We start from the raw sequence: 56,980 nt of genomic DNA, 5'->3' as shown, positions 1-56,980 counted from the left end.
TTATCAAGATAGGATAGTATGCGGTTCTCGGTTGTTCGAGAGGAGCAATGCAATGCAACTTGGTGCGTTTTCACTCAGCCTGGCGGTCAAGGATCTGGCCGCGTCCCGGGCCTTTTACGAGAAACTGGGCTTCACGGTGTTTGGCGGCGATGCGGAACAGGGATGGCAGATTCTGCACAATGGCGGCTGTGTCATCGGCTTGTTCCAGGGCATGTTTGAGAAGAACATGCTGACCTTCAATCCGGGGTGGAGCGAGAGCGCGACACCGCTCGAGCAGTTCACCGACGTGCGGGAATTGCAGAAACAGCTCAAGAGCAACGGCATTGCTTTTGAGGCCGAAGCCGACGAGACGGCCACTGGGCCGGGCAGTTTCTTGATCAAGGACCCTGACGGAAACCCGATCCTGGTCGACCAGCACCGGTGAGACGGACACCGGTCAGGCCGGCGCTGTAGACGCAAATTTCGAGGTCACCGGGGCAAACTTAAACAGCCGCGCTTTCCAGTCGGCTGCTTGTCCAGACCAACAAGTCTTCGCGTATATAGGCTTTTACTCGATGAAGCTCACCGTGACACCCGGTTTCACCATGGCGGCCAGTTCCCCGGCGTCCCAATTGGTCAGTCGCACGCAGCCGTAGCTCTGGGTCTTGCCGATGGTAGACGGCTCTGGCGTTCCGTGAATGCCGTAGGTCGGCTTGGAAAGCGCCATCCACATGCTGCCGACGGGACCGTTCGGCCCGGGCGGGACCTGCAGGATCTTGTCGTTGTTGCCCTGCTTGAAGTTGATCTTGGGATTGTAGGTGTACCCGGGATTGGGCGCGATGCGCTCGATGGTAACCTCGCCCGAGGGAGACGGGGTGTCGGTCGAGCCGATGGTGGCCGGGTAGGCGGCGAGCAGCTTGCCGGCAGCGTCATAGGCGCGAACCTGTTTCTTGCCCTTGTCGGCAACGATGCGGGCAACTTTCCCGCTCTTTTCCCTACCGGTCGCCACGACCTTGATCTGTACTCCGGGCAGGCTGAAATCGGCCTCCGGATTGAGTTCCTTCAGATAGGCCTCATCCATGTGAAAGCGTTCCGCCAGCATCTCCAGTGTGGAAGTGTAGGACATGCGCTCGAGCTTCGCCTTTTCAGCGTAATCAGCTGGGATCGAGGCGACGAACGGGCCAGCGGCGTCTTCCGCGGTGATGGTATAGGTGGAGAAGGCGAGGCCGCCATCGGCTGCCAGGCGGGCGAGGATCAGATCGGTGTCAGCAGGATCAATCCGCTCGCCCGTCGCCTCGTACCAGGCATCCAGCGCCTTGTTTACGTTCGAGCCCATGCGCCCGTCGATCACGCCCGGAGACATGCCGTTGCGGTCAAGATAGACCTGTAGTGCTGTTACTTGCGCCTTTGTCAGCATTGGTGTTTTCACAGCAGGTTGCGCCTGCTGTTTGGGCGCTGCCGGTTCCTCTGCGGCCGGCACCTCTATGATTTTCGGGCGCGTTGGCACGGTGCCGGTGGTCGGATTGAGATCACGACGCTCGATGCGTGCCCGGGGGGCTTCGGAGAAGGGGTCGCGCGACACCTGCTGACGTGGCGGCGGCGGAGCTTCCGGAAACCCGTATGGATCCATCATGGGCCCTTCGCCGGGCTCGATGATGCTGCTTTGGCCCTGATATTGCCAGGCTGGAATTTCGAGACCGATGACCTGGTCCCAGTTGTCAAGAAGGAGGCGGCGCCCCCGGTTGTCCACGACAATGCGCACCGATCCGGCTTCGGGGATCTCGCGCATCAGCTGGCCATTGGTATCGACAATAACCATGCGCTGGCCGCGATATTGATCGGCAAGAGCCGTAACGCTGGAAACCGGCGTGGCGGTGATCAACAGAGCAGCCAGAAGGGCCGCCGTGTGGCGGAGACGGAAGGTGGTTTTCATGTGCATAGGCTCAACCTGCGGCTAAAGCGACAATGATGGAGATACCATTGCCAGAGTCTGCTGAACGCAAGCTGAACAAACGTTTGAAAATCGGCTTCAGTATGGCAAGCCGACATAGTTCTCCGCCAGGGCGGTCCGCATCGCCTCGGAATCTAAGGTGTAGGCCAATTCCGTCTCGGTCATTTTGGCGTCAAACGGCGCCTGATTGGGAAACCGATGCAGCATGGTCGTCATCCACCAAGAAAAGCGGACTGCTTTCCAGACCCGGCTCAGCGCGCGCTCAGAATAGGCATCGAGCAGAGTTGTGTCGCTGTCGAGGAAATGACTGCGCAAGCCCTCAAACAGGTAATGCACGTCGGAGGCTGCGAGGTTGAGGCCCTTGGCGCCCGTCGGCGGAACAATGTGTGCGGCATCGCCGACAAGAAACAGGCTTCCAAAGCGCATGGGTTCGGCCACGAATGAGCGCAAGGGTGCGATCGACTTCTCAAAGGAGGGGCCAGTGATCATCGCCTCGGCGGTTTCGGGCGGCAGCCTTCTGCGCAATTCGGTCCAGAACTGTTCGTCGGACCAGGCCTCGATGTGGTCATCGGAATTGCACTGGATGTAGTAGCGGCTGCGGGTGTTGGAGCGCATCGAGCAAAGTGCGAAACCACGCGAGTGGCTGGCATAGATCAACTCGTGGCTGACAGGCGGCACATCGGCGAGAATGCCGAGCCAGCCGAAAGGATAGACCTTTTCGAAGGTGGCGATGGCGGTTTCGGGCACCGAGCGGCGGCTGGCGCCATGGAAACCGTCGCAGCCGGCTATGAAGCGACAGTCAATCCGGACCGACTCGCCAGCTATCTTGCAGGTCACATAGGGCCCGGCGGTGTCAAATTCCTGCGGTTCAACATCAGCGGCTTCGTACATGGTGATGCCGCCGGTTTGGCTGCGGTGGTCGACCAGGTCGCGGGTGACTTCGGTCTGTCCGTAGACCATGACGTTCTTGCCGCCGGTCAGCTGGGTCAGGTCGATGCGATGGATGTCGGTTTCACAGCTGATGGCGAAGCCGTCATGGGGCAAGCCTTCGGCATGCATCCGGGCCCCGGCGCCGGCTTCTTCCAGCAGCCGGACCGTACCCTGTTCGAGGACACCGGCGCGAACGCGCGAGAGAACATGATCGAGGCTGGAACGCTCGAGTATGATGGTTTCAATTCCAGCGTTGTGCAGCAATTGTCCGAGCAGCAGGCCTGACGGACCTGCACCAATGATACAGACCTGAGTGGACAACGTCTTCATGCGGTTTTTCCCATCTCTTTGATCGAGTCGATCAGTGCGGAGGCGGCGGTCAGGCTGACGCCGGCAGTCTCGCACATCTGAGGCAGGATCATCCACTCCAGCATCCAGGCGGCACCGGAGCGCTCCATCTCGTGGAGCTGTGCATGATGCATGCCGGCGAGCAACGTAGCATTGTAGCGCGCGAGCGCGACCAGCCGTTCGGCTGTGACCGGATTTTGCTTATGCGGCATCGCCGAGGATGCGCCACCGCCAACAAGCTGAATGTCATCATGGCCGCGCAGCGCCATCAGCGCCACATCCTGGCCGATCTTGCCGAGTGCACCGGTCAGCTCCGACAGCCAGTTTGCCTGGGCTAGAACCGGGCTGCGGTCGGTGTGCCAACTTTGACCCGGCCAGCGTAGGCCGAGTTCGCCGGACATTATTCCGGCAACGGTCTCGGCGTTGTCGCCCAAATCCTGGAGATCACCGACCGCGCCGCCCAGTTGCAACAGCCCAATCTTTTCGGAAAGGGCGGGCATGCGGTCATAGAGCGACTGCAACGGGCGGCGCCAGCTGGCAATCCGATCCGCTGCCTGAAACGGGATCGCCGGCTGCATCCGCGTGATCGCCTGCAGCGTGTTGCCGCCGTCACGGGCGGAAAGCCCGGACAGCTGGCCCAGAAGTGTTTCAATCCGTTGCCCAAGAATGCCGTTTACGGATACCAGTGCCTCGACGGTGGCGGTGTCCATCAGGTCCTGGCTGGTGGCGCCGTGGTGGAGCATACCTTTCGCCGGGCCGGACACGTGCGCGCGCAGCTGGCGGATATAATCGGGCACGGGCACTCCATCGCGGATGCCTGCTTCGACGATGGCCGCCCCATCTGGCTCGAAATCCGCGATCTGATCGATCAGGTCCTCAGCATCTTCCCGCGTAATGAGCCCCGCCTTGGCAAGACCGCTGATCAGGGCCCGCTCGAAGCGGGAGAAGCTGGCGAACAGTGCATCATCGGAAAACCGCTCGGCGATTTCGTGGTCCCTGAAGAGACCGGCCGTCCATGACTGTCCGCCAGCGGTCATTTCAGACCCGCTCGAGCGCGATGGCGATGCCCTGGCCGACGCCGATGCACATGGTGGCAAGCGCAAGTTTTTCATTGCGAACAGCCAGTTCAAGCGCGGCCGTGCCGGTGATGCGTGCACCGGACATGCCAAGCGGATGACCGAGCGCGATGGCGCCGCCATTGGGGTTGATGTGATCGGCATCTTCCTGCAGGCCGAGCTCGCGCAGAACGGCGATGCCCTGGCTCGCGAAGGCTTCGTTGAGTTCGATCACGCCGAAGTCGGATGGCTTGAGCCCAAGCTGTGCACAGAGCTTACGGGTCGCAGGCGCCGGGCCGATGCCCATGATGCGGGGATCGACACCGGCGGTCGCACCACCGAGAATGCGGGCGATCGGGGTGAGGCCGTGCTTTTTGGCGGCGGCCTCGCTGGCGATGATAAGCGCTGCAGCACCGTCATTGACGCCAGAGGCGTTGCCGGCGGTGACGCTGCCGCCTGCGCGGAACGGAGCCTTGAGCTTGGCCAGCTGCTCGATTGTGGTTTGCGGGCGCGGATGCTCATCGGTGTCGACCACGACAGGATCGCCCTTGCGCTGCGGGATGTTGACCGCGACGATCTCCCTGGCAAAACGGCCAGAGGCCTGGGCCTTGCCGGCGCGGGTCTGGCTGCGCAGGGCAAAGGCGTCCTGGTCCTCGCGGCTGATATTGAACTCCTCGGCAACATTCTCGCCGGTCTCCGGCATGGAATCGACCCCGTACTGGGCCTTCAGTGCCGGGTTGACGAAACGCCAGCCGATGGTGGTGTCATAGATTTCGGCATTGCGCGAGAAGGCGGTGTCAGCCTTGGGCATGACGAAAGGGGCACGTGACATGCTTTCGACGCCACCGGCGATGATCAGCTCGGCTTCACCGGACTTGATGATGCGGGAGGCGGACAGAACAGCGTCCATGCCTGAACCGCACAGGCGGTTGAGCGTGGTGCCCGGCACCGAGACCGGAAGGCCAGCGAGCAGGGTGGCCATGCGGGCGACGTTGCGGTTGTCTTCACCGGCCTGGTTGGCGCAGCCGAAATAGACATCCTCGATCACGTCCCAATCGACAGATGTATTTCGCTCCTTGAGTGCCCTGAGCGGAACCGCAGCCAGATCATCGGCGCGGACACTGGAAAGGGCGCCGCCGAAACGGCCTATCGGGGTGCGGACATAGTCACAGATAAATGCGTCGGCCATCAGGCAGCTTCTCCAGATTTGCCGCCGGAGTGGGCGGCTTTGGTGCGGGCATTGAGATCGCGCAGCGTTTTCAGCTCGGTCTCTGTCGGAGCCGGGGTCTCTTCAAGCTGATCGGCGAAGCGCACGGTCCAGCCGCATTCGGCCTGGACCATTTCGCGCGTGACGCCGGGATGCATTGAGACCACGGTGAATTCACGTGTTACCGGATCGGGCTTCCAGACCGCAAGGTCTGTAACCATCAAAGTGGGGCCCTTGGTGGTAATCCCCAGGCGCTCGCGGTGATCGCCACCTTCGCCATGGCCAAAACTCGTGAAGAAGTCGATCTTGTCGACCATGGAGCGCCTCGACTGCTTCAGCGTGATGAAGATCTCGCCGCAGGATGACGCAATCTCCGGTGCGCCGCCGCCGCCGGGCAGGCGGGTTTTCGGCGCGTCATAGTCGCCGATGACGGTCGTGTTGATGTTGCCGAAGCGGTCGATCTGGGCCGCCCCGAGAAAGCCGATGGTGACGCGTCCGCCCTGCAGCCAGTAGCGAAACATCTCCGGCACGGAGACGGTGGTGACGGCTGTGTCGCACAATTCGCCGTCGCCGATCGACAGCGGCAGGACATTGGGCGCCGTGCCGATGGTGCCGCTTTCATAGATCAGGGTAATGTCCGGCGCATGGGTCAGGCGCGCAATGTTGCAGGCTGCCGAGGGTGCGCCGATGCCGACAAAGCAGACATCGGCGCTTTTCAGGGCGCGGGAGGCCGCAATGGTCATCATTTCATTGGAGGTGAAACCATTGTCGCTCATGCCGCGCTCCTCAAATGTTTGACCCGGTCGGCGAAATCTTCCGGCCTGGCATCGAGAACATTGTCCTTCATCCAGGCAAGGAAGGTGTCGCGATCTGCCGCGATCTTGTCCCAGGCGATGTAACTCGCATTGTCGCGGGGATAATAGCCGTGGGCATAGGAGGGGTGGGCGCCGCCGGGAACGAGGCTGATGGCGGTCACCGCCCAGCCGGGCAGAACACAGCTGTTGGGATGGGCGTCGAGATCGTCGACGATTTCCTCGACAGTGACGACCGAGCGTCTGGCTGCCAAAACCGCTTCCTTTTGCACGCCGACAATGCCTTCGACCAGCACATTGCCGTTGCGATCGGCTTTCTGCGCATGGATGAAGCTGACGTCGGGGCGGATCGCCGGAACCGCAGCCAGTTCCTCGCCGGTGAAGGGGCAGGTGACTGCGCGGATGTTCTTGTTGACGCCCGGCAGACCCGCACCCTTGTAACCGCGGAAGACGGCAAAGGGCAGGCCGGCGGCGCCGGCCTCATAGGCATTGGCCATGGCGGCGTGGGAATGCTCTTCGATCTCGATGCGGTGCGGCCAGCCGTTTTCCACCGAATCTCGGACCCGCCGCAGCAGCCCGACACCGGGGTTGCCAGCATAGGAGAAGATCAGCTTGCGCACGGCGCCAACGCCAATCAGCTGGTCGTAGATGACGTCCGGCGTCATGCGCACCAGCGTCAGATCCTTGACGCCCTGCCGGATCGCCTCGTGCGCACTGGCATGCGGGATAAGGTGGGTAAAACCTTCAAATGCGGCGGTGTCCCCGGATTTCAGGTTCTGCGCTACCGCCTCGGGCAACGTCATGAATTGCGCCATGATCGATTTCTCTCTCAGATGTCGAAGAAGACGGTTTCCCGCGGGCCCTGCAGATGGATGTCGAGGCTGTAGTTGCCGCCAGCACCCTTGGCCAGCAAGGTTTCGATACGGTCGCTATGTTCGATCCTGGCCAGCACCGGGTCATCGGCATTTGCCTCGGCTTCATCGCGGAAATAGATCCGCGTGTTGAGGCCGAGATTGATGCCACGGGCGACGATCCAGACATTGATGTGCGGCGCCTGCATGCGGCCATCGGGAAAGGGAATCGGGCCGGGCTTGATGGTTTCAAACCGGAGCACGCCGGTCTCTAAATCCGCGGCCCTGCGTCCCCAGCCGGTGAAGGTCAGGTCGGCATTGCCGCGCCTTTCCGCAGGGCTGTTGTAGAGGCCCTGGGCGTCTGCCTGCCAGATTTCCACTAGCACGTCCTTCAGCGCTGCGCCGCCGCCATCGAACACCCTGAGCTCGAGGGTAATGCGCTCGCCTTTGGTGGCGTCGGTAACCATGGCTGTGCCAAGGTCTTCACCATAGACGCCGATAATGCCGCAGGCGTTCGGTGTGAGGCCAATATGGACGTAGGGACCGGCAGTTTGTGACGGCGATTCCCTGAACGGATAAAGCGGTGCATTGGGAGTGTTGGTCATGTCAGTTGCCCTCCGGCCGGTTCTCGAACAGGGTCGAGCGGCTGCCGCGCAAGATGATGTCGAAGCGGTAGGCCAGCGCATCCATCGGTGCGGAGCTGTTCATGTCGAGGCGTGCGGTGAGTTGCTCGATGGCGGCCGGATCGGCGATGGTGCGGACAATCGGGCAGATCGGGATCAGCGGATCTCCCTCGAAATACATCTGGGTAATCAGGCGCTGGGCGAAGGCCTGACCGAAAACCGAGATGTGGATGTGGGCGGGGCGCCAGTCATTGGGGCCGTTCGGCCAGGGATAGGGGCCGGGACGGATGGTACGGAAGGCGTAACTTCCGTCGTCGCCGGTGAGGGTTCGGCCGCAGCCGCCAAAGTTCGGATCGAGCGGCGCGAGATAGCCATCCTTCTTGTGCCGGTAGCGGCCGCCGGCATTGGCCTGCCAGAATTCCAGCAGCACCTTGGGAACCGGCTGGCCACGTTCATCGAGCACCCGGCCGTGAACCAGGATGCGTTCGCCGATGGCGCTTTCACCCGGCCGGGCGAAATTGAGTGTCAGGTCATTGTCGAGCGGGCCGATAATGTCATCGCCGAAGGCAGGGCCGGTGGTTTCGGAAAGCGAGTTGCCGATCGCGATCAGCGGCCGCGTCGGCGCGCGCAAAACCGAGGACTTGTAGCCCGGCGCATAGGCCTTCGGGTGCCAGGCGCGGTCTCTGGTGAAGTAACTGGTAGCAGTTGGTTTGCTGTTCTTCATTCCTTCGCCCCTCCCTCGGCGGCATTCATTTCGGCCAGGGTTCGCTTGGCAATGCGAAACGCGGTGTTGGCGGCGGGTACACCGGCATAGATTGCAACATGCATGAGCGCCTCGCGAATATCATCTTCGGTGGCGCCGGTATTGGCCGTAGCGCGGACATGCATGGCGATTTCCTCTTCGTGGCCGAGGGCGGCGAGGAGCGCGATGGTGACGATCGAGCGGTCGCGCTTGCTCCAGTTCGGGCGAGACCAGAGACCCTCCCAGGCGCTTGCGGTGATCAGTTCCTGGAAAGGTTCGTCAAAGGGGGTTCTGGCCGCAATCGCCCGGTCCACATGGGCGTCACCCAGAACCGAACGGCGGGTCTGCTCGCCTTTGGATTTAGCTTCCACCCCGAAAACCTCCCTCATTGCGTCAGTCTTCACTTTGCATATTGAAATGGAAATGAATAATGATTTTTTAGTGCAGTTATGATCACATAATTGATATGGATATATCACGGCGTATCAAGATCCGGCATCTCGAAGCCTTTGTCGAAGTGGCGCGTCAGAAAAGCGTCGGCCGCGCGGCGATCACCTTGTCGCTGACCCAGCCGGCGGTGACACGGACGATCCGCGAACTCGAGCAGATCGTCGGTGCGGCGCTGGTCGAGCGTGATGGCCGGGGCATCAGGCTGTCGCATCAGGGCGAGGTCTTCCTTTCCCATGCCGGCTCGGGGCTGGCTGCCGTGCGCGGTGGCATCGCGGCATTGGCGAATGTCGCCACCGTGACTGGTCCGCCGGTGCGCATCGGTGCGCTGCCGACGGTGTCCGCCACCATCATGCCGGGTGCCGTGGCGGATTTTCTGGATTCAGGGCTGAAAAGCCCACTCAGGGTCACGACCGGCGAAAACCGGGTGTTGCTCGACCAGCTGCGCAAGGGCGATCTCGACCTGGTGATGGGGCGGATGCCGGCGCCCGAGAACATGGCGAGCCTGCGTTTTGAGCCGCTCTACCGCGACCGGGTGGCGTTCATTGTTCACAACAATCATCCACTGTCGAGGCAGAGGCAGGTGGCGGCAGATATTCTTTCGCGCCATCCGGTCCTCGTTCCTCCGGCCGGGTCGATCATCCATCCCTTTGTCGAACGGCTGATGCTGGAGCAGGGCATGGCGCCGCCGGTCAAGGCAGTGGAGACAGTGTCGGACAGTTTCGGCCGCGCCTTTCTGCGATCAACCGATGCGATCTGGATCATTTCGCGCGGGGTGGTGGCCGCGGAACTGGCATCGGAAGAGTTCGTCGAGTTGCCGATCGATACAGGCTCGACCATGGGTGCAGTCGGCCTGATCACGCGCGAGGCCGACCGGCCGCATGACGCGGCCCTGTTCTTTGCCGAAATCCTGCGGCGGCGCTCGTCGCAAAGCTGACGCGTTTCCGCCAAAATTCTCAGCCGCATCGACTGGCGCAGGATGGCTATGCGTCCTACATTTGACCGAAATTCGTTGGGCAAGGGGCTAGGCATTTCATGCAAGACATTCTGGCGCTGGCAAGCGCAAACCTGCTGTCACCAGCGGTGCTGTTTTTCGCACTTGGTTTCATGGGCACTCTCGCCGGTGCACAGCTGACGCTGCCGGAGGCGGTGGCCAAGACCCTGTCGATCTACCTGATGCTGGCAATCGGCTTCAAGGGCGGGGTTGCGGTCGCCGAACATGGGCTCGGGATCGACATCGTTATGGCGCTGCTCGCAGGGATGGTGCTTTCGGCCCTTATTCCGCTCGTAGCTTTTGGTCTGCTGACGGTGATGGCACGGCTGGAAAGGGTCGACCGTGCTGCGGTTGCTGCGCATTACGGCTCGATCTCGATTGTCACCTTTGTCGCCGGGAGCGAGGCCCTGCGGGTGGCCGGTCTTGGTTTTGAAGGTTACCTGGTCGCCGTCGCAGCGGTGATGGAGACGCCCGCCATCCTGGTTGCGCTCTATCTGGCCCATAAAGGCAGGCCTGCCTCTGAAGCTGCCGCGAAGTCCGGCGGGCGTCAGGAAGGGCTCATGACCGAAGTCATGCTCAATTCCTCGGTCGTGGTGCTTGTCGGTTCCTTCGTGATCGGATTCCTGGCCGGACCGAAAGGGCTTGCCGATATTGCGCCCTTCATAGTCGATCCGTTCAAGGGGGTCTTGTGCCTGTTTCTGCTCGACATGGGCGCCGTTGCTGGGCGCGGTATCCGGTCGGGATGGAAGCACATGAGCCCGGGGCTGGTGCTGTTCGGCCTGGTCATGCCCTATATCGGCGCCGTTTTCGCGCTTGCTGCAGGACTTGCCATCGGGCTTTCGACCGGTGGTGTGGCGCTGTTGATGGTTCTCGGCGCTTCCGCATCCTACATTGCGGTGCCCGCGGCCCTGCGACTTGCACTTCCCGAAGCGCGGCCCTCGATCTATCTGACGCTGTCGCTCGGCATTACCTTCCCGATGAATCTGACCATCGGCATTCCCGCCTATATTGCATTGGCGCAGACGGCGTCGGGCTAATCGAGGAGATCATCATGCATACATTTGCGAAAAAGCAGATCCAGATCATTTGCGAACGGCCTATCCTCAAGCGCGTTCAGCGTCATCTGACCGAGGCCGGGGTGAAGGGTTTTACGGTGTTTCCGGCGCTGTCCGGATCGGGTTCCGAGGGGGAATGGGACCGCGAAGGGATGGTCGGTGATGCGGGACAGATGGTGATGGTGCTGGTGGTTCTCGACCCCGAAGACCTGGACCGGGTTCTTGCCGACATCTTCGACGTCGTCAGCCCGCAAATGGGCGTGATTACGATCAGCAACGTGGAAGTGGTGCGACCCGACCGGTTCTAGCGAACAAAGCGAAGCTTTACCGAAACAGTTATACGTATTGTGATTTTCGTTTCTTTCGTTTTAGACTGGTTGCGAAACCCGTAACCTTCGGAAGACGATCCAGATGTATCTTGCTCCGCGCCACTCCGAGATAATCGAACTCGCCAAGACAGAGGGCCGGGTTCTTGTTGATGAACTGGCGACCCATTTTGACGTAACGCCGCAAACCATACGCAAGGATCTCAACGATTTATGCGAGCGGCAGTTGCTGATGCGCATCCATGGCGGGGCGGTGATCCCGTCAAGCACGCAAAACATGGAATATGCCCAGCGCGGCAAGATTGCTGCAGATGAAAAACAGACCATCGGCGAGGCCGCTGCGAAACTGATCAGCGACAATGCCTCCCTGTTCATCAATATCGGGACAACAACCGAAGCGGTGAGCCAGGCTCTGTTGCGGCACGGGCCGTTGATGATCATCACCAACAACATCAATGTTGCCAACCGGATGCGGCCCTTCACCCAATTCGAGGTGGTAATTGCCGGTGGTGTCGTGCGGGCATCCGACGGTGGTATCGTCGGTGAAGCGGCGGTGGATTTCATCCGCCAGTTCAAGGTGGATTACGCAGTCATCGGCACCTCGGCGATTGATCCGGACGGGGCGTTGCTTGACTATGATTTCCGCGAAGTGAAGGTGGCGCAAGCCATCATCGCCAATGCGCGCCACGTGATCCTTGTGGCAGATTCGACCAAGTTCGAACGGACGGCGCCAGTGCGCATCGGTCATCTTGAGCAGGTCGATACTTTCGTCACCGATCGGTGCCCGGACGAAAGGGTGCGCAAAATCTGCCGCGATTTTGATGTCGAATTGATCGAGACCATGCGGCTTCCCTAATATTATCGGGAGCTCAATTTCTGCTTGGTGGCCTGGGAGTTATGCTGCAGTCGTCGGCTGTGTGCTATCTGTTGCGGCGATGCCACTGTGGCAAAACATCGGCTTTCATGTGGCGATTTCTTGACTGCTGTCCTTTTTTGACCAGGAGTCTGTCACTATATAACCGACGGTCTGGACATCCGTTTGCGGCTAGGCGCCAGTGAACGGGGACATTACTTTTGCCATGGATTCAGTTGAGCCGTGGCCCATTTTTATATCGAGAGCAGGTTCATCATGGCATTGCCAAGGTTTCATACCGTCGCAGCCTTCGTCGTGCTGGCCGTCTCCGCGGCCTGGGTGCTGACCGGCGAGTTTTCGTCGATCGGCAGTGCTGCGCAGGAGTCAGGCGACGAGCGGCAGGCAGAGCAGGCCGCTCCGGCCACCGAAAAGGTGCTGCGCACCGTGGCCGTGACGACCCCGGACTTCATCCAGCACAACCGGATTATCCGTATTTCAGGCGTGACGGCGCCGGACAAGCGGACAACGCTAGCGACCCGCAGCGCCGGGATCCTTGGTGAGCTGAAGGTGGAAAAGGGCGAACGGGTGCAGGCAGGTGATGTCGTCCTGGTGCTCGACGGCGCCGAGAAGCAGGCCATGTTGGAGACGGCAAGGGCGTTGCTGGATCAGCGTCAGAAGGAAGCCGACAATGTGGAGCGGCTGGTCAAGACCGGCATTTCGCCAACGACACAGATGGACAATGCCCGTTCCGCCCTGGCTTCGGCGCGTTCGCAGCTTGAAGCGGCCCAGGCCGAAATCGACCGTTTGACGGTCGTTGCGCCGTTCTCCGGCGTGATCGATCAGGTCAAGGTCGAGGAGGGCAGCTGGCTTCCCTCGGGAGAAGCAGTGGCAGTTCTGCTGCAGCTTGATCCGGTGGTGGCGCTTGGCGAGGTGAGCGAACGCGAGATCTCCCATGTGAGTGTCGGTCGCGAGGCCGATGTGCGCCTGATCAGTGGTGATATCGTCTCCGGATCGGTCAGGCATGTCAGTCTGGAGGCGACGCCCGGAACACGTACTTTCCCGATCGAGGTTGCCATCCCCAACCCCGACAACAAGGTGCCCGCCGGGATGACCGCGGAGATCATGGTCAAGTCCGAGGCCGTGCAGGCAGTCAGGCTGCCGCGCTCGGTGGTCACGCTGGATCCTTCGGGAAATCTCGGGCTCAGGATTCTAAAAGGTGACGGAACGGTCGGTTTCGTGCCGATTGACCTGATTGACGACACGCCTGACGGGCTGATCCTGAGCGGTGTGCCCGAGGACGCCCAGATCATCGTTGCCGGGCAGGACCTGGTCAGTGATGGCGAAACAGTCAATGCCGTGCCGGCTGATTCCCACCTGATCACCGGCGCGACAGCCAGAGTGCCGGAGCAGTCCCGATGAATTTCGTCGACGTCGCGATCCGCAATGCGCGGCTGACCATCGCGGTTTTGCTGTTTCTCGTCGTCGCCGGGACGATGGCCTACATCTCCATTCCGAAGGAAGCGGAGCCCGACATCCAGATCCCGGTGATCTATGTCAGCCTGCATTATCAGGGTATTTCGCCTGAGGATTCCGAGCGGCTGCTGCTTCGTCCGATGGAGACGAAGCTCCAGAACATCACTGGTATCAAGAAGCTGACCTCGACCGCCTATCAGGGTGGCGGCAACGTGCTGATCGAGTTCAACGCCGGTGCCGATCTGGCCAAGGCGCTCGATGATGTGCGCACCAAGGTCTCCGACGCCAAGCCGGAGCTGCCGCAGGGCGCGGATGAGCCGACAGTCAACGAGGTCAATATCTCCGAGTTTCCGGTTCTGGTGGTTACCCTGGCGGGCGATGTGCCGGAGAGGGCGCTGACAACCGCGGCGCGCGAGCTCAGGGACCGGCTCGAAGAAGTCAACGGCGTTCTCGAGGCCAAGCTGCAGGGCGCACGGGATGATCTTGTAGAGGTCATCATCGACCCGGTGAAGCTGTCGTCCTACGGTATGCAGCTCGACCAGCTGATTGCCGGCGTCAATGCGTCGAACTCGGTGGTAGCTGCCGGGGCGTTGGAAGGCGACGAAGGCCGTTACTCGATCAAGGTTCCGCTGCTCATCGAGACCATCGAGGACGTGGCAAACCTGCCGATCATCGCCGGTTCGAACGCCGTGGTACGGGCCCGCGACCTGGCTTCGATCCGCGCCTCGTTCAAGGATGCCGAGACAATTACGCGGCTCAACGGCCAGCCGGCGATTGCGATCGAGGTTTCAAAGCGCGTCGGCGCCAACCTGATCGAGACCGTCGACGCGGTCAAACAAGTCGCGAACACTTACAAGGACCTGCTGCCTGAAGGTGCGATCATCAGCTTCAGCCAGGATAAATCGACATCGATCCGGCAGTTGCTGGGGGATTTGCAGAACTCGGTTCTCACGGCCGTGATCCTAGTCTTCATCGTCATCCTCTACGCCCTGTCGGGCCGTGCCTCCCTGCTGATCGGATTTGCCATCCCGGCCTCGTTCCTGATGGGAATCCTGGCTCTCTCGCTGGCAGGGCTTACGGTCAATATCGTGGTCTTGTTCAGCCTGATCCTGGCCGTGGGCATGCTGGTGGATGACGCCATCATCGTTACCGAATTTGCCGAGCGCCGGATGAGCGAAGGCATGGAACGGAAAGAAGCCTTTTCGCTGGCCGCAAAACGAATGGCCGGGCCAGTGACGGCGGCGACGCTGACCCGCGTGGCGGCGTTTTCGCCGCTGTTGTTCTGGCCAGGGGTCGTCGGCGAGTTCATGAAATTCATGCCGATCACGCTGATTGCGACCCTGTCGGCATCGTTGCTTTACGCGCTCGTCTTTACTCCGACCCTTGGTGCCTTGTTCGCCAAGCCGATGATCGAGGACGGACCAACCCGTGACGGGCTCTACATGAAGTTTGTCGCCCGCGCCGTGCGACATCCGTTCCTTGTCGTGTTCCTGACGCTGGCCGCGCTGGTAGTAGTGCCGGTAGCCTATGGCAAGTATGGCAACGGGGTCGAGTTTTTCCCCGATGTCGAGCCGGATTATGGCCTTCTCTACGTGCATGCGCGCGGCAATCTTTCGCTTGAGGAGAAAGACAATGCGGTGCGCATGGTCGAGGAGCAGATCATCGGCTGGCCTGGGCTGACCAGCGTCTATACCCGTGTCGGAAATGTCAGCGGCGGCGGCAACAACGTCGCCGAAGATGTGGTCGGCGTCATCCAGTATGAATTCGTCGATTGGCGCGAGCGCAAACCGGCGGGCGAGATCCTCGAGGATTTCCGCCGCGAGCTCACAGGGTTTCCCGGAATCGATATCGAAGTCAAGGTTCCCCAGGGCGGTCCTCCGACGGGCAAGGCGATCCAGATCCAGCTTTCTGCGGCGAACCCGGCAGGACTGTCCGAGGTCGCGCGCAGGGTTGCGGCGCAGCTTGAAGCCACTCCGAACGTGATCGATGTTTCCGACGGCCTGCCGCCGCCCGGTGTCGACTGGGAGATCCGGGTCGACCGCTCTGTCGCCGCCCGCTACGGCATCGGTCCGTCATCGGTGGGCACGGTGGTGCAGCTGGTGACCACCGGCCTGAAACTGACCGACTACCGGCCGGCCGGTGTGGACGATGCCGTGGACATTCGCCTCAGGTTGCCGGAGGAACGCCGGACCCTTTCGACACTGGATGATCTGCGTATCGAAACCGCCCAGGGCTCGGTGCCGATCTCGAATTTCGTCACCCGTGTTGCGGCACCAAGTGTCGGCACCTTGACCCGTATCGACGGCGTGCGCACGGTCATCGTTGAAGCGGGTATCAGCGAAGGCATTCAGGCGGACGCGGTGCGCCAGGGCATCGTCGCGGAACTGGAAAAAGCCAATCTGGAAGATCAGGGGATCCGCTGGAAGCTTGCAGGTGAGGACGAAGAGCAGAAGGCAGCGGGCGAGTTCCTGTCCAAGGCGGCGGGCGCGGCCGTGTTCCTGATCTTTGTCGTGCTTCTGGCGCAGTTCAACCGGTTCCTCTCCGTGGCGCTGGTGCTGTCGGCGGTGGTGATGTCGACCATCGGTGTGTTCCTTGGCCTGCTGATTACCGGGCAGCCGTTTGGCGTGGTGATGACCGGGATCGGGATCATCGCGCTTGCCGGCGTGGTGGTGAACAACAACATCGTGCTGATCGACACTTACGATCATTTGCGGCGCGAGGGCAGGGACAAGCTCGATGCGATCCTCGAGACCTGCCGCGAGCGTGTGCGGCCGGTCATGCTGACCGCGGTGACGGCGATCCTGGGCGTGTTGCCGATTGCCTTCGGGGTCAATCTCGAGCTGATGGCGCATGAGACGACCTATGGCGCGCCCTCGACCCAATGGTGGATTTCGCTGTCAAGCGCCATCGTGTTCGGGCTGGCGTTCTCGACCATTCTGACACTGGTGGTGACACCGTCGCTTTTGATGATCGTGACGCGGTCGAAGGACAGCAAGGTGATTGCCTGGTGGAACCGTATGAAGGCGCGCGTCGGGCTTGGGAAAAAGCCAGCTGTTGCCAGCGCTCATGGTGAGCCTGCGGAGTAGCCGGTTTCTGCACATGCACTTCGTTCAAGAGGAGCGCGGGCGATCGGCCGGAGCACCGTTTCTTGTGCCGAAAGGGCTGTTCCCGAAACCGCTCGCGTCTTGCGGCTGCCACGCCATCAAAGTCTCGCAGGTCGCTGATGCGGTTCGGTTAATGTGCGGGATTGCCGCCAGTCGCCCAGTAGCTGAATGCCTGCCGTCACATCTGCGACGGCAGGAACAGCACCAGCCAGGGGAACAGCAACAGGATCAGCAGCCGGAGGATGTCCATCATCCAGAACGGCGTCACACCCTTGAAGATGGTGCCGACGGAAATGTCGCCGACCACGCTTTTGAGAATGAAGACGTTGAGACCGACCGGCGGTGTGATCAGGCTGATTTCGGTCACCACGACGACAATAATGCCAAACCAGACCGGGTCGAAACCGAGCCCGATGACAATCGGAAAGAAGATCGGGACGGTCAGAAGCAGCATCGAAAGGCTTTCGAAGACGCAGCCCAGCGCCACATAGATCAGGATGATCACTGCCATCACCAGCCAGGGGGACAGCTCGGCAGTGGTGATGATGTCCTTGAGTGCCTCGGGCAGGCCTGCGTAATTGACGAAGTTGGAGAAGATCCAGGCGCCGATCAGTACGCTGAAGAGCTGCGCGGTGGTGATCGCTGTTTCCTTGAGAACACTGATGGTTTCGCCAAACGTCAGAGAGCCGCGCGACAGGGCAATCAGAAAGGCGCCCATGGCGCCCATGCCGGCGGCCTCTGTGGGCGAGAAGGTGAGGTTGAGCGGCCAGACATCGAGCGCGCCGTAAAGCCCGCCGATGACGAGGAAGAAGAGCAGCAACACCGACCAGACGCCACGCAAGGCCTCTAGCTTCTCAAGCAGGCTGAAGCGCCTCCCCGCCGGACCGGCGGCGGGGTTTCGGAAAACCGAGATCTGGACCGCAATCAGATAGAACACGATGCCGAGAATGCCCGGGATGATGCCGGCGATGAACAACTTGCCGATCGAGGTTTCGGTCAGCAGGCCGTAAATGACCAGGATGACCGAAGGCGGGATCAGGATGCCGAGCGTACCACCGGCCGCGATCGAGGCGGACGAAAGTTGGTCGGAGTAACCAAGCTTGCGCATCTCCGGCATCACCACCTTGGACATGGTGGCGGCGGTCGCAAGCGATGAACCGCAAATGGCAGCAAAGCCACCGCAGGCGGCAATGGTGGCCATGGCGAGACCGCCGCGGAAATGGCCGAGAAAGGCATTGGAGACCTGGTAGAGCTCGCGGCTGATGCCGCCCTTGTTGACAAACAGGCCCATGAGAATGAACAGCGGCACCACCGAGAGACCGTAATCCTGGCTGGTGTCGATGATCAGCCGGGAGACTAGCGAGATCGCGGCGCGGAAATTGGTCTCGTAGGTCATGCCGGCCATGCCGACAATTGCCATGGCAAAGGCAATCGGCATGCGCAGCAGCACCAGGAGCAGCACTGCGGCAAAACCAATCAGGGATTCAATCATTTGCGCCTCGGAGCAGGTCTGGCTTGAAGAGGATGACAAGTCCGCGCAGCGCCATCGAAAGCGCGGTGACAAGGGTCATGAAGGCGATGAACCAGGTGATGTAGAACACCGGAATGGCGAGATACTCGGTCAGGTCACCATAGTTTCTGGCGCGTGCCGCGAGATCAAACGAGCGCATGGCGGGCCAGTAGAGAAGGACACCGCAGATAAGCGTGATCAGGCCTTCAAGCACACGTTCGATGCGCAGGCGGTGAAACAGCGGATCGAGCAGGTCGACGACAATGTGGTTGGCCCGGCCGGAGACCACCGGGAGAGCGGAGAACACGATCACGGCCATGGCAATGCGGGTCAGCTCGGTGGCGGCCTCAATCGGCGCCGAGAAGGTGGAGCGCATGATGACGTCGGAAAATGTCAGCACCATGAGGACGAACAGGGTCGCTGCGGCGAGCAGCATCGGCAGCTCCGCCAAACGGTTCAGCAATTTGGCAATGGACTTCATGGAAGGCTCCTTGCGGGGCAGGAGTGCGGGGGCACAACAGAGGTGCCCCCGCAATGATATCACTTGCCGTAGGATGCCATGGTCGATTTGACCATTTCCGCCGCTGCGTCGGCATCGATGCCGAGGTCGGAGATTTCGCCCAGGACCTTGGTCCGGACGCGGGCCGCCATTTCGGCGAATTTGGCCTGATCCTCGGCGCTGGCGGTGACGATGTTGTTGTCACCCGCAGCCATGGTGGCTTCGCGCGCCTTGTTGTCGCTTTCGTCCCAGGCTGCGCCCATCATGCGGGATGCGGGTTCGCCGAAGACCTTTTCCTCGAGCGCCGACTTCACGTCTTCGGGCATGGCGTCAAAGGTTTCCTGGCTCATCAGCACGGCAAAGGCGCCGCGGTAGAAGCCGCCGGGCATTTCGTAGACGTTCTTGGCAACTTCGTTGAGCTTGAAGCTGATGCGCTCGCCCATGTTCATCGCCACGGCATCGGCAGCGCCTGATGACAGGGTCTCGTAGACCTTGGGTGCGGGCACCTGAATGCCGACGAGGCCGAGTTCGGCACCGACATCGGCCGACACACCGCCGCCAAGGCGGGTCTTGAGGCCCTGCAGATCCTCAAGCTTTGCGACCGGCTTGTTGGAGTGAACCTGGCCGGGGCCGTGGGTGTTGAGAGCGATGACCTTGGTGCCCTTGAACTCGTCGAGCTGGGCCAGGTATTTTTCGTGCGCCCGCCAGTAGGCGACGGAGGCGGCCTCGGCGTTGCCTTCATAGCCCGGCAATTCGATCAGCTTGGTGCCGACGAAGCGGCCAGGCTGGTAGCCGTTGAAGATGATTGTGATGTCGGCAGCGCCGTCGAGAATCAAGTCCATCTGCGCCGGGGGCGGGGCGAGGCCCAACTTAATCTCACCGCTGACCTGGCCGTCAGTAGCCTCTTCCATCATGTCAACGAGGCCCTCCAGCATCTCGGTGTTGATCGGATGCGTAGGCGGCAGCCAGCTCGAAATGGTCAGGTTGATATCGGCGGCCATCGCCGACGCGGAAAATCCGACAGCCAGCATCGTGCTGGCCAACAGGGTGCTCATCTTTCTCATGCGTATCCTCCCAATGGTGAGGCCAGGTGCTACTCCTGACCCCGAAAGCAGAAACATGCATTATCATATAAAAACATGCAATGTCGCCTATTCATCTTTTTCGGGATTTCGCACATTCGCCTTTGCTCAGCCCTGCTTCAGGTCTCCTGATTCGAGGTGCCAGATCAGAGCCCGCAAGGTGTCCTTGATATGATCACCCTGACCGCCCTGGAACGACTTGAGCAGCTCCTGTTCGTCGATCCTTGCGTCTGCAACCAGTTCCTCTGCGAGTGCGCGTCCCTGCGGAGTCAGGAAGACCCGGACCCGGCGGCCATCCTTCGGATCGCTGCGGCGGGAGACGAGGCCCCGGGTGTCCATCTGGATGATGATTTTGGTGAGCCGCGACTGTTCGATCATGGCGTAGCGCGCGAGTTCGGTGACCATTGAGCCATCGGTATCGATGAGACAGGCCATCACGCGCCACTCGGGAACACGCAGACCCTTGCTGCGGACATGCGCATGAAAACGCTCGCTTGCTGCTTCGCTGGCAGCCGCCAGCAGATAAAGCAGATAATTGGGAACGAAGGGGGGGGTGGGGGCGTCGACTGAATTGTTCATCCGGAATCCGCGTGTTTCGGAGCGCTTTCATTGCATTCCGGCACTGTATCTTCAACAAAAACCTCTTGACAAGATTTATATGAAAATTCATGTTTCCTGGCAAAGGAGATGGAGACAGTGGTTGAACCGGTCAAATTGAAAGTCGCGTCGGCACGCATGCTGACACAGTCCATTTGCGAACTGGAATTTGTGCGCAGCGATGGTGGGACGCTCGCAAGTTACACGCCCGGCGCCCATGTCAAGTTCGCGCTGCCGGCCGGCGAACGCTCCTACTCGCTGATTGATTTCGAACCCATACCGGATGGGGCTGCCCCGGTCAGCTATCGGTTCGCGGTTCAGCTCGAGGCGAAAAGCAGCGGCGGTTCGAGCTTCATGCATGGTCTCAAGCCCGGCGACGAGGTCGCGGCTACAGCCCCCGACAACGATTTTCCGCTTCTCGCGGACAAGCCCGCGCTGCTGATTGCGGGCGGCATCGGCATCACGCCGATGATCAGCATGGCAAGTGCGCTGCAGGATGCCGGGACCCCGTTCCGGTTTCACTATGCCTGCCGCACTGCCGCCGCAATGGCCTACCGGGACGAACTCGGTGAACGTTTCAACGACTTTCTCACCATGCATTTCGATGATGTCCCCGAGACTGCACTGGATATCGCAGCGCTTGCCGGCTCGGTGGGCAGTGACGAGCACGTCTATGTCTGCGGGCCCAAGGGCATGATCGATGCTGTGAAATCAGCGATGGAAGCGGCCGGCATCACCCAGGACCGGATCCATTTCGAACTGTTTACATCCGCAGCCGAGCTGGCCGGGGATCGGGTCTTCGAAGTTGAGGTGCATGCCACCGGCGAGGTTTTCGAAATACCGCCGGGAAAGACCATCGTGGAAGTGCTCGAGGCTGGCGGTGTCGACCTGATGCATGATTGCCTGCGCGGCGATTGCGGCATCTGCCGGACGGATGTCATTGATGGCATTCCGGATCATCGGGATGTCGTGCTCAGCGACAGCGAGAAGGCTGAAGGTAATGTGATCCAGATATGCGTGAGCAGGGCAAAATCCGCCCGCCTCGTACTCGATCTTTAGGGGAGGTGGCCATGGGACGCTATGCAGACAATCCAGCCGCGATCAAGGCCTTGTATCGCGGCAACGAAGTTCACCGGGACGTCTATACGGACCAGGAAATCTACCGGCTCGAGATGAAGCACCTGTTCGCCAATGCGTGGGTGTTTGTCGGCCATGAGAGCCAGACACCGAACAAGGGCGATTACTTCTCCACCCAGGTCGGCGATCAGCCCGTGATCCAGGTTCGCCACAGCGATGGCGAAGTGCATGTGCTGCACAATCGCTGCCCGCACAAGGGAACCAAGATCGTCATCGACCGGGCCGGCAACACCGGCAAGTTCTTCCGCTGCCCCTACCATGCCTGGTCGTTCAAGACCGATGGCTGTCTGCTCGCAATTCCGCTGAAGAAGGGCTACGCCAACACGGGCCTCGAAAACACCGAGAACGGCAAGGGCATGCGCGCGGTGGGTGAGGTCAGGAACTATCGTGGTTTCATTTTCTGCCGCCTGGCCGAAGAAGGGATTTCGTTCGAGGAGTTTTTCGGAGGCTCGCTGTCGTCGATCGACAACATGGTCGACCGCTCCCCCGCGGGACGGCTGGAAGTGGCCGGGCCGCCGCTCAGATACATGCATCACTGCAACTGGAAAATGCTGGTCGAGAACCAGACCGATACCTGCCACCCGATGGTGGCGCACGAGAGTTCCGCCGGAACCGCCGTCAAGCTCTGGGAAGAGCTGGACATGCCGGAAGGCACGCCACTGCCGGCTGCGATGGAAATCATCGCGCCCTTCATGTCCCCTTACGAGTTCTTCGAGAACATGGGGATCCGGACCTGGCCCAATGGTCATGGCCACACCGGCGTGCACCATTCCATCCACTCCAACTATTCGGCAATTCCGGGTTACATGGAGAAGATGGTCGAGGCCTATGGCGAGGAAAAAGCCAAGGAAATTCTCGGCGAAAACCGTCACAACACGGTCTATTTCCCCAACATCATGATCAAGGGCCCGATCCAGCAGCTGCGTGTGTTTATTCCGCTGGCAGCAGACAAGACGATCGTGGAAAGCTATATCTACCGTCTCGTCGATGGACCGGACGAACTGACCCAGCGCACGGCGATGTACAACCGGATGATCAACGCGCCGACCTCGATTGTCGGGCATGACGACCTGGAAATGTACGAACGCGCCCAGGAGGGGCTGCAGTCGGATGGGCTTGAATGGGTCAACATTCAGCGGCTTTACGAAGAAGGTGAGGATTTCACGCAGGAAGCGGTCGAGAACGGCACCACCGAGCGGCAGATGCGCAACCAGTTCGATGCCTGGGTCAAATTCATGACCTGGGACATGGATGACGTGCGGGAGGCTGCGGAATGAGCGTTTCGAAAGAACAGCTGATCGATTTCATCTATGACGAAGTGCGGATGCTCGACGAGGGCCGCTACGACGAGTGGCTGGCGCTTTGGCTCAAGGATGGGCACTACTGGATGCCACTCGATTACAAGCAGACGGATCCGCTCAACGTCACGTCGCTGATGTATGAAGACCTGTTCATGCTCAAATTGCGGGTCGAGCGGCTCAACGGGGCGCGGACGTTTTCGCAAAAGCCCAAAAGCCGTTGCCACCATGTCATCCAGCGGCCCTATGTCGATGAAATGGACGAGGCAGCAGGAACCTTCGTGACCACGACCTTCATGCATTATGTCGAAACCCGTCTCGACGAGCAAACGTTGCTCGCGCTGACGGCGCGCCACGAGCTGGCGCTGGTCGACGGCAAGCTGAGGATTGCCAACAAGCGGGTCGACATCCTCAACAGTGACGCCGCCTTCCGCAACATCCAGCTGCTGCCATGATCGAGGCCTGTACACAGACCATCTGGCAGGCCTTCGCCGCGACCGCCGGTCGTTATCCTGAGCGTCCATTGTTCAACGTCCTGGACGAGACCGCCGGCATCTACGGCATTCAGTCAGGCGAGACCAGCTACCGCGAGGTCTCGGATCAGGTGACGGAGCTTGCGGCCGCCTTGCAGCAAAGTGGCTATGGCGCCGGGTTCCGGGTGATGCTTCTGCTTGAAAACCGGCCTGAGTTCTTTGTCTGGCTGCTTGCGCTCAACCGGATCGGCGCTTCGGCGGTGCCGGTCAATCCGGATTTGCGGCATTCCGAACTCACCTATATGGCTAGACACTCCGAGCCGTCGCTGATGGTTGCGATCGAACCCCGGTGCCAAGGCCTGGCCGCGGCTGCCAAGGAAGCAGGCCTGGCGGTGCCGGTGATCACACCGGGAGATCCCGTGCCTCACCCCGGGACGGCGGGGCCGGTTGCCTTGCAGGTGGAAACGAGGGGTGGCGCAATCGAGGGCGAGACGCTGGAGGCGGCGCTGCTCTACACCTCAGGAACCACAGGCAACCCCAAGGGCTGCATCCTGACCAACAGCTATTTTCTCGAGGCGGGCCGCTGGTATGCGCAAGCCGGCGGGCTGTGTGCGCTCTCCGAGGATGGCGAGCGGATGATCACGCCGTTGCCGATCTTTCACATGAACGCGATGGCCTATTCCTTCATGGCGATGGTCGCCGTTGGCGGGTGCCTGACCGTGCTCGACCGGTTCCATCCGTCGAGCTGGTGGGAAAGCGTGCGGGAGAGCGGCGCCACCTGCCTGCATTATCTCGGCGTGATGCCATCGATGCTGATGGGAGCACCCGAAAGCGCTGCAGACCGTGATCATTCGGTCCGGTTCGGTTTTGGCGCAGGCGTTGATCCGAAACTGCATGCTAGCTTCGAGGAACGCTTCGGCTTCCCGCTGGTCGAGGCCTGGGCGATGACGGAAACCGGGGCGGGGGCCGTGATTTGCGCCAATCAATTGCCGCGCCGGGTGGGCGAGAGTTGCCTCGGCAAGCCTGGCGACGAACTCGACGTGATGATTGTCGATGCCGAGGGCGCCGAAAGCCGGAACGGCCCCGGTGAATTGCTGGTCCGGCGCAAGGGAGAAGAGCCACAACGCGGTTTCTTCTCGGGCTATTTCAAGAACCGGGAAGCCACGGCAGAGGCCTGGGCTGATGGCTGGTTTCACACCGGCGATATCGTCCGGCGCGAGGATGACGGCTCGATGTTCTTCGTCGACCGCAAGAAGAACGTGATTCGGAGGTCAGGCGAGAATATTGCGGCCGTGGAAGTGGAATCGGCGCTGATGCGGCACCCGGCGGTCAAGGCCGCAGCGGTGGCGGCGGTGCCGGACCCGGTGCGTGGCGACGAGGTGTTTGCGTGTCTCAAGGTCGAGGGCGATGCGGGGCCGGCACTGGCGGGCGAGATCGTAGGCTGGTGCCTTGAACAGCTCGCCTATTACAAGGCACCGGGCTATGTTGCCTTCGTCGAAGCGCTGCCGCTGACCTCCACGCAGAAAATCCAGCGGCGTGAACTCAAGCAACTGGCCGAGAGGCTGGTCGAGGATCCGGCAACGGTGGATACGCGCGCCATGAAGAAGCGGACAGCCGCGTGAAGCGTCAGAGCTATGAGGGCGTGGTGGTGACGGCTCCCGTCTCCGTGCCCTATGTGCGCTATTCGCAGGAAACGGCGCATTGGTGGATCGCGCGCGCGCTGAAGCAGCTGCTCGATGTAGCTGGCCTTTCACCGCGCGAGCTGGACGGGTTTTCGGTGTCGAGCTTCACGCTGTTTCCCGACACGCCGGTGGGGCTGACCCAGCATCTGGGGCTGAGCCCGCGATGGCTCGACAGCATTCCGATGGGCGGGGCCAGCGGTGTTGTGGCGCTCAGGCGGGCGGCGCGTGCGGTGCAGGCAGGCGATGTCGACGTGGTCGCCTGCGTGGCGGGTGACGCCAACCGGATCGACAGTTTCCGCCAGCTGCTTTCGTCGTTTTCGCGCTTTGCGATGGATGCCTCCTACCCCTATGGATCGGGTGGACCAAACGCCAGCTTTGCACTGATCGCCGACGCCTATATGGCCGAGTATGGCGCCACACGCGAGGATTTCGGCCGCATCGCCGTGGCCCAGCGGGCCAATGCGCTTCATTATCCAAATGCCATTATGAAATCGCCGCTGACGCTGGAGCAATATCTCTCCGCCCGCCCTATTTCCGAGCCGTTCGGCCTGTTTGACTGTGTCATGCCCTGCGCCGGAGCGGAAGGCTTTCTGGTGATGCGCGAGGATGAAGCTCAGCGACGCGGTCTCGCCTATGCGCGGATCGCCTCGACCATCGAGCGGCACAACGCATTTCCCGAAGACCCGGTGCAGCTGCGCGGCGGCTGGGTGATGGATGTCGACGAGCTTTACGAGATGGCCGAGTGCGGACCCGATGCCATAGATGTGCTCGAAACATACGATGACTACCCGGTGATCTCGATGATGCAGTTCGAGGATCTCGGCTTCTGCGCCAAGGGCGAGGGGCCGCAGTTCGTGCGCGACCGGGATCTGACGATCGACGGCGATTTTCCGCACAATACCTCGGGTGGGCAATTGTCAGCCGGGCAGGCGGGTGCGGCCGGCGGCTATCTCGGGCTGGTCGAGGCGATCCGGCAGGTGACCGGCCAGGCCGCCGGCACCCAGGTCGCCGAAGCCAAAACCGCGATGGTCTCGGGTTTCGGCATGATCAATTATGACCGTGGCCTGTGTTCGTCCGCGGCAATCATTACGGGGGCGGGGCGATGACGGACAAGCTCCTGCCGCCCAAAAAGAAGAACCCGCAACTGCGTCAGCGCGTACCTACCCTGCCGCCTGCCATGCGCTCGCGCGCAGCGCTGGGGTTGACGGCGGCGGCCGCGCGGGGTGAATTCTCATTGCAGCACTGCGAGGATTGCGGGGCGGTGCAATATCCGCCGCGGGATGCGTGCTCCTCCTGCCTGTCGGTCAAGCTTTCGTGGCGCGAGACCGGCAGGCAGGGCAAGCTGATTGCCGAAACGCGGATCCATGCCTCGCCCGATCCCTATTACCGCGAGCGGCTGCCCTGGCGCTCGGGGCTGGTGCGCCTGGACGCCGGCCCGACCGTGCTTTGCCATCTGCATGGCGATGTGGGGCGTGGCGACACGTTGCGCATGGATCTCAAGCTCGACAAGGCCGGGCAGGGGGCGATGATCGCCCTGCCAGTGGAAAGGACACCCGACATGGCGGATGACCCGCAATTGCGCAGCCTGACGGCGGACCCGAAACACCGTCGGATCTTGATCACCGACATCCGCTCTCCGATGACGCGGCCGCTGATCGACGGGCTTCTGGCCGCCGGTGCCGCGCATGTCTTCGTCGGCCAGTCCGAAAGCTGGCGGCGCGGGTCCGATCATGAGGCGATAGCCGCACTCGACAAGGTTTCGGTGGTGCAGCTTGATGTGACGGATGCCTCCTCGGTCCAGCGGCTTGCAGCCGAGATCGGCGGCAAGACCGATATTCTCATCAACACGGCGCGCTTCGTCCGCCCCGGTGGCGTGCTCGGCGCCGACACGGTGTTTGCGCGCGAGGAATTCGAGACCAATGCGCTGGGGCTGATGCGGCTGGCGCAGGCATTTGGTCCGGGCATGGCGTCGCGCACGGCCGACGGCGTCAATTCCGCCGTGGCCTTGGTCAACCTGCTCTCCGTGCACGCGCTTTCGGCGGACCCGCATTATGGAGCGTTTTCCGCCAGCCAGTCGGCGGCGCTGTCGATTAGCCAGACACTTCGATCCGAATTCCGCAGCTCCGGGCTTCGGGTGATCAATGTCTTCACCGGTCCGACCGACGATGAGTGGCACCAGCCGCTGCCGCCGCCGAAAGTGCCGCCGAAAGCGCTGGCAAAGTCGGTGCTCACGGCGCTTGGTGAAGGTCTTGAGGATGTGTTCTGCGGTGATGTTGCGAAAGACCTGCAAGAGCGCTGGCGCAAGGATGCCAAGGTGCTGGAACGGGAACTGACGGGAGGCGGGGCATGAGCGAGGCCATTTCAGTCCTTGCGGCTGCGCTGGGTGACGGATCGGTCGAGGTCGTTGATCTCACCCATACGCTGGATCCCGATTTCCCGGTGATCGTCTTGCCGCCGGAATTCGGCCAGTGCGCCCGGTTCAGGATGGAGGAAGTCTCGGCCTATGACGGCCGTGGCCCGGCCTGGAAATGGCACAATATCTCGATGAACGAGCATACCGGAACACATTTCGACGCGCCGATCCACTGGGTCTCGGGCCGCGATGTGGCCAATGGCGCAGTGGACGAGATCGATCCGGCGATGTTTGTCGGCCCGGTGGTGGTGATCGATTGCTCGGAAGGGGCGGCATCTGATGATGATTTCGAGCTGACGCCAGAGATCATCGCTGCATGGGAAGCGGAACATGGCCCCATTCCGGCAAATAGCTGGGTGCTGATGCGCACCGACTGGTCGAAGCGCCGTGGGGCCGAGTATCTCAACATGGCCGATGACGGACCGCACTCGCCCGGGCCGACACCGGCCGCAATCGAAATGCTGCTCGCGCGCGATATCCGCGGTTTCGGCACCGAGACTGTCGGCACCGATGCGGGGCAGGGGGCGCATTACACGCCGCCTTATCCGGCACATTACCTGCTGCATGGCGCCGGCAAGTTCGGGCTGCAGTGCCTGAGCAATCTCGACCGGCTGCCGGCAACGGGGGCGATGCTGATCGCGCCACCGCTGAAGATCAAGGGCGGGACCGGGAGTCCGCTCAGGGTGCTCGCACTTGTGCCGGGCAAGACAGGTTCTGGAGAATAAACATGAGTCAGCATACAGCCGTCATCACCGGCGCATCCAAGGGCATCGGCGCCGATCTCGCAAGAAAGCTCATCGAGCGCGGCTATACCGTGATCAACCTGTCGCGCAACGCGCCGGAGCAGGGGCACGAGCGGCTGATCAGCGTCTCATGTGATCTGCTCGATGCGGAGGCGGTCAGCCAGGCCGCCCGACAGATTGCGGACGAGCATGAGGTGACGCATTTCGTCCACAATGCCGGGCTGATCTGGCCCAATCTGGTGGAAGAGGCCAAGCCAGAGGACATCACCGGACTCTCGCAACTGCATCTGGGGTCCGCACTGACGCTCTTGCAGGCGTTCTTGCCGGCGATGAAGGCGCGCAGGTTCGGCCGGGTGATGTTCAACGGGTCGCGCGCCGCGCTGGGTGTTCCAACCCGGACCGCTTACTCGGCGACCAAAGCGGGCATGATCGGCATGGCGCGAACCTGGGCGCTGGAATTGGCGCCGCACGGCATCACCGTCAATGTGGTGGCGCCGGGCCCGGTGCAGACCGACAATTTCTGGGGCATCATCCCGAAGGGCAGCGAGCGCGAATCCGAGCTCGCCAACAAGATCCCGGTGGGGCGTCTCGGCTCGGTGGATGACGTCAGCAACGCATTCTTGTTCTTCTGCGACCCTGCCAGCAGCTTTGTCACGGGGCAGACGCTCTATGTCTGTGGTGGCACCAGCATCGGCATGATCAATCTCTGACTGCCAGCGCTGCCAGCAGTTCCTGCGCAGAGAAAATCGCGCCCCGGGAGGCGCGATTTGATCGTCTTTCCACGATGTCGTGCCGGCAAGGCTCGATCCGATTGGTTCGAGCTCATCTGGGCTAGATCGCCAGATAGTCGTGGCGCAACTGCTCGTTCTCGAGCACTTCCCTGGCAGTGCCGTCATACACGACCCCGCCTGATTCCAGAATTACGGCGCGGTCGGCAAGCTTGAGAGCGCGAACCGCATTCTGTTCGACCAGGATCGTGGTGATACCCTGTTGCTTGATGATGTTGAGCGTCTTTTCGATCTCATCGACGATCACCGGCGCGAGACCTTCATAGGGCTCATCAAGAAGCAGAACCTTGATGTCGCGGGCCAGGGCCCGGCCAATCGAGAGCATTTGCTGTTCGCCGCCAGAAAGCGTGACGCCTTCCTGCTTGCGGCGCTCTCCCAGCCGTGGGAACAGCTCGTATATCCGTTCGATCGACCAGCCGATGGGCGGTGCAATCTGGGCCAGTTCGATGTTTTCTTCCACCGTCAGGCCAGGAATGATGCGGCGGTCTTCCGGCACCAGCGATAGCCCGGCGCGGGACGCCTCGTGCGAACTCATCAGGTGCAGCGCCTGGTGGTCGAGCCAGACTTCGCCGCTGGTCATTGCCGGCGAACCGATCTGGGCGATGGCGCGCAGGGTCGAGGTCTTGCCCGCACCGTTGCGGCCGAGCAGAGCCAGGATCTCGCCTTCGTGCACATTGAAACTGACGCCCTGGACGATGTAGCTCTCGCCGTAATAGGCGTGGATGTCGTGCACGGACAGATAGGCGGGGGCCGTGGCGGCATGGTTGGCGTTGCGGGTAAAATCCGGAGTGCCGGTTTCGGATTGTATCTGGCTCATGCTGCGGCCTCTCCCAGGTAGGCTTCTTTGACTTTCGGATGGCCCTTGATGTTCTCGGGCGTATCCTCGACCAGCGGTGTGCCCTGCGCCAGCACGGTGATGCGCTTGGCGAGCGAAAAGACCACGTGCATGTCGTGCTCGATGATCACCATGGTGATGTCGCGCTTCTCGTGGATCTCGTTGAGCAGGTCGATGGTGTTGTTGGTGTCGGCACGCGCCATGCCGGCGGTGGGTTCGTCAAGCAACAGCAGCCTGGGTTCCTGGACCAGGCACATTGCCATTTCAAGGCGCCGCTTGTCGCCGCGCGACAGTGAACTGGCGATCATGTGCCGCTTGTCGGCCATGTTGACCTCGGCCAGCATGTGCTCGGCTTTCTCGATCAGCTGCTTTTCCGCCGCGATCGATTCCAGCGCATGCAGTCGAAAGGCACCGTCCCGCTTGGCGAAGCAGGGGATCAGCATGTTTTCAAAGACCGAGAGATCAGTGAAAATTTCCGGTGTCTGGAAAACGCGGGAAATGCCCAGCTGGTTGATTTCGTAGGGCTTGCGGCCAAGCACTGATATGCCGTTGAACATCACCGTCCCGGTGTCGGGGATCAGCTTGCCAACCAGAACGTTAAGCAAGGTCGATTTGCCGGCCCCGTTCGGCCCGATGATGGCGTGAACCGTGCCTTCCGCAACGTCGAGATTGACATCGCCAAGTGCCTGCAGACCGCCGAACCGTTTGTTGACGTTAGAGACTTCTAGAATTCCCATGTCCGTTATCTCCGCAGGTCAGCTTACGTGGGGTGCAGGTTTCGGGTGATGCTCGGCGTCGTGCTTCTTCCTCCGGTTTTTGCCGGTGACGGCGTTCCAGATCCGGCTTCCGCCTTCGATCAGACCGCCTGGCAGGAAGATGACGACCAGCATGAACATGAGGCCGAGCGTCAGATGCCAGCCCTTGCCGATGAAGGGGTGGATCAGGAAGACGATCGCATCTTCGATGCCGTCGGGCAGGGCGGCAAACCAGGTATGCAGGATGTTGTCGTTGATCTTCGAGAAGATGTTCTCGAAATACTTGATGAAGCCCGCGCCCAGAACCGGTCCCATCAGCGTGCCGGCACCGCCGAGAATGGTCATCAGCACGACTTCGCCTGATGCCGTCCACTGCATGCGCTCCGCTCCCGCAAGCGGATCCATGGCGGCAAGCAGGCCGCCGGCCAGGCCTGCATACATGCCGGATATCACAAAGGCTGCCAGCGTGTAGGGACGGGGATTGAGGCCGGTGTAGTTCATGCGGGTCTGGTTGGTCTTGATCGCACGCAGCATGATGCCGAAGGGCGAGCGGAAGATCCGCATCGACAGGTAGAAGACGATGATGGCGATGATGGCGCAGAAGTAATAGCCATTTGAGAAGGTAAACAGCCAGCCGCCGACATCGAGCTTGACGCTCTCGTTCATCACGATGCCGAAGAAATGCGGCGAGGTCGGGCTGCTCTCGTCCATCAGCACCTGCGGGTCGTTGAGGTAGACCTGCAGCCCGGTTTCACCATTGGTCAGGGGGGTGAGCACCGAGTAGGCGAGGTTGAACGACATCTGGGCAAAAGCCAGTGTCAGGATGGAGAAATAGATGCCCGATCTGCGCAGCGAGATGTAGCCGATCAGCAGGGCGAACAGTCCCGATACCACGATGGCGAGGATCAGGCCCGGCACCACGTTGTAGCTCAACAGCTTGTACATCCAGACGACCGAATAGGATCCGACGCCAAGGAAGGCAGCGTGGCCGAAGGAGAGGTATCCGGTCAGGCCGAAGAGGATGTTGAAGCCGATGGCGAAAATTCCAAAAATGGCGAAGCGCTGCATCAGGTCCGGATACCCCGCATTGAACTGCGCCAGTGCCGAATTTTCCGGGAACGGCTGCAACAGGATTGGTGTCGCAAGCGTCAGGATAATGACGATCAGGAGGAAGGTCGTGTCTTTCTTACTCAGTCCCAGCATGATTTATTCCTCCATCACGCCTCTGCGCCCCATGAGACCGCGGGGGCGGGTCAAAAGGATGATGATTGCAACTAGATAGATGATGATTTGGTCGATGCCCGGAAGGATCGACTTGACCTCGTTCATCGAGGCGAAGCTTTCAAGAACCCCGAGCAGGAAGCCGGCCAGCACGGCGCCAGGCAGGGAGCCCATGCCGCCGACCACGACCACGACGAAGGACAGCACGAGGAAGTCCATGCCCATATGGTAGTTGGGTGAATTGATCGGCGCATACATGACACCGGCGAGACCTGCCACGGCGGCTGCGATGCCGAACATGATGGTGAATCGCTTGTCGATATTGATGCCGAGAAGGCCGACGGTCTCGCGGTCGGCCATGCCGGCGCGCACCACCATGCCGAAAGTTGTGAACCGCAGGAATGCGAACACCGCGCCGATGATTGCGGCCGAAAACAGGAAGTAGATCAGCCGCCAGTACGGGTAGATGATCTGGTTCTCGGCAAAGCCGATCATCACGCCGAAATCGACGGATCCGCGAAAGGCGTCGGGTGCCGGCGTCGGAATGGGGTTGGCGCCATAGAAGTATTTGACGATCTCCTGGATGACGATGGCGAGGCCAAACGTGACCAGGATCTGATCTGCGTGGGGGCGTTTGTAGAAATGCTTGATCAGCCCGCGTTCCATCACATAGCCGACGAGCAGCATGACAGGTATGGCAAACAGGATCGCCAGCGGCACCGACCAGTTCAAAATGGCGTTGCCGGTCGCATCCCCGAACCAGGACACGACATAGGGCGTGTCGACCTTGAGGGGATTGCCGAGAAAATCCTTCTGGGTCGGGTCTTCCACCGTAAACGACAGCGAGAGGATTTTCTGAAGCGTGACGGCACAGAAGGCGCCGAGCATGAACAGGGCGCCATGGGCGAAGTTGACCACGCCGAGGGTGCCGAAAATGAGTGTAAGTCCGAGTGCGATCAGGGCATAGGCGCTGCCTTTGTCCAGTCCGTTCAGAACTTGAAGAATTATTGCGTCCATTTTGATGCCCGCATCAATAAACCGCGCGCTGCGGGCGCTGCGGTCCTAGCCCAAATTCCGGATAATGCCGCACCGCCGGTCGGGCGGTGCGGCAGCGTCTCAAAGCGTGTTACGCGCCCGAGTTGCAGGTTCCGAGCGTGGCCTCGTCGCCACCGAACATCGGGTGGTTCGGCGGGTAGGTAACCTGCTCGACCGGTGTGACCTCGACGATTTCCAGGGTGTCGTACTCGTTGGTCGGGTTTTCCTTGCCCTTCATGACGAGCACGTCCTTGAAGCACTGGTGGTCTTCGGCGCGGTAGAGGGTCGGACCATTGCCAAGACCGTCGAACTCGAAGCCTTCAAGGGCTTCGACAACACCGCAGGGATCGAAGGTTCCGGCCCGCTCACAGGCATCCGCATAGAGCAGCGTCTGGACGTAGCAGGTGTGCGCCGAGTTCGAGGGCGGACGACCGTATTTTTCGCCGAACGACTTCACGAAGGCCTTGGAGCCTTCGTCCTGCAGCTGCCAGTTCCAGTTCATCGAACCGAACACGCCGCGCACATTGGCGCCGGCACCGGCCGCCATCAGTTCGGAGTAGAGCGGGACGACGATTTCGAACTGCTTGCCATCGACCATCTTGTCGAGCAGGCCGAACTGGATCGCATTGGTCAGCGAGTTGACCATGTTGCCGCCGTAGTGGTTGAGCACCAGCACGTCTGCGCCGGAGTTGAGAACCGGAGCGATGTAGGATGAGAAGTCCGTGGAGGCGAGCGGCGTCAGCACGTTTTCGACGGTCTGCCAGCCAAGCGCTTCGGTGGCCTTCTGGATCGATTCCTGCTGCGTCCAGCCCCAGTTGTAGTCTGCTGTCAGGTGGTAGGCGCGACGCTCGTTGCCATATTCCTTGGCCAGCACGGGGGCGAGGGCCGCACCCGACATGTAGGCGTTGAAGAAGTGACGGAAGCCGTTGGCCTTGCGGTCCTTGCCGGTGGTGTCGTTGGCATGGGTGAGGCCGGCCATGAAGATGACACCGGCTTCCTGGCAGAGGCCCTGCACAGCCACGGCTACGCCCGAGGACGATCCGCCGTTGATCATGATGGCGCCGTCTTTTTCGATCATCGACTTAGCCGATGCACGGGCGGCGTCAGACTTCGTCTGGGTGTCGCCGGTGACGAACTGGACCTTCTTTCCCAGGATGCCGTTGCCCTTGAGAGCCTTTGACGAGAAGGTGTTGATCATACCGCCGTCGCCCTCGCCATTGAGGTGCTGGACAGCAAGTTCCTGGGCACGAAGTTCGTCCAGACCTTCTTCGGCATAGGGCCCGGTCTGCGGAACGTTGAAGCCAAGCGTGACAGTGCTGCCCTTTGGCTCATTGAGATAGGCGCGCGCCGAGCTGGTGAAGATGGTTGGCAGGGCAAGGCCGGCACCGATGGCGGCGCCCGACTTGATCAGCGAGCGGCGATTCAATTCAAATTTCGACATAAAATCCTCCCTGGAGTGGAATGCGCAAGGCCTCCCTGCCTTGCAGCCATAGCTACGCTAATAGCAGTCTCCAAAGAAACATGAGCGGCGGTCTGATGCCATTAGACTATTGTATATTCATGCAATATTTTGGACGTGGCTCAAGAAAGCCCGGCCACAAGCACTGTGTTTCGCAAGCCTGGAGATGCCGGAACACCCTTTAAATGCTTCGTATTTCGCGCCGACGCTGAGCAAAGTGCGTGCTGCCTGCCTTCCGACCCCGGGCCGAGGCTCGCTGTACACTCTCAAGGCCGCTGGGCTGATTCGACACATCGCCCGCACCGGAAACAGCGGGCGATGCTCGGCCACGAACGCGTATCTCACTCGCTGCCCGGCAGACGATGTTTACATTGTCGAGAGGGGGGCATCCTTGGCGACATATGCGGTGGCTTGTTTTAGGATGTCGCGTTCCTCGTTGACCTCGTCAGGTCGCGCTTCAACCGTCTGATCTCCGCATTGTCGCCACCGCCAGGAGGCTGTGAAAACTTCTTCTTCCAAGCATAGAGCGAGTGCAGACTGACGCCCAGCCGCTTCGACACTTCCGCGACCGGACAGCCCCGCTTGGTGATCAGCGCCACTGCGTCCCGTTTGAAATCGTTGCTGAAATATACTTTGCCCATCATGGCCTCCTCGCCTCAAAATCAGAGTAGAAGGCACCTGGGAATCGAGGGGCTATTCAGTCTCATCACGGCTCCGCGTCGCTCCATCCCCTCAATCCGGCACGTAAGCCGCCACCTGTTTCACACACCGCAGCGAGAAATTCGACTTTGAATGCCTGAGCCCCGGCACCCGGAACAGCTTTTCGCGCAGGAATTCCTCCACCCCTTGGGTGCCGCTGACAGCGATCTTGAGAAAAAAATCAAAATCGCCAGCCATCAGATAGATCTCCAACACCTCCGGGATCTTTGCCATCGCCTCGGTCAGTACTTCGAGCGAGCGCGCGTCGTGGTGTTCCAATTGCACCTCCACCATCACCGTCTCGCCGACGCCAAGCGCCCGGTGGTCGAGCAGCGTCGTGTAGCCGGCAATGATGCCCTCATCCTCCATCCGCTTAACCCGCTGCCAGCAGGGGCTTGCCGACAGGCCAACCTCCTTGGCAAGCTCGGCATTCGACAACCGACCGTTGGCGACCAGCGCCTTGAGAATTCGGCGGTCGATGGTGTCGAGAGCTTTGGCCATTTGGATGATCCTTCTTCAAAATTGACATCTGACAGTTACTTTATTTGTAATTGAGCCGTTTTGAAGCAAAATCAGAAGGACATTTTGCCTGTTGCGGACATATGATCAGAAATCATGGATATCCCGGCCGATAACCCTTGATTTCGGCCGGATAACTGCTTTGGAGGAGGCGCCGTTGGATTTCATTTGCGGGTTCTCGATCTGCCGCCCCACCTGCACATCAGATCCTTTGGCTTCGAGTGCGGCAATCTTGCCGGTCCGCTTTGTTGCCGGCTCTCGCGATCCGTCGTGCCATGCGGTCTGGAACCGCGCCAATTTCACCGCATTTGACTTCTATTCCTTGTCCTTGCCGGCCAGTCCGGCGCGTCTGCAACTGAATCAGGAGCAGCCATGACCGATCCGAAACCGCTCAGCCTTCGCGTCCCCGAACCCGGCTGTCGTCCCGGCGGCGTGCCGGACTTTTCCGATTTCGTCGTACCCATGGCCGGCGAGACCCGGCGACCGGAGATCGACACCGCGCCGGAGGACATGCGTGACATGGCCTTTTCCATCGTCCGGGTGCTCAACCGCCATGGCGAGGCGATGGGTCCCTGGGCCGGCAGGCTGACGCCTGACGAGTTGCGCGAGGGCCTTCGCCACATGATAACGCTGCGCGTTTTCGACGAGCGCATGACCAACGCCCAGCGCCAGGGCAAGACAAGCTTCTACATGCAGCATCTGGGCGAAGAGGCCGTCTCCTGTGCCTTCCGCATGGCGCTCGAACAGGGCGACATGAACTTTCCCACCTACCGCCAGGCGGGCCTCCTGATCGCCGGCGGCTATCCGCTTGTCGATATGATGAACCAGATCTACTCCAATTCCGCCGATCCGTTGAAGGGCCGGCAGCTGCCGATCATGTATTCGGCCCGCGACCATGGCTTCTTCACCATTTCCGGCAATCTCGGCACCCAGTATATCCAGGCCGTCGGCTGGGCCATGGCCTCGGCCATCGCCGGCGACACCCGCATTGCCGCCGGCTGGATCGGCGACGGTGCCACTGCCGAGGGCGATTTCCACTCGGCCATGGTTTTCGCGTCGACCTACAACGCGCCGGTGATCCTCAATATCGTCAACAACCAGTGGGCCATTTCCACCTTTCAGGGCATGGCGCGGGGTGCGGCCGTCACCTTCGCCGAGCGCGGTCACGGTTTCGGCATTCCGGCAATCCGCGTCGACGGCAACGATTATCTCGCCGTCCACGCTGTGGCCAGCTGGGCCGCCGAGCGTGCCCGCTCCGGCCACGGCCCGACGCTGATCGAACATGTCACCTACCGCGCCGGTGGCCACTCCACCTCCGACGATCCCGCCGCCTACCGCTCGAAGAACGAATCCGCCGCTTGGCCGCTGGGCGATCCGATCGAGCGGCTGAAGGCGCATCTGATCGCAATCGGCGAATGGTCCGACGAGCGCCACACCCAGGGTACGGCCGAAATCGCGGACCGCGTCCGCTCGGCCCAGCGCGAGGCCGAGGCCAAGGGCACGCTGATCGATGGCAGCCACCCTTCGCCGCGCAGCATGTTCGATGATGTCTATGCCGAGATGCCGCAGCATCTGGTGCAGCAGCGCCAAGAGGGGGGCTACTGATATGGCGCGCATGACCATGATCGAAGCCATCCGCAACGCCCACGATCTTGCCATGGGCACCGACGACAGGGTTGTCGTCTTCGGCGAGGATGTCGGCTATTTCGGCGGCGTCTTCCGCTGTACCGCCGGGCTGCAGAAGAAATACGGCGCCAGCCGCTGCTTCGACGCGCCGATCAACGAAAGCGGCATTGTCGGCGCCGCCATCGGCATGACCGCCTATGGCCTCAAACCTGTGGTCGAGATCCAGTTCGCCGATTATGTCTATCCCGCCTACGACCAGATCGTCTCGGAGGCGGCGCGCATGCGCCACCGTTCCGCCGGCCAGTTCACCTGCCCGATGGTCATCCGCATGCCCACCGGCGGCGGCATCTTCGGCGGTCAGACTCACAGTCAGAGCCCGGAGGCGCTGTTCACCCATGTGGCCGGCCTCAAGGTGGTGGTGCCTTCCAATCCCCGCGACGCCAAGGGCCTGCTGCTGGCCGCCATCGAGGACCCCGATCCGGTGATCTTCCTCGAGCCCAAGCGGCTCTACAACGGCCCCTTCAACGGCCATCACGACCAACCGGTCGCACCGTGGAAGAGCCATCCGCTGGGCGAAGTCGACGAGGACTACTACACCGTGCCGCTGGGCAAGGCCGAGATCCGCCGTGCGGGCTCCGCCGTTACCGTGCTCGCCTACGGCACCATGGTCTATGTCGCCGAGGCCGCGGCCGAGGAAGCTCAAATCGACGCCGAGATCATCGATCTCAGGACATTGCTGCCGCTCGACATCGACACTGTCGCAGCCTCGGTGAAGAAGACCGGGCGCTGCGTCATTATCCACGAGGCGACCAGGACCTCCGGCTTCGGCGCAGAATTGAGCGCTCAGGTGCAGGAATCCTGCTTCTACCATCTCGAGGTGCCCATCACCCGCGTTACCGGCTGGGACACGCCCTATCCGCATGCCCAGGAATGGGCCTATTTCCCCGGGCCGGAACGGCTGAAGCGGGCGCTGCTCGCGGTCATGGAGGGCTGAACATGGGCATTTTCACCATCAATTTGCCGGATGTCGGCGAAGGCATCGCCGAGGCGGAGCTCACCGAATGGAACGTCGGGATCGGAGATCAGGTCAACGAGGATGACGTGCTCGGCACGGTGATGACCGACAAGGCCGCCGTCGAGGTGCCATCCTCGGTGTCGGGCAAGGTGGTCTGGCTCTGCGGCGAGCCCGGCGACACCGTTGCCATCGGCGCACGGTTCGTCGAGATCGAGGTCGAGGGCACCGGTAACGCCAAGGACGGGGAGAAGCCGGCCGAGACCAGGGTCGAAGAAAGCGCGCCGGAGCCCGCAATGAAACCTCAGCGGGACGTCTCCCGGACGGGGGAGTCGGCAAAGCCCGATCCCGCACCGGCAGAGTCAAGCAAGCTGGCTAAGGCCGGACCCGCCATGACGGCTCAGCCCCCTGCAAGATCCGCGTCCCTGTCCGCCCCGCGCGGCGGCCACGAGCGCAGCGTTCCGCTGGCGCCGGGCGCCAAGCCGCTCGCTTCTCCCTCGGTGCGCCAGCATGCCCGCGATGCCGGCATTGACCTGCGCCGGGTCTCCGGCTCCGGTCCGGGGGGACGCATCCTGCACGAGGACATTGATGCCTTCGCAGACGACGGCCGGGGCAGCGGCCGATTCCGGGCGCCGAAAACAGGCAGCCGCGAGGTCAAGGTCATCGGCATGCGGCGCAGGATTGCCGAGAAAATGACGCAGTCCTGGTCGCGGATTCCGCACATCACCATCGTCGAGGAAATCGATGTCACCGCGCTGGAAGACCTGCGCACCGCGCTCAACACAGAGCATGCGTCCAAACGCGGCAAGCTGACGCTGCTGCCCTTCGTCATGCGCGCCATCGTCGCCGCCGTGAAGGAACAGCCGGCGTTCAATGCCCGCTATGACGACGATGCCGGCGTGATCGAGCAGTTCGACGGCGTCCATATCGGCATTGCCACCCAGACGCCGTCGGGCCTGACGGTGCCGGTGGTGCGCCACGCCGAGGCCCGCTCGCTGTGGGAAAGTGCTGCCGAGATGGCCCGCCTCGCAGAAGCCGCCCGCGACGGCAAAGCCAGCCGCGACGAGCTCTCCGGCTCTACCATCTCGATCACATCGCTGGGTCCGCTCGGCGCCATCGCCACCACGCCGATCATCAACCATCCCGAGGTCGCCATCGTCGGCGTTAACAAGATGGCGGTGCGGCCGATGTGGGACGGCCAGCAGTTCCAGCCGAGAAAGATGATGAACATCTCCTGCTCGTTCGACCACCGTGTCATCGACGGCTGGGACGCCGCGGTTTTCGTACAGAAGCTGAAGAGCCTGATCGAGACACCCGCCCTGTTGTTCATCGAGGACTGAGCCATGATCGACCTTTCCTGCAAATTGCTGATCATCGGCGGCGGCCCCGGCGGCTATGTCTGCGGTATCCGCTCCGGCCAGCTCGGTATCGAGACCATCGTCGTCGAAGAAGCCAAAGCCGGGGGCACCTGCCTCAATGTCGGCTGCATTCCCTCCAAGGCGCTCATCCACGCAGCGCACGAATTCCACAAGCTCGCCCTGTTCGACGGCCGCTCGCCGCTCGGCATCACCGCCGCCGGCCCGGCCATTGATCTTGCCCGCACCATCGCCTGGAAGGATGGCATCGTCGACCGCCTCACCGGCGGCGTCGAAGGACTGCTCAAGAAGGCCGGCACGCGGCTGATCCATGGCACGGCCGAGTTCCTCGACGGCAAGACTGTCCAGATCACCCGCGACGGTGAGCCGATCCGCATCGTGGCGGAGACAGTTGTGATTGCCACCGGCTCGGAACCCGTCGAGCTGCCGTTCCTGGCTTTTGGCGGCAAGGTGATCAGCTCAACCGAGGCGCTGGCGCTCGATTCCGTGCCGGAACGGCTTGTGGTGGTCGGCGGCGGCTATATCGGGCTCGAGATCGGCACCGCCTATGCCAAGCTCGGTTCTGCCGTCACCGTGGTGGAGGCAATGCCGAGGATCCTGCCGCAATACGATTCCGCTCTGACCCGCCCGGTGATGACTTCGCTGGAGACCCTCGGCATCAAGGTCCTGCTCAACACACGCGCAAAGGGCCTGTCGGACACGGGGCTTTCGGCCGAGACCGACGGCGAGAGCATCGACCTGCCCGCCGACAGGATCCTCGTCACTGTCGGACGTCGGCCCCGCTCGCAGGGCGCAGGCATACCGGGCCTCAGCCTGGACATGATCGGCCAATTCATTCGCATCGACGAGACCTGCCGCACCTCGATGCGCGGCGTCTACGCCATCGGTGACGTCACCGGCGAGCCGATGCTGGCCCACCGTGCCATGGCCCAGGGCGAGATGGTGGCCGAGATCCTTGCCGGCAAGAAGCGCGTCTGGGACAAAGCCTGTATCCCCGCCGTCTGCTTCACCGATCCGGAAATCGTTGCCTGCGGCCTGTCGCCCGAGGAGGCGAAATCCGCCGGCATCGAGACCATCACCGGCCAGTTCCCCTTCACCGCCAATGGCCGCGCCATGAGCATGGAAGCCGAAAGCGGCTTCGTCCGTGTCGTCGCCCGCAAGGACAATGGTCTCATTCTCGGTCTGCAGGGAGTAGGCTCGGGTATCTCGGAGCTGGCGGCCGCCTTCGGCATCGCCATCGAAATGGGCTCCCGGCTCGATGACATCGCCGCCATCATCCATGCCCACCCGACACTGGGCGAGGCGCTGCACGAAGCCTGTCTTAAGGCGCTCGGCCACTCGCTGCATATCTGAGGGGCTTTGATCGATAGCCGCATTGCTCAGGCCTTCAGAAATGCCATTGATGCCAAAAGGCCGACCAGTGTTAAAGCAAACAACGCCTATGAACTGGTGCAGCGCTTCATCGATCGGGTTCAGTAAAAAGCTGACTGGAGAAGGCCTTCTTGACAGATCCGAAGGGGGCAAGGAGCGGCATATTCGAGACGGAAGCAGGAGACCGAATGTCCGATCCGCGTAGCGCCTAGTCAAAAAGCACACTGTCTGGCGTCGGTCCCATTTCGGTCGTTCACCCAGGGCGCGGCAGATGGCCACTTGCGGCGCGGCTTACCCAATCAAAGGCCTGGTCGACAGGACCGGTTTGACTGTTACCAGGACATTGCGCGGGTGGGGCTCGCAGCGACGGAGCCAGTATCAGGCCACGAGACTGGATCGCGCAACAATCCTACCCGAGTGAGCCCACTGCGGCCTTCAACAGGTGAATATGTGAAATCCGGCCGGAATCCGAGCGCTTTCTCACCGTGGCTGCGGATCGAAGATGTGACAGGATCATCCTGTGACGAAATGGTCTTGCATGTTCTGCTAATGTTCCTATCCTCGCACGCCATGCCCGAGCAACACCACAAATATCACAGACACCCGGCCAAACCGATCCGGACGCTGCAGGATGCCGCCAACGATGACCAGATCATCGTGGTGCGCTGCGGGCTGTGCCGGCGTCTGATCAACTATCTTGCCACCGACCTGGTCCAGGTGCTCAATCCGCACAGGCCAGTCGACGCGCCGCCCTTCGCCTGCTCCCGGTGCGGCAAGGCGGATTACATGAGTGTCCAGGTGAAGACGCCGTCGATCGGGGATTACGGGCATCTCGTCATCCGCCGCCTCCTGGGCATCCGCAGCGTTTCCGAATGGGGAAACCTTCTCCTGGGCGATGATGCGAAGCCGGGCTCGGGTTCGGGCGCCGGGCGCAAATGAACCGTTATGCGGCGTCCACGATCAGCGGCTGATCGTCCGGCAGCGGCCGCTGTCGGCATTGTTTCTTCCGATGGGGCCGAATACCAGGTTTCGATTCCCTCGTACGGCGTCAGGCGAGGCCGCCACCATCGCCGCACTGGCCCAGCGCGAGGTCATCGCACCGTCCTGAATGACGCGTGTTCCACGCCTAACGGCGACGACAACGCACGTGGACCCTGACCGAAGATCAGGTTGTGACTCTGAATGCTGAACTGAGTTTCTTTTCTCGAAGCGATCAAGCGGACTCTCCGCATCTCGATCGGGAGGAGGCTTCCAGCGAGTTCCCTGGAGCAAGGGAGAAAGGGACTGTGATTCCCGCCAAGTGCTACTGGCTCATGGGATCGTCTTTGTGACGTGAATCGACGGCAGCGATATTCTCAGTCAGGGATGAAGGGTGGATCGCCATCTGCTTCTGTCGAAAAGAAACACCAATTACAGTTGGTTGATGGCATGCAATGGCGGAGAGGAAGGGATTCGAACCCTCGATACCCTTCCGGGTATACTCCCTTAGCAGGGGAGCGCCTTCGACCACTCGGCCACCTCTCCGTCGAGTGGTCTGTTACCCCAGCATGGGCGGGTAATCAACCGGAATTCCGGCCTCAATTCGTCATTGATTGTCAGCGGTGCCGGACAGGCACGTGTTTTCACCGCTGAACACTCCCCTTGCGATTTGGCCGGCGGCCGGAAAGGCGTGTTTTCGTGCTGCTGCGCGTCTGTCTCGCGCCAATCCCGAGGCGGCTACTGCCTGACCGGCCGACGGTTTTGTCGTTTCCGTCGTTTTCAGGGGCGACGGGAAGTCCGGGAGCGATCTGGGAGGTTCCGCCATCACAGGGCCGGAGAGGGGGAGGCATGAACGGTCTGTCCCTGCCGGCTGGACCACGAAGCGTTCAAGCTGGTGGCCACCCGGGTCCGTCTCTGATTCCCGTGGCGCATCCTTTCATCCCGGGACTTCGCCTGGCGACGCGCCACGGGTCCCTCGAGGGTAAACATTGGGGCGCAACCGGCGACGGAGGCGGGGGGTGTCGAATATGCTGAGCGGTTCAATCAGGCCGCGTTTCCGATCGCCTATATATAAAGCCGATGTGCACCGGAGTGGATGTCTCTCTCTGTCGGTTCCTACAGGCCATCTGGACGCAAGCGCCTCGACCGATGCGAATCGACATGGGTATCAGCGCAACATGGAACCGCGGTGATTCCACCAAAACCAACGAAACCGGGCAGTGAATTGCTGTTTCGACCGGCCGGGACGCCGGCTTAAGGCCCGCTAATTGCTAACGAAAGGTAAACAAAACCGGGCGCAAGCGATCGTTTCGTGTCATTTGTGCAACAGGGGGGAGCTGAAGGCGGTGTCCCGACCTGCCGGGCAGTGTGATCGGCGTTGCGCGGGCCGTCCGGGTGAGTATGTTCACTCTCGAAGACACGGCGGTAACCCGCTTGGCTTCTACCATTGTGGGGATGGGACAGAGAATACTGTCCTTCAGCGACAACCCAGACCATTAACTTTTGACTGGAGGTCAGAACATGAACATCAAGAGCCTTCTCATCGGCTCCGCAGCGGCACTCGTTGCTGTTTCCGGCGCACGCGCTGCAGACGCTATCGTTGCAGCTGAGCCTGAGCCCGTTGAATACGTCCGCGTCTGCGACGCTTTCGGCACCGGCTTCTTCTACATCCCGGGCACCGAAACCTGCCTGAAGATCGACGGTTATGTCCGCTTCCGCGTGACTGCAACCCGCGGCACCGCCGGCTACGTTCAGAACACCCGCGCTCGCGTCAACTTCGACGCCCGTTCGGAAACCGAACTCGGCACCCTGCGCGGCTACATCCGCTTCCAGTCCAACTCGGGCAACGTGAACGGTGACGCAAACGTCGTTCAGGACCAGGCTGTCCTGCAGCTCGGCGGCCTGTGGATGGGTTACACTGAATCCGCATGGGAAGCCCTGTGGGGCGGCGGCGTTGGCAACTGGGGTATCATCCAGACCGACAACGGCGGTCAATACGGCTACCAGCAGCGTCAGCAGATTGGTTACCGCTACGACTCGGGCGCTTTCTACGCAGGCCTGACCCTCGAGCATGACGCCACCGCTGACTGGACTCCCGACGTCGTCGGTGTTCTCGGCATGACCCAGGGCTGGGGCGGCGCTGCTGTCCACGTCGGTTACGATGAAACTGCAAATGCAGTTGGCGTGAAGGGCATGCTCGAAGTTGCTGTTGCAGCTACAGGCGGTTCGCTCCGCGTTGGTGGCTTCTACTCCAACAGGTTCAATAACGCTTACGGCGCTGCGTTCCCGGGCCGCCCTGCTGGTTCGGCTGAAGTTGCCAACTGGTCCGCAGGCATCGGCTACACCCAGGATGTCACCGAAACTCTTAACGCGACTCTCGGTTATCAGTACTTCGATGGCTTCTCGGCTGCAAACGGCGGCACGTTCCGGAACGCTCACCTCATCGAAGGCGCGCTGTCCTGGACTCCTGTCACCAACTTCAACGTTCGCCTTGAAGGTAACTGGGGTCAGACCACATCGATCGCCGGTGTGAAGACCAACACGGCATCCGGCTTCGTCTGGTTCCGCCGCTCGTTCTAATCAAACCTCGGTTTGATCAGACACAGCCCGGCAGCTTCGGCTGCCGGGTTTTTTTGTGCCTTGGCTCAGCCCCGACCCGAACAAGCTTTCGAAGCCCGGTGCGGCTGCTCCCGCTTTTGAGTTAGCGGGTCTCGATCCGGAGTGGTAAGTTCACCGTCAGCAGATTTGCGGCGGAGATCACATGCAATACCTGAAAATGTGGATTTGGCCCGGGTTGGCTGCTGTTGCGTGCCTTTCCGCCCTGGCATTGTGGTTCGAGGCGGCTGGGATGGAGTCCGAGCTTCGGTCGCGGACACTTTCGGCGCTGCGGCAGAATCACGCCTGGGCCCAGGTTGGCACGGTCGGCAGGAGTATTGTCCTGAGCGGGCTGGCGCCTGACAAGGCCAGCCAGGACAGTGCGATGCTGGCCGCACGCAATGTCGCCGGGGTGCGCAAAGTCGTGGATAGTATGGCGCTGTTGCCTGAGGAAAGCCCTTACCGCTTGTCTGCCGAGAAGACGGCGAGCGGCATCATCCTGAGCGGTTTCGTTCCCCATGAAGCGGCCCGTGCCGCCATCATTTCAACATTGACGGGGCTGCTGCCGGGTATAGCGGTGTCTGACCAGATGAAACCGGCGCGCGGCGCTCCCGCGGATCTCGTCTCGCTCGCAAGCCATGGCCTGGCCGTTTTTCCGCGCTTTTCCACCGGGAAAATCGAGATCACCGATGACACGATTCGGGTTTCCGGCCAGGCGCTCAACCCAGATGATCACGAAGTCGCATTGGAGGTGCTTGCATCGATTCCGGCAGGAGCTCTGAGCGCGACAGATATCAGCCCGGCACCGGTTTCAGGGGTGTATTCCTGGACTGCGGTGCTGACAGCTGACACGCTCGTGATCGGTGGTTATGTGCCGGACGACACCATGCGGAAAGCCATCATGGAGCACGGGCGGGCAATCTCCGAGGCCCGGGATGTCAAGGATCAGATGCGGTTTGCGGCGGGCGTACCTGACGCGGTGGACTGGCTTGCGGCGGCCGAAACGGGTCTGAAGGCGCTTCAGCACCTGAGCGAGGGATCCGTCATGGTCCAGAATACGACACTCGGTGTGCAGGGGGAGGCGCGGGACGCGCAAGCCTACCGGACAGTCGACAGTCTCTTGTCCGGCAAATTACCGAACGGCGTGGTGCTTGGGACCGCCGATATCGGGATTGCCGGGGCAAAGGATGCTGTGTGGACAGCTTCATTTGCAGATCGGACGCTTGAGTTGAGGGGAGCTGTTCCGGGCTCCGCCGTCAGGGAGAAGTTGCTTTATGCAGCTGCTTTGAAGTTTGGCAGGGCCCGCATCGATGACCGGCTGACGGCCGTGGAAGGCCGGCCAGACGGGTTTGAGGAAGCGGCTCTGGTCGCGCTTCAGGCCCTCAGCCGCCTCGAACAAGCCGAAGTGCGGATTGAGGATGGCGTGGTGCATGTTGAAGGGCGCGCTTTCAATCCGGCAAGCCGGGCTGAGGTCGAACGCTTGCTGGGTGAAAACTTGCCGCCGGGATTTTCCGCTCATATGGACATCTCGGAATTACAGGAGGCAGAGGCTGATCTTGCAGCCGATACCTGCCAGGCAGAACTCAATGACCTGCTGAGTCACAATAGTGTTCTGTTCCATTCTGGTGAAACCTCAATTCAGGATCATTCGCACGGATTTCTGGACCGCATTGCCCGGGTGGTGCAGCGCTGCGGAACGGTGCGGGTAGAGGTTTCCGGACACAGCGATGCCGATGGTGAGAAAACTGAAAACCTCGCTTTGTCGGTTCGCAGGGCGGAAAGTGTGATCGAATTCCTGAGGGCTGCGGGTGTCGAGCGTGGCCGGCTGGTTGCTGCCGGCGCTGGAGAAACCGATTCCATTGACAGCGCCGATAAGGAGACAGCCGAGGCAGCGAACAGCCGGATCGAGTTTCGTGTCCTCAACCAGCCCGATTGATGGTCAAACGTTCAAGGGGCCTGCGGCCCAGGAGAGTGCGCAATGTGGTACATGTTCACACATCTTTGGGTATGGCTCATGCTTGCCTTTGCGGTGGGAGGACTGGTCGGATGGACCACCTGCCGGAGAGCGCGAAAATGAAGGTATCGGGAGCTGACAAGGAGCGGGAAGAGTGGTGATCTTTGCCATCGACGTCGTGTTTTTCATCGCCCTTGCATTTGGACTGGGCTGTTTCTTCGGTTGCTGGCTCAGGCGCCGCTTCGACGCCTCATCGGATAGCTCGAATGCCGCTGCCACGACGACGACAGGCAGAGGGTCAACCGCCACCGCCACGTCTGGAGACCGGGTGCCATCAGACCGTCGCTCTCGGCCGGGAATTTCGGAGCAGGGGGCTTCTGCCACACCGGATGTGGCAGAAGGGGTCGAAAGCAAGCCGGGTACAGGAGTTGATACTGCGGTGCCGACTGCGTCGAGTCCCGCGAGCGGGCCTGAGCGCAACGCAATAATGGCAGATCGCAGGCTCAAGCCGGAAAATTCAGCGGCTGATGCCCAAGCCCCCAAACCGGGCAGGGCCAAGGCGGCCGGCTCGGCAGAGAACGCAAAAGCAGGCAAACGCCCGGCTTCCAAACCGAAGGCTGCGGGGGCCGGGACCGTTGCGGGTGGCGGTTCGGACAATCTGCAAAAGATCAAGGGTGTGGGCCCGGTGATCGAGGCAAAGCTGAATGCAGCCGGGATCACCAGCTTTGCGCAGATCGCGGGCTGGTCCCGGAAACAGCAGGCAGTCTTTGCCGAACAGCTGTCGTTTCCTGGCCGCATCGAGCGGGAGGACTGGGTGCGGCAGGCCAAGCTTCTGGCCAAGGGTGCGGCAACGGACGTGTCAAAGCAGGCGGCCAGTGACCAAGCTGCCAATTCAATTTCACCCAAGCCCAAAGCGAAGCTCAAACCGAAACCCAAGCCCAAAGGCACAGGATGAAGCTGCGCGGCCGCGTGCCGCTTGGGAGATTGACGCGACCCCTTGTTCAACGGTCTCCGTTTGAATAACCCCGAATCCGGCATCGGACGGTCGGATCTGCCTCAGTGGCGGTGCTGCTTGTCAACCGCGGCGAAGAACCGGGTCAAGATCTCGGGAATACCTGACAGGTGCAGGATCGGTGCATGGCCCTGTCCGGCAATGGTCTCCGTCTGAAGCGAAGGGACGCGCTCTTTCATCTCCAGCAGGGTCCGGGCAGACAGCAAAGTGGAGTGTTCGCCGCGCAACGCCAGCAGTGGTATGCGGCCGAGACCGTCGAACTGCGGCCACAGTTTCGGTAGCGGTGTGCTCAGGTCGATGTTTTTCAGGCCGGCCAGCAGCTTCGGGTCGTAGTCGGCAGTCAGCTTGCCGGCCTTTTCGACATAGACGGCGCGGGCAAAATCGAGCCAGTCGGCTTCGGTCAGAGCCTGGAAGCTCCTGGCATGGGCTTCGGACAGGATCTGTGCCGCATCATGCCAGTCTTTCGGCTGCGGCATTCGGGAGAGATAGGCCTTGATCTGTGCCAGTCCGGCGCCTTCGATCACCGGACCGATGTCGTTGAGCACACCGGCGGCCATGATACCGGGCCGGGTGGCCGCAAGGACATGCATGATCAGGCCGCCGCGCGATGTTCCGATAAAAATCGCGTGTTTAAGGCCAAGGGCAGTCATTCCGCTTAGTACATCCTCGGCTTCCACGGTAATGTTGTAGCGGCCGGGGTCCTTGTCCCAGTCGGATTGTCCACGGCCGCGATAGTCGAAACTGACCACGCGCCGTGGCATTTTCGGGTCGCTCGTCAGACGCCGGGCGAGGTCGTCGAAATCGCGTGTGTTTCGGGTCAGGCCCGGGAGACAGACGACCGGCAGGCGGCCCCGGGTGGCGGGATTGCTTCGGCCATAGTCGGCAGCATGCAGCCTCAGGCCGTCGCTGGCGGAAAAGAAGACGTGTTCAACTCCGCCGGTTTCGCTTGTGGCGGCTGCGCCAACCTTCCCGTTTGCCATGTCAGATCCTGCCGTTGCCTCGGTCATGTTTCAGGATCATGCCTATACCCTATTTTTCAAGCAAGGCGACAGGGTTCATCGGCGGCCAAATCTCAGATCAGCCTCGATGTCGCCGGGCTGACCGAGGCGCGCCTTGTAGATCTGGTAGTTTTCCATCACCCGCTGCACGTAATGGCGGGTTTCGGTGAAGGGGATCAGCTCGATCCAGTCGACGACCTCATCGATCGGCCGGCCGCGGGGGTCGCCGAAGCGCTCGATCCACTGCGGCACCCGGCTGGGCCCTGCATTGTAGGCGATGAAGGTGAGAATGTAGGAACCACCGAAGTCATCGATCTGCTCCCCGAGAAAATGCGCGCCGAGGGTCGCATTGTAACCGGCGTCGGTGGTCAGCCGCTGTTTCGAATAGGGCAGGCCGTGGCGCCTCGCCACCGCCTTTGCCGTTCCCGGCAGGATCTGGAGAAGCCCGCGGGCGTTTGCCGGCGAGACCGCGGCCTTGTTGAAGGCGCTTTCCTGGCGGGCGATCGAGTAGGCCAATGCCTTGCCAGATCCCTTGATGTTTGCGCCATCGGGGACCGCGCCAAGCGGATAGGCAAGCGCTGCGACGTCCAGGCCCCGGTTCCAGGCGATCTTGCCAACCTGCAGCGATGTCTGATGATTGCCGCGCCTTTCAGCCATGGCTGAGAGAATGGCAAGCTCACCGGGGCTGTCGAGCTCGGCGGCCAGGGCGCGGTAGAGCATTTCGGCGCGCCACTCGGCACCTGCTCCTTCAAGTTTGCCGATCGCCTGGACGGCTTCGCGCTGCTCGAACCTGATCCTGTCCTGTGCCGTTGGCTTCGGGTAGGCGATATCCAGCGATTTGCGGTCGAGTTTGGCGCTGGCAAGCTGGCCGTAAAAGGTAGAGGGAAATTCCGCCGCGCGCGCGTAGTGTTCCGATGCCTTGCCGCCCGCTCCGGCTTCGGCGGCGCGGCCGAGCCAGTAATGGGCGCGCGCGGAAGATATCTGCCCGTTGGCGACATCGAGAATGGCAGCAAAATGCCTGGCGGCAGTCTTGGCGTCGTTGAGGCCCCGCAAGGCATACCAGCCGGCATGGAATTCTGCTTCAGCGATCTCCTCCGGGCTTTCGGCGAGATGGGCGGCAGCAAGCTTGTAGGCACCCTTTGCGTCGCCGTCCTCGTAGAGCCCACGGCTTACGATGCGCGCTTCCACCCACCATTCGTCGGGGTCCACCAGTGCGGCACGATCCCGCGGCATCTTTGCGAGAAGGGCCGCGGCTTCCTTGTTGCGCTCGCGTTCGCGAAGCTGGCGGATACGCAGATAGAGGAAGGCCGGCGTTTCATGCCATGACCGGTCGACCGCCTCGATTGCGGCCCCGGCCCTGGCAGGGCTGCGGATTACCGTGGACCAGGCGCGGTACAGCGAATATGCCTCGGCCTTGCGTGAGATCTCCTTGGCGTCGCTGACGCGATCCCGGTAGAGCAGCATCTCCATGCGGCGGAAATGATCGGCCTTGGTCAGCAGGGTGCCGAATTCGTCGACAAAGATGCCGGTTTCGCGATCATCCATCATCTCCGTGCGCCATGCCCTGGCAGCGACGGTCCTGGCCTGCTTTGTGTCGCCGCTTGCCTTCAGCGCCCGGATCCACATGATGGTGCCCAAGGTGGTCTCGGGGGCCTTGTCCTTGAATTGGGCAAGCACCTGTTGCGTGGGAGTCTGCGCGAAAAACAGGGCCCGTTCGTACAGGCGCGGCAGCGAGGCGAGGCCGGGCCAGCCTTCCAGCTCTGCTGCAGCCTCCGCGATTTCCTCCGGTGGGACATCCTGGGCGCCCGACAGGACGATGGACCAGGTCAGGATATGGCGCTCAAGTGCCGTGCGCGGCATCATATCGCGGATCGACCGCGCCAGGCCTGCATTGTTGTTGCCAAGTGCTCCCAGTCCTGATTTGAGCGCGTCGCTTGCCGGCCTCGAAGCCGGGGTGGCTGGGCCCGAAGCTTGCCTGTCGGCGGTCTCGGCGGAAGGCCTGGGTACAGGAAGGGGAATTGATCCCGAGGGGAGGGGGGCTGCCACGCCACTGCCAACCAAGACTGCAGAAAGGAAAAGAGATGCGATTGCGGTTCTTTGCATATGGCCTTCTGTCCGTGTCGACGTCCCCGTGGGCTGGCTGCTGTCCCTGATCCGGGTGGGCAGGCTTCCAGTCTCCAGCTCTTCGGCTAATCTGGCAAGGCCAGTTCATCCGGTGTCCGGTAGGCCTTCGCGTTTCGTTCAGACGCGACTTTCGCCTGCAATTGCGGGTAATCTGCGGCGGGCGCGAGGGATTTGACTGTGCCGGTCCGACATTTGACGCAAAAGCGTCGCGAGGCGCCGCGCAAGGCTTTTCCGTTGCGGTTATTTCCTGTATCGCGTGGGGTGAATGAGTGAAGCGCCGTTTGGGCGCCGCGTACAGTATTTGGAGATCAGCATGTTCACGGGTTCCCTACCGGCCCTCATTACCCCTTTTACCGACAGTGGCGCGGTGGACGAGGATGGCTTTGCGGGCCATGTCGAGTGGATGATCAAGGAAGGCAGCAACGGCCTCGTGCCAGTGGGAACGACCGGTGAATCGCCGACGCTGACCCATGCCGAACACAAGCGGGTTGTGGAACTGTGCGTCGAAGTGGCAGCCCGACGGGTGCCCGTGATTGCGGGTGCCGGGTCGAACAACACAGCTGAATCGATTGAACTTGCCGTGCATGCGGAAAAGGCCGGCGCGGACGCCGTGCTTGTGGTTACCCCCTATTACAACAAGCCTACCCAGAAGGGGCTGTATCTGCATTTCAAGGCTGTGGCCGAAGCCACCAAGCTGCCGATCATCATCTACAATATTCCGCCCCGGTCGGTTGTCGACATGTCGGTGGAGACCATGGCGGCACTGCATCGCGATTTTCCGAGCATCATCGGTGTGAAGGATGCGACCGGCAATCTTGCGCGGGTGCCCGAGCAACGCATGGCCTGCGGCAAGGACTTCGTTCAGCTGTCGGGCGAAGACCCGACCGCGCTTGGTTTCAACGTGCATGGCGGCGTGGGCTGCATTTCTGTCACGGCCAATGTTGCCCCCCGTCAGTGCGCCGAGTTTCAGCAGGCGACATTGCGTGGCGATTATGCCACCGCGCTGACGATGCTTGATCGGTTGATGCCGCTGCACAAGGCAATCTTCGCAGAACCCGGCGTGGCCGGCGTCAAGTATTGCCTCGGCAAGATGGGGCTGATCAAGAACGTGGTGCGATCTCCGCTGACAACCGTCGAGCCGGCAACAGCGGCTCTGCTCGATGCGGCGCTTGCCAAGGCGGGCGTGGCGACCGGCTGATCATGGCTCCAAGGAAACAAGACAAATCGCAACACGGCAAGGTCGTCGCTGAAAACCGCAAGGCGCGGTTCAATTACGAGATCGTCGAGTCATTCGAGGCAGGTCTGGTCCTGACCGGCACCGAAGTGAAGGCGCTTCGTGAAGGCAAGGCGAACATCGCAGAGTCCTACGCCAATGAAGAGGGCGGGGAGCTGTGGCTGATCAATTCGTACATTCCGGAATATCTGCAGGCCAACCAGTTCAACCATGAGCCCCGCCGCCGCCGCAAGATCCTGGTCAAGCTGCGGGAAATCGCGCGGCTCGGGATGGCGGTTCAGCGTGACGGCATGACCCTGGTGCCGTTGAAGATCTATTTCAACGACAAGGGGCTGGCCAAGCTTCAGCTGGCACTGGCCAAGGGCAAGAAGCTGCACGACAAGCGCCAGACCCAAAAGGAACGCGACTGGAACCGTGACAAGTCACGGCTTCTGCGCGACCGCGGCTAGACCGGCACGTTGGTTGTGGAATGTGAGGGGGCCGGGCTCTGTTCGATACCCAGCGATCGGGCTGCCTTCCTGAACACCGCGTCAAACATTTCTGCCGTCAGCCGACCGGTGTTTATGTTGTAACGAGAACAGTGATAGCTAGAGATCAGGGTCAAACCGGAAAGCTCGGTCTGCGCAGCATGCGCGAAGGGGTGACGTGAAATCTTTCCGCCCAACGCGCGGATCGTGCTGTCATGGGCGATCTTGCCAAGAGTGACAATAATCCTGAGCGCATGCATCTGCTGTATGGTGTGGCTGAGAAATTCGCGGCATGTGTTGATTTCAGCCGCTGTCGGTTTGTTGGCGGGGGGGACGAAGCGAACGGCATTGGTGATCGCGGTGGCTCTCAGCCGCCAGTTTGCACCCGAAGCCAGTCCCGGATCCGGGAAAGCAAAACCAAATCTGCTCAAGGTCTCGAACAGGAGGCTGCCGGAGTCGTCACCCGTAAATGGAATTCCGGTGCGATTGGCGCCACGCAATCCAGGGGCGAGACCGACGATCAACAGCTGTGCGGAGTTTGGGCCCTCGGATGGATACCAGTTTTCCACCGGTCCGTTGTGCCAGTCGGGAAATCTCTGGCGGTTCTGCAGAATGAAGCCGCGCAGGCGCGGGCACAGGCTGCAATCGTAGTCCGGCTCATTTTTTTCATTGTCAGCGCTCCTCACGGGAGGTCTTCCGCTGATCAATCGTCGAATTCGTCGTCGTCGTCGTCGACAGGGGCAAATGAGCGTTGCGGCCTTTCGGAGGCGTCGCGCCCGATCTCGGACTTGAGGCTGTTGAGGTCGATAAAGTAATCGGCCTGGCGGCGCAGGTCATCAGCGATCATGGGCGGCTGGGAAGAGAGTGAGGAGACCACAGTGACTTTCCGGCCCTTGCGCTGAAGGGCTTCGACCAGCGAGGTGAAATCGCCATCACCGGAAAAAATTACCAGGTGATCGACCACGTCCGATTGCTCCATGGCATCGATCGCCAGCTCGATGTCCATGTTGCCCTTAATCTTGCGGCGTCCCATGGAGTCAGTAAATTCTTTGGCGGGTTTGGTTACTACTTTGTAGCCGTTGTAATCGAGCCAATCAATCAGTGGTCGTATGGACGAGTATTCCTGATCCTCAATCAAGGCTGTGTAATAATAGGCGCGCAATAAATAGCCGCGAGACTGAAATGCCTTGAGGAGTTTTCGGTAGTCGATATCGAAATTCAGGCTTTTCGATGCGGCGTAAAGGTTCGCCCCGTCAATAAATAGTGCAATTTTTTCTCTGGGATCAAACACTTATAAGCTTCCTTTCAAATTCGATTTCATTTATTTCGGGTACGAATTCGGCCTGCGCGTGGCAAAAATAGATCGATTTCGAACTTTTTATTACCAACCGTTTACCATCATCCTACTGTTTCGCGACTCAAGAAATCGTGAGGGGAAGCAAATGCTGCGGTTGCTACCATATTTCAAGGGGGGCGGCCCTGATACTTATGCATGGCTGCTAATCAATCAATGAACCTGACGCAAGGCAACGTCACGTAAACCTTGTGGGTGCTCACGGGCTTGAGCCCGGAAATAGGGGCTTTGGCCCTAAAGGACTTGAAATCGCCACACAATGTGTTTATCGCATGGTCAAACCCCCCCATGAGCAGTTTGTAAAGGACAGGCAATGGCCCGCGTCACAGTCGAAGATTGCATCGACAAGGTCGATAACCGTTTTGAACTGGTATTGCTTGCCAGCCATCGCGCCCGCCAGATTTCTCAGGGTGGCCAGATCACCATTTCTCGCGACAACGACAAGAATCCGGTCGTTGCCCTGAGGGAAATCGCAGATGAGACTCTTTCACCTGGCGATCTGAAGGAAGATCTGATCCACTCGCTGCAGAAGCACGTGGAAGTTGATGAGCCGGAGCCCGATCCGGAGCGCGTCCTGCAGACCGGCGAGACTTCCGAGGAGACGGTGGTCGAGGATGAACAGCCGGAAGCCGTTTCTTTCGGTTCAATGTCGGAAGAAGAGCTGCTTGCCGGCATTGAAGGGCTTGTGCCGCCAGAAAAAAGCGACGACTATTAAGCGTCTGGCCTGAAACCCGCTGGTTGGTTCGATCTGCGGGCGACCGGCCGGGGGCCGATAGACAGCTGATGCAATACCATGCGCCGGTCGTTCGATTCGGCGCATTTTCTTGTTTTGGAGTGCCATTTCTATGATGCGTCAGTACGAGCTCGTGGAGCGCGTGCAAAAATATAAGCCGGATGTGAACGAGGCCCTGCTGAACAAGGCCTATGTCTACGCCATGCAGAAGCACGGCAAGCAGACGCGCGCCAGCGGCGACCCCTATATTTCCCATCCTCTGGAAGTGGCGGCGATCCTGACGGAAATGCGTCTGGACGAATCCACCATTGCCGTGGCGCTGCTGCACGACACGATCGAGGACACTTCGGCGACGCGCGCCGAGATCGACGAGCTGTTCGGTGAGGATATCGGACGGCTGGTTGAAGGATTGACCAAGATCAAGAAGCTCGATCTGGTCAGCAAGCGGGCCAAACAGGCTGAAAACCTGCGCAAACTGCTGCTGGCGATTTCCGATGATGTCCGCGTGCTGCTGGTCAAGCTGGCGGATCGCCTGCACAACATGCGTACGCTCGAGCACGTGCCGCCTGAAAAGCGGGCCCGCATCGCCGAGGAAACCATGGATATCTATGCGCCGCTGGCAGGCCGCATGGGCATGCAGGACATGCGTGAAGAGCTCGAAGAGCTGGCCTTCAAGAACATCAATCAGGAGGCCTATGACACGGTCACCGGAAAACTGGCCGAACTGTCGGAAAGCAACCGGAACCTGATTCATACGATCGAGGAGGAGTTGTCGACGCTGTTCAAGCAGCAGGGGCTGAAGGCACAGGTAAAGGGCCGGCAGAAAAAGGCCTATTCCGTGTTCCGCAAGATGCAGTCCAAATCGCTGTCGTTCGAGCAGCTTTCAGACGTCTTCGGATTCCGCATCATCGTCGGCAGCGAGGCCGATTGCTACCGTGCGCTCGGCATCGTGCACATGCGCTGGTCGGTGGTGCCGGGCCGTTTCAAGGACTACATCTCGACACCGAAGCAGAACGACTACCGTTCAATCCACACCACAATCGTCGGTCCGTCGCGGCAACGCGTCGAACTGCAGATCCGCACTGCGCTGATGCAGGCGGTGGCCGAGCGGGGCGTGGCGGCGCACACACTCTACAAGGATGCCGCGTCTACCGATGAGGCCGTGGTGCTGTCCAAGGATTCGCGTGCCTATTCTTGGCTGAGGCAGACAATCGAGGCACTGTCGGTTGGCGACAATCCGGAAGATTTCCTCGAACACACAAAGCTCGAGCTGTTTCAGGACCAGGTGTTCTGCTTCACGCCGAAGGGCCAACTGATCGCCCTGCCGCGCGGAGCGACGCCAATCGATTTTGCCTATGCCGTACATACGGATATCGGCGACACCTGTGTCGGCGCCAAGATCAACGGCCGGATCATGCCTCTGGTCACGCGGCTGGCCAATGGCGACGAGGTCGAGATCTTGCGCTCGGGAGTTCAGGTGCCTCCACCGGCCTGGGAAGAGATTGTGGTCACCGGCAAGGCGCGGGCTGCGATCCGCAGGGCGACGAAAGCTGCCGTACGCAAGCAGTATTCCGGTCTCGGCATGCGGATACTGGAGCGGTCCTTCACCCGCGCCGGCAAGCCGCTGTCGAAAGAGGGGCTGAAGCCGGTATTGCACCGCCTGGGCCACAAGGATGTCGAGGATGTGCTGACGGCGGTGGGACGCGGGGAACTGGCCTCTGACGACGTGTTCCGAGCGGTTTATCCGAACCACCAGGAGACGCGGGTCTCGCAGCAAAAACCGGTAGACGAAGGCTGGTTCAACCTGCGCAGTGCGGCAGGACTGATCTTCAAGCTGCCGGGCCTGGCGAAAACCCAGAAGCCGACCAAGACTTCGCGCCGGATCGGCCCCGATCCTGACATGGACGCGATGCCAATCCGCGGCATGGATGACAATTCAGTGGTCAGGTTCGGTCCGGGTGGCGCGGTTCCGGGTGACCGTATCGTCGGCATTCTGGAAACCGGGTCGGGGGTCACCATCTACCCCATCCAGTCGCCGGAACTGACCAAGTTCGATGACGAGCCAAGCCGATGGGTCGATATCCGCTGGGACATCGACGAGAACAACAAGAACAGGTTTCCTGCGCGCATTCTGGTGACTGCGATCAATGCGCCGGGGACGCTTGCCGAGGTGTCCCAGGGGATCGCCACGAGCGAGACAAACATCCAGAATCTCTCGATGGTGCGCATCGCGGCTGATTTTACCGAGATGCTTATTGATCTGCAGGTCTGGGACCTTAAACATCTCAATCAGCTGATCACCCAATTGAGGGAGCTTGGATCGGTGTCCACGGTCGAGCGGATCTATCAATAGCGCGGCGGGCTGGGCGAGTGCCAATCCAGGAATGCAGGCGTTGGGCCCTTTGCACGCTGTTTTTTGGCCGTGGCCTTTACCAGATCTTCGCTGTTGGCGGACCAGACTGGAACCTGAACGGGGCGGAGCATCTTGTGAAAGAAGGATGCGCCAGGAGAATTCTTGTCGGTGTGACTTAGAGCTGACACAAAAGAAGCGATATACGGGAACCAGATGCTGTTTCGTCGCCGAAGACCAGAGGGATTTTTTGACCGGATGCGCACCGCACTCTGGCCGAGAAGGTCGTTCGGCCGGTCGT

Annotated in this window: 51 protein-coding genes, 1 tRNA gene and 1 pseudogene (1 of these 53 cut by a window edge); 28 read left to right on the top strand and 25 right to left on the bottom strand. The window is 61.1% G+C overall.

Annotation, left to right across the window (positions count from 1 at the left end; translation table 11 throughout):
* Positions 1-52 precede the first annotated feature (52 nt).
* A complete protein-coding gene (locus CRO46_RS03335) occupies positions 53-424 on the top strand; it encodes a VOC family protein (protein ID WP_097105071.1) in 372 nt (123 codons plus the stop codon).
* A gap of 123 nt (positions 425-547) precedes the next feature.
* Here CRO46_RS03335 and CRO46_RS03330 read toward each other — a convergent pair whose 3' ends face one another.
* The 9 genes from CRO46_RS03330 to pcaC all read right to left on the bottom strand — a co-directional run bounded on the left by CRO46_RS03330 (position 548) and on the right by pcaC (position 8,887).
* Positions 548-1,912, bottom strand: coding sequence for a L,D-transpeptidase family protein (locus CRO46_RS03330; RefSeq protein WP_244577753.1), 1,365 nt, complete (start codon positions 1,910-1,912; stop codon positions 548-550).
* Positions 1,913-2,008: 96 nt separating this feature from the next.
* Positions 2,009-3,181: a 4-hydroxybenzoate 3-monooxygenase gene (pobA, locus tag CRO46_RS03325; protein WP_097106459.1), complete on the bottom strand. Its 1,173-nt coding sequence runs from the start codon at positions 3,179-3,181 to the stop codon at positions 2,009-2,011.
* A gap of 5 nt (positions 3,182-3,186) precedes the next feature.
* Positions 3,187-4,245 (bottom strand): 3-carboxy-cis,cis-muconate cycloisomerase, encoded by a 1,059-nt coding sequence (locus CRO46_RS03320; RefSeq protein WP_179758932.1) that lies wholly within the window; start codon positions 4,243-4,245, stop codon positions 3,187-3,189.
* 1 nt (position 4,246) lies between these two features.
* Positions 4,247-5,452, bottom strand: coding sequence for a 3-oxoadipyl-CoA thiolase (gene pcaF, locus CRO46_RS03315; RefSeq protein ID WP_097105066.1), 1,206 nt, complete (start codon positions 5,450-5,452; stop codon positions 4,247-4,249).
* Positions 5,452-6,246: a CoA-transferase subunit beta gene (locus CRO46_RS03310; protein WP_097105064.1), complete on the bottom strand. Its 795-nt coding sequence runs from the start codon at positions 6,244-6,246 to the stop codon at positions 5,452-5,454. The genes pcaF and CRO46_RS03310 overlap by 1 nt, the downstream gene beginning before the upstream one ends.
* Positions 6,243-7,097, bottom strand: coding sequence for a CoA transferase subunit A (locus tag CRO46_RS03305; protein ID WP_097105063.1), 855 nt, complete (start codon positions 7,095-7,097; stop codon positions 6,243-6,245). Before CRO46_RS03305 ends, CRO46_RS03310 begins: the two co-directional genes overlap by 4 nt.
* 14 nt (positions 7,098-7,111) lie before the next feature.
* The gene (gene pcaG / locus CRO46_RS03300; RefSeq protein ID WP_097105062.1) at positions 7,112-7,738 is read right to left on the bottom strand and encodes a protocatechuate 3,4-dioxygenase subunit alpha; all 627 of its coding nucleotides are present in this window, start codon (positions 7,736-7,738) and stop codon (positions 7,112-7,114) included.
* A 1-nt stretch (position 7,739) separates the two neighbouring features.
* Complete coding sequence (pcaH, locus tag CRO46_RS03295) at positions 7,740-8,480, bottom strand: protocatechuate 3,4-dioxygenase subunit beta (protein ID WP_097105060.1); 741 nt, start codon at positions 8,478-8,480, stop codon at positions 7,740-7,742.
* Positions 8,477-8,887, bottom strand: a complete 411-nt coding sequence (gene pcaC, locus CRO46_RS03290; protein WP_097105058.1) for a 4-carboxymuconolactone decarboxylase — start codon at positions 8,885-8,887, stop codon at positions 8,477-8,479. The genes pcaH and pcaC overlap by 4 nt, the downstream gene beginning before the upstream one ends.
* Positions 8,888-8,964: 77 nt before the next feature.
* Here pcaC and pcaQ point away from each other — a divergent pair, with 77 nt between their 5' ends.
* The 6 genes from pcaQ (at position 8,965) to CRO46_RS03260 (ending at position 16,732) form a co-directional block, all read left to right on the top strand.
* Positions 8,965-9,882, top strand: a complete 918-nt coding sequence (pcaQ, locus tag CRO46_RS03285) for a pca operon transcription factor PcaQ (protein ID WP_097105056.1) — start codon at positions 8,965-8,967, stop codon at positions 9,880-9,882.
* Between the two features lie 98 nt (positions 9,883-9,980).
* On the top strand, positions 9,981-10,976 hold the full coding sequence (locus CRO46_RS03280) for a sodium-dependent bicarbonate transport family permease (RefSeq protein ID WP_097105055.1): 996 nt from the start codon (positions 9,981-9,983) through the stop codon (positions 10,974-10,976).
* Between the two features lie 14 nt (positions 10,977-10,990).
* Positions 10,991-11,302 carry a DUF190 domain-containing protein gene (locus CRO46_RS03275; protein ID WP_097105053.1) on the top strand — a complete coding sequence of 104 codons (312 nt, stop codon included), beginning with the start codon at positions 10,991-10,993 and terminating at the stop codon, positions 11,300-11,302.
* Between the two features lie 103 nt (positions 11,303-11,405).
* Positions 11,406-12,176 (top strand): DeoR/GlpR family DNA-binding transcription regulator, encoded by a 771-nt coding sequence (locus tag CRO46_RS03270; protein ID WP_097105052.1) that lies wholly within the window; start codon positions 11,406-11,408, stop codon positions 12,174-12,176.
* 240 nt (positions 12,177-12,416) lie between these two features.
* Positions 12,417-13,592, top strand: coding sequence for an efflux RND transporter periplasmic adaptor subunit (locus tag CRO46_RS03265; protein ID WP_342170747.1), 1,176 nt, complete (start codon positions 12,417-12,419; stop codon positions 13,590-13,592).
* On the top strand, positions 13,589-16,732 hold the full coding sequence (locus CRO46_RS03260) for an efflux RND transporter permease subunit (protein WP_097105050.1): 3,144 nt from the start codon (positions 13,589-13,591) through the stop codon (positions 16,730-16,732). The genes CRO46_RS03265 and CRO46_RS03260 overlap by 4 nt, the downstream gene beginning before the upstream one ends.
* A 196-nt stretch (positions 16,733-16,928) precedes the next feature.
* Here the strand turns inward: CRO46_RS03260 and CRO46_RS03255 are convergent, their stop codons facing one another.
* The 4 genes from CRO46_RS03255 to CRO46_RS03240 form a co-directional block, all read right to left on the bottom strand.
* Positions 16,929-18,242, bottom strand: coding sequence for a TRAP transporter large permease (locus tag CRO46_RS03255; protein ID WP_097105049.1), 1,314 nt, complete (start codon positions 18,240-18,242; stop codon positions 16,929-16,931).
* Entirely contained in the window at positions 18,235-18,741 is a 507-nt protein-coding gene (locus CRO46_RS03250) for a TRAP transporter small permease (protein WP_097105047.1), read from the bottom strand. The genes CRO46_RS03255 and CRO46_RS03250 overlap by 8 nt, the downstream gene beginning before the upstream one ends.
* Before the next feature lie 59 nt (positions 18,742-18,800).
* Positions 18,801-19,823: a TRAP transporter substrate-binding protein gene (locus CRO46_RS03245; protein WP_097105046.1), complete on the bottom strand. Its 1,023-nt coding sequence runs from the start codon at positions 19,821-19,823 to the stop codon at positions 18,801-18,803.
* A gap of 126 nt (positions 19,824-19,949) precedes the next feature.
* Entirely contained in the window at positions 19,950-20,420 is a 471-nt protein-coding gene (locus CRO46_RS03240) for a MarR family winged helix-turn-helix transcriptional regulator (RefSeq protein ID WP_097105045.1), read from the bottom strand.
* Positions 20,421-20,528: 108 nt separating this feature from the next.
* Here CRO46_RS03240 and CRO46_RS03235 point away from each other — a divergent pair, with 108 nt between their 5' ends.
* The 8 genes from CRO46_RS03235 to CRO46_RS03200 are packed head-to-tail and all read left to right on the top strand — an operon-like array spanning position 20,529 to position 28,894.
* Positions 20,529-21,497: a PDR/VanB family oxidoreductase gene (locus tag CRO46_RS03235; protein ID WP_244577752.1), complete on the top strand. Its 969-nt coding sequence runs from the start codon at positions 20,529-20,531 to the stop codon at positions 21,495-21,497.
* Between the two features lie 11 nt (positions 21,498-21,508).
* A complete protein-coding gene (locus CRO46_RS03230; RefSeq protein ID WP_097105043.1) occupies positions 21,509-22,852 on the top strand; it encodes an aromatic ring-hydroxylating dioxygenase subunit alpha in 1,344 nt (447 codons plus the stop codon).
* Complete coding sequence (locus CRO46_RS03225; protein ID WP_097105040.1) at positions 22,849-23,328, top strand: aromatic-ring-hydroxylating dioxygenase subunit beta; 480 nt, start codon at positions 22,849-22,851, stop codon at positions 23,326-23,328. Before CRO46_RS03230 ends, CRO46_RS03225 begins: the two co-directional genes overlap by 4 nt.
* On the top strand, positions 23,325-24,968 hold the full coding sequence (locus tag CRO46_RS03220; protein WP_097105037.1) for an AMP-binding protein: 1,644 nt from the start codon (positions 23,325-23,327) through the stop codon (positions 24,966-24,968). The genes CRO46_RS03225 and CRO46_RS03220 overlap by 4 nt, the downstream gene beginning before the upstream one ends.
* Positions 24,965-26,134, top strand: a complete 1,170-nt coding sequence (locus CRO46_RS03215; RefSeq protein WP_097105035.1) for a thiolase family protein — start codon at positions 24,965-24,967, stop codon at positions 26,132-26,134. The genes CRO46_RS03220 and CRO46_RS03215 overlap by 4 nt, the downstream gene beginning before the upstream one ends.
* Positions 26,131-27,378, top strand: a complete 1,248-nt coding sequence (locus tag CRO46_RS03210) for an SDR family NAD(P)-dependent oxidoreductase (RefSeq protein ID WP_097105032.1) — start codon at positions 26,131-26,133, stop codon at positions 27,376-27,378. Before CRO46_RS03215 ends, CRO46_RS03210 begins: the two co-directional genes overlap by 4 nt.
* Positions 27,375-28,166, top strand: coding sequence for a cyclase family protein (locus CRO46_RS03205; protein WP_097105030.1), 792 nt, complete (start codon positions 27,375-27,377; stop codon positions 28,164-28,166). Before CRO46_RS03210 ends, CRO46_RS03205 begins: the two co-directional genes overlap by 4 nt.
* Before the next feature lie 2 nt (positions 28,167-28,168).
* Positions 28,169-28,894: an SDR family NAD(P)-dependent oxidoreductase gene (locus CRO46_RS03200; protein WP_097105028.1), complete on the top strand. Its 726-nt coding sequence runs from the start codon at positions 28,169-28,171 to the stop codon at positions 28,892-28,894.
* A gap of 121 nt (positions 28,895-29,015) precedes the next feature.
* Here CRO46_RS03200 and CRO46_RS03195 read toward each other — a convergent pair whose 3' ends face one another.
* From CRO46_RS03195 to CRO46_RS03165, 7 genes and pseudogenes are all read right to left on the bottom strand, one after another.
* Complete coding sequence (locus CRO46_RS03195; RefSeq protein WP_097105025.1) at positions 29,016-29,789, bottom strand: ABC transporter ATP-binding protein; 774 nt, start codon at positions 29,787-29,789, stop codon at positions 29,016-29,018.
* Positions 29,786-30,544, bottom strand: coding sequence for an ABC transporter ATP-binding protein (locus CRO46_RS03190; protein ID WP_097105022.1), 759 nt, complete (start codon positions 30,542-30,544; stop codon positions 29,786-29,788). Before CRO46_RS03190 ends, CRO46_RS03195 begins: the two co-directional genes overlap by 4 nt.
* 18 nt (positions 30,545-30,562) lie before the next feature.
* On the bottom strand, positions 30,563-31,765 hold the full coding sequence (locus CRO46_RS03185) for a branched-chain amino acid ABC transporter permease (RefSeq protein ID WP_097105020.1): 1,203 nt from the start codon (positions 31,763-31,765) through the stop codon (positions 30,563-30,565).
* A gap of 3 nt (positions 31,766-31,768) precedes the next feature.
* Positions 31,769-32,800 carry a branched-chain amino acid ABC transporter permease gene (locus CRO46_RS03180; protein WP_097105017.1) on the bottom strand — a complete coding sequence of 344 codons (1,032 nt, stop codon included), beginning with the start codon at positions 32,798-32,800 and terminating at the stop codon, positions 31,769-31,771.
* Positions 32,801-32,909: 109 nt separating this feature from the next.
* Positions 32,910-34,259, bottom strand: a complete 1,350-nt coding sequence (locus CRO46_RS03175; RefSeq protein WP_097105013.1) for a substrate-binding protein — start codon at positions 34,257-34,259, stop codon at positions 32,910-32,912.
* A gap of 303 nt (positions 34,260-34,562) precedes the next feature.
* A pseudogene (locus tag CRO46_RS20315) lies at positions 34,563-34,918 on the bottom strand (transposase); the annotation flags it as partial.
* 91 nt (positions 34,919-35,009) lie between these two features.
* Entirely contained in the window at positions 35,010-35,477 is a 468-nt protein-coding gene (locus tag CRO46_RS03165) for an Lrp/AsnC family transcriptional regulator (RefSeq protein ID WP_097105007.1), read from the bottom strand.
* A gap of 390 nt (positions 35,478-35,867) precedes the next feature.
* On the opposite strand from CRO46_RS03165, the gene CRO46_RS03155 reads away from it, so the two are divergent.
* The 5 genes from CRO46_RS03155 to CRO46_RS03135 all read left to right on the top strand — a co-directional run bounded on the left by CRO46_RS03155 (position 35,868) and on the right by CRO46_RS03135 (position 41,819).
* Positions 35,868-37,100 (top strand): thiamine pyrophosphate-dependent enzyme, encoded by a 1,233-nt coding sequence (locus CRO46_RS03155; RefSeq protein ID WP_097105002.1) that lies wholly within the window; start codon positions 35,868-35,870, stop codon positions 37,098-37,100.
* A gap of 1 nt (position 37,101) precedes the next feature.
* A complete protein-coding gene (locus tag CRO46_RS03150; protein ID WP_097105000.1) occupies positions 37,102-38,115 on the top strand; it encodes an alpha-ketoacid dehydrogenase subunit beta in 1,014 nt (337 codons plus the stop codon).
* Between the two features lie 2 nt (positions 38,116-38,117).
* Positions 38,118-39,473: a dihydrolipoamide acetyltransferase family protein gene (locus CRO46_RS03145; protein ID WP_097104996.1), complete on the top strand. Its 1,356-nt coding sequence runs from the start codon at positions 38,118-38,120 to the stop codon at positions 39,471-39,473.
* Positions 39,474-39,476: 3 nt separating this feature from the next.
* Complete coding sequence (gene lpdA, locus CRO46_RS03140; protein ID WP_097104993.1) at positions 39,477-40,862, top strand: dihydrolipoyl dehydrogenase; 1,386 nt, start codon at positions 39,477-39,479, stop codon at positions 40,860-40,862.
* Positions 40,863-41,414: 552 nt separating this feature from the next.
* A complete protein-coding gene (locus tag CRO46_RS03135) occupies positions 41,415-41,819 on the top strand; it encodes a hypothetical protein (RefSeq protein ID WP_210421473.1) in 405 nt (134 codons plus the stop codon).
* Positions 41,820-42,314: 495 nt separating this feature from the next.
* On the opposite strand, the gene CRO46_RS03130 is transcribed toward CRO46_RS03135, so the two are convergent.
* Positions 42,315-42,404, bottom strand: a tRNA-Ser gene (locus CRO46_RS03130).
* A 975-nt stretch (positions 42,405-43,379) separates the two neighbouring features.
* Between CRO46_RS03130 and CRO46_RS03125 the strand changes: the two genes are divergently transcribed.
* From CRO46_RS03125 to CRO46_RS03115, 3 genes are all read left to right on the top strand, one after another.
* Positions 43,380-44,438: a porin gene (locus CRO46_RS03125; protein ID WP_097104987.1), complete on the top strand. Its 1,059-nt coding sequence runs from the start codon at positions 43,380-43,382 to the stop codon at positions 44,436-44,438.
* Between the two features lie 181 nt (positions 44,439-44,619).
* On the top strand, positions 44,620-46,389 hold the full coding sequence (locus CRO46_RS03120; RefSeq protein ID WP_097104985.1) for an OmpA family protein: 1,770 nt from the start codon (positions 44,620-44,622) through the stop codon (positions 46,387-46,389).
* A gap of 505 nt (positions 46,390-46,894) precedes the next feature.
* A complete protein-coding gene (locus CRO46_RS03115) occupies positions 46,895-47,362 on the top strand; it encodes a hypothetical protein (RefSeq protein ID WP_097104983.1) in 468 nt (155 codons plus the stop codon).
* Positions 47,363-47,463: 101 nt separating this feature from the next.
* On the opposite strand, the gene CRO46_RS03110 is transcribed toward CRO46_RS03115, so the two are convergent.
* Complete coding sequence (locus CRO46_RS03110) at positions 47,464-48,399, bottom strand: alpha/beta fold hydrolase (protein WP_097106455.1); 936 nt, start codon at positions 48,397-48,399, stop codon at positions 47,464-47,466.
* 75 nt (positions 48,400-48,474) lie between these two features.
* A complete protein-coding gene (locus CRO46_RS03105; RefSeq protein WP_097104976.1) occupies positions 48,475-50,520 on the bottom strand; it encodes a lytic transglycosylase domain-containing protein in 2,046 nt (681 codons plus the stop codon).
* 334 nt (positions 50,521-50,854) lie between these two features.
* Here CRO46_RS03105 and dapA point away from each other — a divergent pair, with 334 nt between their 5' ends.
* The gene (gene dapA, locus CRO46_RS03100; protein WP_097104975.1) at positions 50,855-51,739 is read left to right on the top strand and encodes a 4-hydroxy-tetrahydrodipicolinate synthase; all 885 of its coding nucleotides are present in this window, start codon (positions 50,855-50,857) and stop codon (positions 51,737-51,739) included.
* A 2-nt stretch (positions 51,740-51,741) separates the two neighbouring features.
* Positions 51,742-52,224, top strand: coding sequence for an SsrA-binding protein SmpB (gene smpB / locus CRO46_RS03095; RefSeq protein WP_097104973.1), 483 nt, complete (start codon positions 51,742-51,744; stop codon positions 52,222-52,224).
* Here the strand turns inward: smpB and CRO46_RS03090 are convergent.
* The gene (locus tag CRO46_RS03090) at positions 52,221-52,928 is read right to left on the bottom strand and encodes a uracil-DNA glycosylase (protein WP_097104970.1); all 708 of its coding nucleotides are present in this window, start codon (positions 52,926-52,928) and stop codon (positions 52,221-52,223) included. The two genes, smpB and CRO46_RS03090, sit on opposite strands and share 4 nt — an antisense overlap.
* A 17-nt stretch (positions 52,929-52,945) precedes the next feature.
* Positions 52,946-53,533 carry a LabA-like NYN domain-containing protein gene (locus CRO46_RS03085; RefSeq protein WP_097104967.1) on the bottom strand — a complete coding sequence of 196 codons (588 nt, stop codon included), beginning with the start codon at positions 53,531-53,533 and terminating at the stop codon, positions 52,946-52,948.
* Between the two features lie 376 nt (positions 53,534-53,909).
* Between CRO46_RS03085 and rpoZ the strand changes: the two genes are divergently transcribed.
* From rpoZ to CRO46_RS03070, 3 genes are all read left to right on the top strand, one after another.
* Positions 53,910-54,311 carry a DNA-directed RNA polymerase subunit omega gene (gene rpoZ / locus CRO46_RS03080; RefSeq protein WP_097104965.1) on the top strand — a complete coding sequence of 134 codons (402 nt, stop codon included), beginning with the start codon at positions 53,910-53,912 and terminating at the stop codon, positions 54,309-54,311.
* Positions 54,312-54,441: 130 nt separating this feature from the next.
* Positions 54,442-56,682, top strand: a complete 2,241-nt coding sequence (locus CRO46_RS03075) for a RelA/SpoT family protein (RefSeq protein WP_097104960.1) — start codon at positions 54,442-54,444, stop codon at positions 56,680-56,682.
* Between the two features lie 213 nt (positions 56,683-56,895).
* A protein-coding gene (locus CRO46_RS03070; RefSeq protein ID WP_097104956.1) for a DUF2062 domain-containing protein crosses the window boundary here: on the top strand, positions 56,896-56,980 show its beginning. 527 nt of this gene lie beyond the right edge of the window; 85 of the gene's 612 nt are visible here — the first part of the coding sequence; its start codon is at positions 56,896-56,898; the stop codon falls past the right edge of the window.

It is taken from the genome of Parahoeflea halophila (assembly GCF_900220985.1).
GTDB lineage: Bacteria > Pseudomonadota > Alphaproteobacteria > Rhizobiales > Rhizobiaceae > Hoeflea > Hoeflea halophila.
The sequence above is the reverse complement of the archived record's forward strand: the minus strand, read 5'-3'. Positions and strand labels throughout refer to the sequence as shown.

Excerpts from the sequence above, each read along its gene's own strand:
- CRO46_RS03195 (WP_097105025.1), bottom strand. The coding sequence starts at position 29,789 with ATGAGCCAGATACAATCCGAAACCGGCACTCCGGATTTTACCCGCAAC.
- CRO46_RS03320 (WP_179758932.1), bottom strand. The coding sequence starts at position 4,245 with ATGACCGCTGGCGGACAGTCATGGACGGCCGGTCTCTTCAGGGACCAC.
- pcaF (WP_097105066.1), bottom strand. The coding sequence starts at position 5,452 with ATGGCCGACGCATTTATCTGTGACTATGTCCGCACCCCGATAGGCCGT.
- CRO46_RS03145 (WP_097104996.1), top strand. The coding sequence starts at position 38,118 with ATGGGCATTTTCACCATCAATTTGCCGGATGTCGGCGAAGGCATCGCC.
- CRO46_RS03150 (WP_097105000.1), top strand. The coding sequence starts at position 37,102 with ATGGCGCGCATGACCATGATCGAAGCCATCCGCAACGCCCACGATCTT.
- smpB (WP_097104973.1), top strand. The coding sequence starts at position 51,742 with ATGGCTCCAAGGAAACAAGACAAATCGCAACACGGCAAGGTCGTCGCT.
- CRO46_RS03125 (WP_097104987.1), top strand. The coding sequence starts at position 43,380 with ATGAACATCAAGAGCCTTCTCATCGGCTCCGCAGCGGCACTCGTTGCT.
- CRO46_RS03175 (WP_097105013.1), bottom strand. The coding sequence starts at position 34,259 with ATGTCGAAATTTGAATTGAATCGCCGCTCGCTGATCAAGTCGGGCGCC.
- CRO46_RS03255 (WP_097105049.1), bottom strand. The coding sequence starts at position 18,242 with ATGATTGAATCCCTGATTGGTTTTGCCGCAGTGCTGCTCCTGGTGCTG.
- CRO46_RS03310 (WP_097105064.1), bottom strand. The coding sequence starts at position 6,246 with ATGAGCGACAATGGTTTCACCTCCAATGAAATGATGACCATTGCGGCC.
- CRO46_RS03330 (WP_244577753.1), bottom strand. The coding sequence starts at position 1,912 with ATGAAAACCACCTTCCGTCTCCGCCACACGGCGGCCCTTCTGGCTGCT.
- rpoZ (WP_097104965.1), top strand. The coding sequence starts at position 53,910 with ATGGCCCGCGTCACAGTCGAAGATTGCATCGACAAGGTCGATAACCGT.
- lpdA (WP_097104993.1), top strand. The coding sequence starts at position 39,477 with ATGATCGACCTTTCCTGCAAATTGCTGATCATCGGCGGCGGCCCCGGC.
- CRO46_RS03115 (WP_097104983.1), top strand. The coding sequence starts at position 46,895 with ATGGCAGATCGCAGGCTCAAGCCGGAAAATTCAGCGGCTGATGCCCAA.
- CRO46_RS03335 (WP_097105071.1), top strand. The coding sequence starts at position 53 with ATGCAACTTGGTGCGTTTTCACTCAGCCTGGCGGTCAAGGATCTGGCC.
- CRO46_RS03235 (WP_244577752.1), top strand. The coding sequence starts at position 20,529 with ATGGAGACAGTGGTTGAACCGGTCAAATTGAAAGTCGCGTCGGCACGC.
- CRO46_RS03305 (WP_097105063.1), bottom strand. The coding sequence starts at position 7,097 with ATGGCGCAATTCATGACGTTGCCCGAGGCGGTAGCGCAGAACCTGAAA.
- pcaH (WP_097105060.1), bottom strand. The coding sequence starts at position 8,480 with ATGAAGAACAGCAAACCAACTGCTACCAGTTACTTCACCAGAGACCGC.
- CRO46_RS03165 (WP_097105007.1), bottom strand. The coding sequence starts at position 35,477 with ATGGCCAAAGCTCTCGACACCATCGACCGCCGAATTCTCAAGGCGCTG.
- CRO46_RS03120 (WP_097104985.1), top strand. The coding sequence starts at position 44,620 with ATGCAATACCTGAAAATGTGGATTTGGCCCGGGTTGGCTGCTGTTGCG.
- CRO46_RS03075 (WP_097104960.1), top strand. The coding sequence starts at position 54,442 with ATGATGCGTCAGTACGAGCTCGTGGAGCGCGTGCAAAAATATAAGCCG.
- CRO46_RS03240 (WP_097105045.1), bottom strand. The coding sequence starts at position 20,420 with ATGAACAATTCAGTCGACGCCCCCACCCCCCCCTTCGTTCCCAATTAT.
- CRO46_RS03270 (WP_097105052.1), top strand. The coding sequence starts at position 11,406 with ATGTATCTTGCTCCGCGCCACTCCGAGATAATCGAACTCGCCAAGACA.
- CRO46_RS03190 (WP_097105022.1), bottom strand. The coding sequence starts at position 30,544 with ATGGGAATTCTAGAAGTCTCTAACGTCAACAAACGGTTCGGCGGTCTG.
- CRO46_RS03230 (WP_097105043.1), top strand. The coding sequence starts at position 21,509 with ATGGGACGCTATGCAGACAATCCAGCCGCGATCAAGGCCTTGTATCGC.
- pcaQ (WP_097105056.1), top strand. The coding sequence starts at position 8,965 with ATGGATATATCACGGCGTATCAAGATCCGGCATCTCGAAGCCTTTGTC.
- CRO46_RS03225 (WP_097105040.1), top strand. The coding sequence starts at position 22,849 with ATGAGCGTTTCGAAAGAACAGCTGATCGATTTCATCTATGACGAAGTG.
- CRO46_RS03185 (WP_097105020.1), bottom strand. The coding sequence starts at position 31,765 with ATGCTGGGACTGAGTAAGAAAGACACGACCTTCCTCCTGATCGTCATT.
- CRO46_RS03205 (WP_097105030.1), top strand. The coding sequence starts at position 27,375 with ATGAGCGAGGCCATTTCAGTCCTTGCGGCTGCGCTGGGTGACGGATCG.
- CRO46_RS03260 (WP_097105050.1), top strand. The coding sequence starts at position 13,589 with ATGAATTTCGTCGACGTCGCGATCCGCAATGCGCGGCTGACCATCGCG.
- dapA (WP_097104975.1), top strand. The coding sequence starts at position 50,855 with ATGTTCACGGGTTCCCTACCGGCCCTCATTACCCCTTTTACCGACAGT.
- CRO46_RS03275 (WP_097105053.1), top strand. The coding sequence starts at position 10,991 with ATGCATACATTTGCGAAAAAGCAGATCCAGATCATTTGCGAACGGCCT.
- CRO46_RS03245 (WP_097105046.1), bottom strand. The coding sequence starts at position 19,823 with ATGAGAAAGATGAGCACCCTGTTGGCCAGCACGATGCTGGCTGTCGGA.
- CRO46_RS03180 (WP_097105017.1), bottom strand. The coding sequence starts at position 32,800 with ATGGACGCAATAATTCTTCAAGTTCTGAACGGACTGGACAAAGGCAGC.
- CRO46_RS03110 (WP_097106455.1), bottom strand. The coding sequence starts at position 48,399 with ATGGCAAACGGGAAGGTTGGCGCAGCCGCCACAAGCGAAACCGGCGGA.
- CRO46_RS03280 (WP_097105055.1), top strand. The coding sequence starts at position 9,981 with ATGCAAGACATTCTGGCGCTGGCAAGCGCAAACCTGCTGTCACCAGCG.
- CRO46_RS03200 (WP_097105028.1), top strand. The coding sequence starts at position 28,169 with ATGAGTCAGCATACAGCCGTCATCACCGGCGCATCCAAGGGCATCGGC.
- CRO46_RS03105 (WP_097104976.1), bottom strand. The coding sequence starts at position 50,520 with ATGCAAAGAACCGCAATCGCATCTCTTTTCCTTTCTGCAGTCTTGGTT.
- CRO46_RS03210 (WP_097105032.1), top strand. The coding sequence starts at position 26,131 with ATGACGGACAAGCTCCTGCCGCCCAAAAAGAAGAACCCGCAACTGCGT.
- pcaC (WP_097105058.1), bottom strand. The coding sequence starts at position 8,887 with ATGAGGGAGGTTTTCGGGGTGGAAGCTAAATCCAAAGGCGAGCAGACC.
- pcaG (WP_097105062.1), bottom strand. The coding sequence starts at position 7,738 with ATGACCAACACTCCCAATGCACCGCTTTATCCGTTCAGGGAATCGCCG.
- CRO46_RS03220 (WP_097105037.1), top strand. The coding sequence starts at position 23,325 with ATGATCGAGGCCTGTACACAGACCATCTGGCAGGCCTTCGCCGCGACC.
- CRO46_RS03155 (WP_097105002.1), top strand. The coding sequence starts at position 35,868 with ATGACCGATCCGAAACCGCTCAGCCTTCGCGTCCCCGAACCCGGCTGT.
- CRO46_RS03250 (WP_097105047.1), bottom strand. The coding sequence starts at position 18,741 with ATGAAGTCCATTGCCAAATTGCTGAACCGTTTGGCGGAGCTGCCGATG.